Source organism: Klebsiella sp. 4_1_44FAA (genome assembly GCF_000238715.1).
Taxonomy (GTDB): Bacteria; Pseudomonadota; Gammaproteobacteria; order Enterobacterales; family Enterobacteriaceae; genus Klebsiella; species Klebsiella pneumoniae.
In genome coordinates this window covers 574219-630409 of sequence record NZ_JH414798.1, presented here as the reverse complement: position 1 = coordinate 630409, position 56191 = coordinate 574219, and the positions used below count along the sequence as shown (strand labels likewise).

The 56191-nt window shown below is 55.3% G+C and carries 57 protein-coding genes, 2 tRNA genes, 3 other RNA genes and 1 other annotated feature; of the genes, 28 read left to right on the top strand and 34 right to left on the bottom strand.

Going from position 1 to position 56191, the window contains the following annotated elements:
• Positions 1-113 precede the first annotated feature (113 nt).
• Entirely contained in the window at positions 114-434 is a 321-nt protein-coding gene (locus tag HMPREF1024_RS22620; RefSeq protein WP_002909010.1) for a hypothetical protein, read from the top strand.
• 97 nt (positions 435-531) lie between these two features.
• Here the strand turns inward: HMPREF1024_RS22620 and HMPREF1024_RS22625 are convergent, their stop codons facing one another.
• From HMPREF1024_RS22625 to HMPREF1024_RS22635, 3 genes are all read right to left on the bottom strand, one after another.
• Complete coding sequence (locus HMPREF1024_RS22625) at positions 532-780, bottom strand: GlsB/YeaQ/YmgE family stress response membrane protein (protein ID WP_002909014.1); 249 nt, start codon at positions 778-780, stop codon at positions 532-534.
• A gap of 204 nt (positions 781-984) precedes the next feature.
• A complete protein-coding gene (menI, locus tag HMPREF1024_RS22630) occupies positions 985-1395 on the bottom strand; it encodes a 1,4-dihydroxy-2-naphthoyl-CoA hydrolase (protein WP_002909015.1) in 411 nt (136 codons plus the stop codon).
• A complete protein-coding gene (locus tag HMPREF1024_RS22635; protein WP_009307612.1) occupies positions 1392-4448 on the bottom strand; it encodes an FAD-binding and (Fe-S)-binding domain-containing protein in 3057 nt (1018 codons plus the stop codon). The genes menI and HMPREF1024_RS22635 overlap by 4 nt, the downstream gene beginning before the upstream one ends.
• A 218-nt stretch (positions 4449-4666) precedes the next feature.
• Between HMPREF1024_RS22635 and ydiK the strand changes: the two genes are divergently transcribed.
• Both ydiK and rprA read left to right on the top strand, forming a co-directional pair.
• A complete protein-coding gene (gene ydiK / locus HMPREF1024_RS22640) occupies positions 4667-5779 on the top strand; it encodes an AI-2E family transporter YdiK (protein WP_004148729.1) in 1113 nt (370 codons plus the stop codon).
• Between the two features lie 188 nt (positions 5780-5967).
• An RNA gene (rprA, locus tag HMPREF1024_RS28270) (antisense sRNA RprA) lies at positions 5968-6075 on the top strand.
• Positions 6076-6160: 85 nt separating this feature from the next.
• Here rprA and ppsA read toward each other — a convergent pair.
• Entirely contained in the window at positions 6161-8539 is a 2379-nt protein-coding gene (gene ppsA / locus HMPREF1024_RS22645; RefSeq protein ID WP_002909055.1) for a phosphoenolpyruvate synthase, read from the bottom strand.
• Between the two features lie 75 nt (positions 8540-8614).
• On the opposite strand from ppsA, the gene HMPREF1024_RS31070 reads away from it, so the two are divergent.
• The 4 genes from HMPREF1024_RS31070 (at position 8615) to hemP (ending at position 11248) form a co-directional block, all read left to right on the top strand.
• On the top strand, positions 8615-8734 hold the full coding sequence (locus HMPREF1024_RS31070) for a hypothetical protein (RefSeq protein ID WP_009484225.1): 120 nt from the start codon (positions 8615-8617) through the stop codon (positions 8732-8734).
• Between the two features lie 144 nt (positions 8735-8878).
• On the top strand, positions 8879-9712 hold the full coding sequence (locus HMPREF1024_RS22650) for a pyruvate, water dikinase regulatory protein (RefSeq protein WP_002909061.1): 834 nt from the start codon (positions 8879-8881) through the stop codon (positions 9710-9712).
• Positions 9713-9866: 154 nt separating this feature from the next.
• Positions 9867-10913 (top strand): 3-deoxy-7-phosphoheptulonate synthase AroH, encoded by a 1047-nt coding sequence (gene aroH, locus HMPREF1024_RS22655; RefSeq protein ID WP_009307611.1) that lies wholly within the window; start codon positions 9867-9869, stop codon positions 10911-10913.
• A gap of 155 nt (positions 10914-11068) precedes the next feature.
• Positions 11069-11248 carry a hemin uptake protein HemP gene (gene hemP, locus HMPREF1024_RS22660; protein ID WP_014343179.1) on the top strand — a complete coding sequence of 60 codons (180 nt, stop codon included), beginning with the start codon at positions 11069-11071 and terminating at the stop codon, positions 11246-11248.
• Positions 11249-11277: 29 nt separating this feature from the next.
• On the opposite strand, the gene selO is transcribed toward hemP, so the two are convergent.
• The 4 genes from selO to HMPREF1024_RS22680 form a co-directional block, all read right to left on the bottom strand.
• A complete protein-coding gene (gene selO, locus HMPREF1024_RS22665) occupies positions 11278-12720 on the bottom strand; it encodes a protein adenylyltransferase SelO (RefSeq protein WP_009307610.1) in 1443 nt (480 codons plus the stop codon).
• 113 nt (positions 12721-12833) lie between these two features.
• Positions 12834-13298 carry an NlpC/P60 family protein gene (locus HMPREF1024_RS22670; protein WP_002909082.1) on the bottom strand — a complete coding sequence of 155 codons (465 nt, stop codon included), beginning with the start codon at positions 13296-13298 and terminating at the stop codon, positions 12834-12836.
• 81 nt (positions 13299-13379) lie between these two features.
• Positions 13380-14129, bottom strand: a complete 750-nt coding sequence (gene btuD, locus HMPREF1024_RS22675) for a vitamin B12 ABC transporter ATP-binding protein BtuD (RefSeq protein WP_002909083.1) — start codon at positions 14127-14129, stop codon at positions 13380-13382.
• The gene (locus HMPREF1024_RS22680) at positions 14129-14680 is read right to left on the bottom strand and encodes a glutathione peroxidase (protein WP_004898898.1); all 552 of its coding nucleotides are present in this window, start codon (positions 14678-14680) and stop codon (positions 14129-14131) included. The genes btuD and HMPREF1024_RS22680 overlap by 1 nt, the downstream gene beginning before the upstream one ends.
• A 236-nt stretch (positions 14681-14916) precedes the next feature.
• On the opposite strand from HMPREF1024_RS22680, the gene HMPREF1024_RS22685 reads away from it, so the two are divergent.
• Positions 14917-15717, top strand: coding sequence for a MetQ/NlpA family ABC transporter substrate-binding protein (locus tag HMPREF1024_RS22685; RefSeq protein ID WP_002909085.1), 801 nt, complete (start codon positions 14917-14919; stop codon positions 15715-15717).
• Positions 15718-15753: 36 nt separating this feature from the next.
• Here HMPREF1024_RS22685 and btuC read toward each other — a convergent pair whose 3' ends face one another.
• Together btuC and HMPREF1024_RS22695 are read right to left on the bottom strand one after the other, a co-directional pair.
• Complete coding sequence (gene btuC, locus HMPREF1024_RS22690; protein WP_009307609.1) at positions 15754-16740, bottom strand: vitamin B12 ABC transporter permease BtuC; 987 nt, start codon at positions 16738-16740, stop codon at positions 15754-15756.
• Between the two features lie 123 nt (positions 16741-16863).
• Positions 16864-18297 (bottom strand): gluconate:proton symporter, encoded by a 1434-nt coding sequence (locus HMPREF1024_RS22695; RefSeq protein ID WP_004148738.1) that lies wholly within the window; start codon positions 18295-18297, stop codon positions 16864-16866.
• Between the two features lie 280 nt (positions 18298-18577).
• On the opposite strand from HMPREF1024_RS22695, the gene HMPREF1024_RS22700 reads away from it, so the two are divergent.
• From HMPREF1024_RS22700 to HMPREF1024_RS22710, 3 genes are read left to right on the top strand one after another with little or no spacing between them, the layout of a single operon-like run.
• Positions 18578-19492 carry a LysR family transcriptional regulator gene (locus tag HMPREF1024_RS22700; protein WP_004189476.1) on the top strand — a complete coding sequence of 305 codons (915 nt, stop codon included), beginning with the start codon at positions 18578-18580 and terminating at the stop codon, positions 19490-19492.
• A gap of 37 nt (positions 19493-19529) precedes the next feature.
• The gene (locus HMPREF1024_RS22705; protein ID WP_323740343.1) at positions 19530-20795 is read left to right on the top strand and encodes a D-amino acid dehydrogenase; all 1266 of its coding nucleotides are present in this window, start codon (positions 19530-19532) and stop codon (positions 20793-20795) included.
• A complete protein-coding gene (locus HMPREF1024_RS22710; RefSeq protein WP_002909094.1) occupies positions 20792-21145 on the top strand; it encodes a RidA family protein in 354 nt (117 codons plus the stop codon). Before HMPREF1024_RS22705 ends, HMPREF1024_RS22710 begins: the two co-directional genes overlap by 4 nt.
• Positions 21146-21197: 52 nt before the next feature.
• On the opposite strand, the gene ihfA is transcribed toward HMPREF1024_RS22710, so the two are convergent.
• The 10 genes from ihfA to HMPREF1024_RS22750 all read right to left on the bottom strand — a co-directional run bounded on the left by ihfA (position 21198) and on the right by HMPREF1024_RS22750 (position 30062).
• On the bottom strand, positions 21198-21497 hold the full coding sequence (gene ihfA, locus HMPREF1024_RS22715) for an integration host factor subunit alpha (RefSeq protein WP_002909098.1): 300 nt from the start codon (positions 21495-21497) through the stop codon (positions 21198-21200).
• A gap of 4 nt (positions 21498-21501) precedes the next feature.
• Positions 21502-23889, bottom strand: coding sequence for a phenylalanine--tRNA ligase subunit beta (gene pheT, locus HMPREF1024_RS22720; protein WP_009307607.1), 2388 nt, complete (start codon positions 23887-23889; stop codon positions 21502-21504).
• A gap of 15 nt (positions 23890-23904) precedes the next feature.
• Positions 23905-24888, bottom strand: a complete 984-nt coding sequence (pheS, locus tag HMPREF1024_RS22725; RefSeq protein WP_002909105.1) for a phenylalanine--tRNA ligase subunit alpha — start codon at positions 24886-24888, stop codon at positions 23905-23907.
• Between the two features lie 63 nt (positions 24889-24951).
• Positions 24952-25076 (bottom strand) — a sequence feature (Phe leader region).
• Entirely contained in the window at positions 25027-25071 is a 45-nt protein-coding gene (gene pheM / locus HMPREF1024_RS31065; RefSeq protein WP_001386830.1) for a pheST operon leader peptide PheM, read from the bottom strand. It overlaps the preceding feature by 45 nt.
• Before the next feature lie 118 nt (positions 25077-25194).
• On the bottom strand, positions 25195-25551 hold the full coding sequence (gene rplT, locus HMPREF1024_RS22730; protein ID WP_000124850.1) for a 50S ribosomal protein L20: 357 nt from the start codon (positions 25549-25551) through the stop codon (positions 25195-25197).
• 50 nt (positions 25552-25601) lie between these two features.
• Entirely contained in the window at positions 25602-25799 is a 198-nt protein-coding gene (gene rpmI, locus HMPREF1024_RS22735; RefSeq protein ID WP_001124225.1) for a 50S ribosomal protein L35, read from the bottom strand.
• A gap of 92 nt (positions 25800-25891) precedes the next feature.
• A complete protein-coding gene (infC, locus tag HMPREF1024_RS0125575) occupies positions 25892-26434 on the bottom strand; it encodes a translation initiation factor IF-3 (protein ID WP_004189469.1) in 543 nt (180 codons plus the stop codon).
• A gap of 3 nt (positions 26435-26437) precedes the next feature.
• Complete coding sequence (gene thrS, locus HMPREF1024_RS22740) at positions 26438-28366, bottom strand: threonine--tRNA ligase (protein ID WP_002910026.1); 1929 nt, start codon at positions 28364-28366, stop codon at positions 26438-26440.
• Positions 28367-28798: 432 nt separating this feature from the next.
• A complete protein-coding gene (locus HMPREF1024_RS22745) occupies positions 28799-29032 on the bottom strand; it encodes a hypothetical protein (protein ID WP_002910028.1) in 234 nt (77 codons plus the stop codon).
• Positions 29033-29303: 271 nt separating this feature from the next.
• The gene (locus tag HMPREF1024_RS22750; RefSeq protein ID WP_002910030.1) at positions 29304-30062 is read right to left on the bottom strand and encodes a YdiY family protein; all 759 of its coding nucleotides are present in this window, start codon (positions 30060-30062) and stop codon (positions 29304-29306) included.
• 356 nt (positions 30063-30418) lie between these two features.
• Here HMPREF1024_RS22750 and pfkB point away from each other — a divergent pair, with 356 nt between their 5' ends.
• The 3 genes from pfkB (at position 30419) to HMPREF1024_RS22765 (ending at position 32708) form a co-directional block, all read left to right on the top strand.
• A complete protein-coding gene (pfkB, locus tag HMPREF1024_RS22755; protein WP_004145382.1) occupies positions 30419-31351 on the top strand; it encodes a 6-phosphofructokinase II in 933 nt (310 codons plus the stop codon).
• A gap of 94 nt (positions 31352-31445) precedes the next feature.
• Entirely contained in the window at positions 31446-31730 is a 285-nt protein-coding gene (gene ghoS, locus HMPREF1024_RS22760) for a type V toxin-antitoxin system endoribonuclease antitoxin GhoS (protein ID WP_004200268.1), read from the top strand.
• A 105-nt stretch (positions 31731-31835) separates the two neighbouring features.
• Positions 31836-32708, top strand: coding sequence for a fructosamine kinase family protein (locus HMPREF1024_RS22765; RefSeq protein WP_002910036.1), 873 nt, complete (start codon positions 31836-31838; stop codon positions 32706-32708).
• 43 nt (positions 32709-32751) lie between these two features.
• Here the strand turns inward: HMPREF1024_RS22765 and tonB are convergent, their stop codons facing one another.
• Positions 32752-33498 carry a TonB system transport protein TonB gene (tonB, locus tag HMPREF1024_RS22770; RefSeq protein WP_004200270.1) on the bottom strand — a complete coding sequence of 249 codons (747 nt, stop codon included), beginning with the start codon at positions 33496-33498 and terminating at the stop codon, positions 32752-32754.
• A gap of 210 nt (positions 33499-33708) precedes the next feature.
• Between tonB and HMPREF1024_RS22775 the strand changes: the two genes are divergently transcribed.
• The 3 genes from HMPREF1024_RS22775 (at position 33709) to HMPREF1024_RS22780 (ending at position 35334) form a co-directional block, all read left to right on the top strand.
• Positions 33709-34005 (top strand): YciI family protein, encoded by a 297-nt coding sequence (locus HMPREF1024_RS22775; RefSeq protein WP_002910042.1) that lies wholly within the window; start codon positions 33709-33711, stop codon positions 34003-34005.
• 112 nt (positions 34006-34117) lie between these two features.
• On the top strand, positions 34118-34258 hold the full coding sequence (locus tag HMPREF1024_RS31060; RefSeq protein ID WP_014343182.1) for a hypothetical protein: 141 nt from the start codon (positions 34118-34120) through the stop codon (positions 34256-34258).
• Between the two features lie 428 nt (positions 34259-34686).
• Entirely contained in the window at positions 34687-35334 is a 648-nt protein-coding gene (locus tag HMPREF1024_RS22780) for a YceI family protein (RefSeq protein ID WP_004175590.1), read from the top strand.
• 485 nt (positions 35335-35819) lie between these two features.
• Here HMPREF1024_RS22780 and HMPREF1024_RS30410 read toward each other — a convergent pair whose 3' ends face one another.
• Positions 35820-35993, bottom strand: a complete 174-nt coding sequence (locus HMPREF1024_RS30410; RefSeq protein WP_004194006.1) for a YciY family protein — start codon at positions 35991-35993, stop codon at positions 35820-35822.
• 143 nt (positions 35994-36136) lie between these two features.
• On the opposite strand from HMPREF1024_RS30410, the gene cls reads away from it, so the two are divergent.
• Together cls and HMPREF1024_RS22790 are read left to right on the top strand one after the other, a co-directional pair.
• A complete protein-coding gene (gene cls, locus HMPREF1024_RS22785; RefSeq protein ID WP_002910077.1) occupies positions 36137-37597 on the top strand; it encodes a cardiolipin synthase in 1461 nt (486 codons plus the stop codon).
• A gap of 34 nt (positions 37598-37631) precedes the next feature.
• Positions 37632-37961: an HI1450 family dsDNA-mimic protein gene (locus HMPREF1024_RS22790; protein WP_002910079.1), complete on the top strand. Its 330-nt coding sequence runs from the start codon at positions 37632-37634 to the stop codon at positions 37959-37961.
• 63 nt (positions 37962-38024) lie between these two features.
• Here HMPREF1024_RS22790 and HMPREF1024_RS22795 read toward each other — a convergent pair whose 3' ends face one another.
• The 8 genes from HMPREF1024_RS22795 to HMPREF1024_RS0125555 form a co-directional block, all read right to left on the bottom strand.
• Complete coding sequence (locus tag HMPREF1024_RS22795; RefSeq protein WP_002910080.1) at positions 38025-38852, bottom strand: ion transporter; 828 nt, start codon at positions 38850-38852, stop codon at positions 38025-38027.
• A gap of 53 nt (positions 38853-38905) precedes the next feature.
• Positions 38906-39910 carry a murein tripeptide/oligopeptide ABC transporter ATP-binding protein OppF gene (oppF, locus tag HMPREF1024_RS22800; protein ID WP_002910083.1) on the bottom strand — a complete coding sequence of 335 codons (1005 nt, stop codon included), beginning with the start codon at positions 39908-39910 and terminating at the stop codon, positions 38906-38908.
• On the bottom strand, positions 39907-40920 hold the full coding sequence (locus HMPREF1024_RS22805; protein WP_004151853.1) for an ABC transporter ATP-binding protein: 1014 nt from the start codon (positions 40918-40920) through the stop codon (positions 39907-39909). Before HMPREF1024_RS22805 ends, oppF begins: the two co-directional genes overlap by 4 nt.
• Positions 40921-40931: 11 nt before the next feature.
• Positions 40932-41840, bottom strand: coding sequence for an oligopeptide ABC transporter permease OppC (gene oppC / locus HMPREF1024_RS22810; RefSeq protein WP_004145396.1), 909 nt, complete (start codon positions 41838-41840; stop codon positions 40932-40934).
• A gap of 14 nt (positions 41841-41854) precedes the next feature.
• Complete coding sequence (gene oppB / locus HMPREF1024_RS22815; protein ID WP_002910089.1) at positions 41855-42775, bottom strand: oligopeptide ABC transporter permease OppB; 921 nt, start codon at positions 42773-42775, stop codon at positions 41855-41857.
• A gap of 85 nt (positions 42776-42860) precedes the next feature.
• Complete coding sequence (gene oppA, locus HMPREF1024_RS22820; RefSeq protein ID WP_004148754.1) at positions 42861-44495, bottom strand: oligopeptide ABC transporter substrate-binding protein OppA; 1635 nt, start codon at positions 44493-44495, stop codon at positions 42861-42863.
• 737 nt (positions 44496-45232) lie between these two features.
• A complete protein-coding gene (locus tag HMPREF1024_RS22825) occupies positions 45233-45880 on the bottom strand; it encodes a YchE family NAAT transporter (protein WP_002910095.1) in 648 nt (215 codons plus the stop codon).
• 213 nt (positions 45881-46093) lie between these two features.
• Positions 46094-46279 carry a hypothetical protein gene (locus HMPREF1024_RS0125555; RefSeq protein WP_032103886.1) on the bottom strand — a complete coding sequence of 62 codons (186 nt, stop codon included), beginning with the start codon at positions 46277-46279 and terminating at the stop codon, positions 46094-46096.
• 77 nt (positions 46280-46356) lie between these two features.
• On the opposite strand from HMPREF1024_RS0125555, the gene adhE reads away from it, so the two are divergent.
• Positions 46357-49032, top strand: a complete 2676-nt coding sequence (gene adhE, locus HMPREF1024_RS22830) for a bifunctional acetaldehyde-CoA/alcohol dehydrogenase (protein WP_009307606.1) — start codon at positions 46357-46359, stop codon at positions 49030-49032.
• A 147-nt stretch (positions 49033-49179) separates the two neighbouring features.
• On the opposite strand, the gene tdk is transcribed toward adhE, so the two are convergent.
• Positions 49180-49797: a thymidine kinase gene (gene tdk, locus HMPREF1024_RS22835; protein WP_002910100.1), complete on the bottom strand. Its 618-nt coding sequence runs from the start codon at positions 49795-49797 to the stop codon at positions 49180-49182.
• 7 nt (positions 49798-49804) lie between these two features.
• Between tdk and HMPREF1024_RS31055 the strand changes: the two genes are divergently transcribed.
• Together HMPREF1024_RS31055 and hns are read left to right on the top strand one after the other, a co-directional pair.
• Positions 49805-49936: a hypothetical protein gene (locus tag HMPREF1024_RS31055; protein ID WP_004145401.1), complete on the top strand. Its 132-nt coding sequence runs from the start codon at positions 49805-49807 to the stop codon at positions 49934-49936.
• Positions 49937-50358: 422 nt separating this feature from the next.
• On the top strand, positions 50359-50766 hold the full coding sequence (gene hns / locus HMPREF1024_RS22840; protein WP_002910103.1) for a histone-like nucleoid-structuring protein H-NS: 408 nt from the start codon (positions 50359-50361) through the stop codon (positions 50764-50766).
• Positions 50767-50887: 121 nt separating this feature from the next.
• On the opposite strand, the gene galU is transcribed toward hns, so the two are convergent.
• From galU to rssA, 3 genes are all read right to left on the bottom strand, one after another.
• Positions 50888-51790: a UTP--glucose-1-phosphate uridylyltransferase GalU gene (gene galU, locus HMPREF1024_RS22845; protein WP_002910105.1), complete on the bottom strand. Its 903-nt coding sequence runs from the start codon at positions 51788-51790 to the stop codon at positions 50888-50890.
• A gap of 197 nt (positions 51791-51987) precedes the next feature.
• A complete protein-coding gene (gene rssB / locus HMPREF1024_RS22850) occupies positions 51988-53001 on the bottom strand; it encodes a two-component system response regulator RssB (protein WP_002910107.1) in 1014 nt (337 codons plus the stop codon).
• An 89-nt stretch (positions 53002-53090) separates the two neighbouring features.
• Complete coding sequence (rssA, locus tag HMPREF1024_RS22855) at positions 53091-53993, bottom strand: patatin-like phospholipase RssA (RefSeq protein ID WP_002910108.1); 903 nt, start codon at positions 53991-53993, stop codon at positions 53091-53093.
• A gap of 112 nt (positions 53994-54105) precedes the next feature.
• On the opposite strand from rssA, the gene HMPREF1024_RS22860 reads away from it, so the two are divergent.
• The 6 genes from HMPREF1024_RS22860 to HMPREF1024_RS28250 all read left to right on the top strand — a co-directional run bounded on the left by HMPREF1024_RS22860 (position 54106) and on the right by HMPREF1024_RS28250 (position 56170).
• Positions 54106-54564 (top strand): YchJ family protein, encoded by a 459-nt coding sequence (locus tag HMPREF1024_RS22860; protein ID WP_002910109.1) that lies wholly within the window; start codon positions 54106-54108, stop codon positions 54562-54564.
• A gap of 42 nt (positions 54565-54606) precedes the next feature.
• A complete protein-coding gene (gene purU, locus HMPREF1024_RS22865; protein ID WP_004151854.1) occupies positions 54607-55449 on the top strand; it encodes a formyltetrahydrofolate deformylase in 843 nt (280 codons plus the stop codon).
• Positions 55450-55609: 160 nt separating this feature from the next.
• A tRNA-Tyr gene (locus HMPREF1024_RS22870) sits at positions 55610-55694 on the top strand.
• A 43-nt stretch (positions 55695-55737) separates the two neighbouring features.
• A non-coding RNA gene (locus tag HMPREF1024_RS28255) (RtT sRNA) lies at positions 55738-55870 on the top strand.
• 39 nt (positions 55871-55909) lie between these two features.
• Positions 55910-55994, top strand: a tRNA-Tyr gene (locus tag HMPREF1024_RS22875).
• Positions 55995-56038: 44 nt separating this feature from the next.
• A non-coding RNA gene (locus HMPREF1024_RS28250) (RtT sRNA) lies at positions 56039-56170 on the top strand.
• Positions 56171-56191 lie beyond the last annotated feature (21 nt).

The window sequence follows — 56191 nt, the reverse complement described above, 5'->3', positions numbered from 1 at the left end:
GACCTCCACATTCGCGAGGAAAAAAGAAGATTCAGAGGATTCGCGCCGCCTGGGATTGTTCCGCCTGCCGGCACCCTCTACTCTTTTGGGACTTGCTTATTGAGGAATCCCGGATGAAAAAAGCTCTGCTTGCCCTGTTCGCTATCGCCACCGTTACCGCCGCCAGCGCCTTTGCGGCTGATAAAACCGACGTCCCGGCGCCTGTCGTCGATAACGGAGTCCGCCCGCCGATGGAGAGGGATCGTGGCCCCCTGCCGCCGTTCCCGCCGCAGCTTCTGCCGCACAGACCGGTGCTGTTTTCAGCCACGGTAGCAACCGATACGCCAGCGGAAACCATTAACAAACTGACCGCGCTGATCCCCGCCGGCCAGGCGAAACACTACGAAGTGCACGTTGAGGTGGTGCCGGTTGGCGAGGGAACCGACAGACAATAGCCCAGGGGATATCTACGCTGTCATCTGTCAGCAATAAAAAAGCTGCCGCATATCGCGGCAGCTTTTATGTACTTATTTACAGCTGAGCAGCTGAAAATTAGCTACGCACTTTCCGGTAGATAAACAGTACCACCAGCGCACCGATAACCGCTACCACGAAGCTGCCGAAATTAAACCCATCGACCTTGCCAAAACCAAACAGGGTACTGATCCAGCCGCCGACCACGGCGCCGATGATCCCCAAAATAACGGTCACGATAAATCCGCCGCCATCTTTTCCCGGCATAATCCACTTGGCTAAAATACCGGCAATAAGTCCAAAAATGATCCAGGAAAGAATACCCATGGTTAACCGTCCTCTTGTTACCTTTAAGCATTTAGTATTGAAAAGAGTAGCATAAATAACGAGAGTGGATCGGTAATAATATAAATATTAGATAATTCCCTGCCGACGCCCGGCTGATCTTGTGACAACATCTCTGGCTCTGGCAGGCCGGCTCTCGCTTATTACCTTAAAAAAAGGGAGGCTATTCGCCTCCCGCCATGCGGCTTATATTACCGCGGTGGTTAGTCGTGATGAACAACATAACCGCGACTGTTCGTCGAAGATTTCAATTTGCCAGACCTGATGGCGCGTCCCGACGTGCAGCGCTTTGCAGACGCCGCGCACCCGGCCCCCGCGCGCCGAACGGATGTGGTTGGCGTTAACCTCCAGCCCCACCACCTTTTGTTCGCCTTCGCTGCACAGATAGCCTGCCACCGACCCCAGGGTCTCCGCCAGCACCACCGACGCTCCGCCGTGCAGCAGGCCAAACGGCTGCTGTGTGCGGCTATCGACCGGCATAGTGGCCTCCAGCGTATCGTCGGTAACGGTCTCAAAGCGAATATCGAGCAGCCCTACCATGTTCCCCTCACCGAGCCGGTTGAGCTGCTCCAGCGTGGCCTGACGTTTCCAAATCATCCGATTATCTCCAGTAACGCCTGCAGCGGGTGGCGAACGCCGCTGCCTTCAATACGCTTCACCTGACTGCGGCAGGAGTAGCCCGTCACCAGACAGCGGTTTCGCGGCAGCCGCTGCATCGCCTGCTGCCAGGAGAGCGCGTAAATGGCCAACGAGTTGGCGTGGTTTTTCACTTCATGACCATAGGTGCCAGCCATCCCGCAACACCCAACGCTGACGTTTTCCAGCTTCGCGCCGAAGTGGGCAAAAATATCTGCCCACTGCTTTGTCGCCGCCGGTAGCGCGGTCACTTCGGTACAGTGACCGAACAGGTACCAGGGCTCACCGCCCAGATCGGGACGGGCGTCGCTGGTTAGGGCCTTCGGCAACCACTCATGGACTAACAGCACCTGGAAATCGCCGCGCTTGTCGCCGAGCGTCTGCTTGTACTCATCGCGGTAGCAGAGCACCAGCGCCGGATCGACGCCCACCAGCGGCATGCCCAGCTGCGCCACGCGGTTGAGGAAGTCCGCCGTCTTCTGTGCGGTGCGCGCGAAGCGGGTGAGGAAGCCTTTGATATGCTGCGCCTTGCCGTTCGGCGAGAACGGCAGGAGCACCGGCTGATAGCCTAAGGCCTCGACCAGACGGATAAAGTCGGCCACCACCTGGGCGTCATAGTAGCTGGTGAAGGGATCCTGCACCACCAGCACCATCTTCGCTTTCTGCTCGGCGCTCAGCGCTTCGAGCTGCTCAAGGGTCATATTGGCGGAACGGTGGCCGGCCATCTGCTGCTTCAGCGACGGCGCCGAGAGCAGCGGCAGATCGACCATCCCGATATGCTTCTCCGACAGCTTTTTCAGCCAAGGCTGGTTAATAAAAAAGTTAAAGGTCTTCGGCGCCTGCGCCATCAGCGGCGCATAAGATTCGACCGAGGCCACCAGATGATCGCGCACCGGCCGCAGATAGCGGCTGTGGTACAGCTGCAGGAAGCGCGAGCGGAACTCGGGAACATCGATTTTGATCGGGCACTGGGTCGAACAGGCTTTACAGGCCAGACAGCCGGACATCGCCTCTTTGACCTCATGCGAGAAGTCATATTCGCCTTTGCGCGCATGCCAGCTGTTGCGCGTGCGCGCCACCAGCGAGCGCAGGCTGACGCCCTGCTCCGGCAGCGCCTTCTCCAGCTGGTTGGGATCGACGCCGCGGTCGGCCAGCAGGCGCAGCCATTCCCGCACCAGCGTCGCCCGCCCTTTCGGCGAGTGGATGCGCTGGTTGCTGACTTTCATCGACGGACACATCGGGCTCTTGACGTCAAAGTTGAAGCACAGCCCGTTGCCATTACACTCCATCGCCCCACGCCAGCTGCTGCGCACCGCGATGGGGATCTGCCGATCCCAGGTGCCGCGCTTCGCCGCATCGACTTTCATCATCGGCGCGTCGATACCTTCCGGAGGACAGATTTTCCCCGGATTCAGGCGGTTATCGGGATCGAAGACCGCTTTGATCTTGCGCAGCTCGGCATACAGCGTCTCGCCAAAGAAGGCCGGGCTGTACTCCGCGCGGAACCCTTTGCCATGTTCGCCCCACAGCAGGCCGCCATACTTCGCCGTCAGCGCCACCACATCGTCGGAGATCTGCTTCATCAGCACCTCCTGCTGCGGATCGCACATGTCCAGCGCCGGGCGCACGTGCAGCACCCCGGCATCAACGTGGCCAAACATGCCGTAGCTTAGGCCGTGGCTGTCGAGCAGCGCGCGGAACTCGACGATGTAATCCGCCAGATGTTCGGGCGGTACGCAGGTGTCCTCGGCGAAAGGAATAGGCTTGGCGGCGCCTTTGGCATTACCCAACAGGCCGACGGCCTTCTTGCGCATGGCATAGATGCGCTCCACGCCTTCAAGATCGTGACAGACCTGCCAGCCAATGACGCCCGCCTCGCTGGCGGCCATCAGCTCGTCCAGCCGCTGGCACAGGGTAGTAACCTGCTGGTCAATCAGCGCCGCGTCATCGCCGGCGAATTCGACGATATTGAGCCCGAGCATCTCTTTATCCGGTACGTCGGTGATCAGTTCGCTTACCGAGTGCCAGACGATATCCTCGCGCGCCAGATTGAGAACTTTAGAATCGACGGTCTCCACCGACAGGGCTTTCGCTTCGACCATAAAGGGCGCATTGCGCAGCGCAGAGTCGAAGGAGTCATATTTGACGTTGACCAGACGGCGCACCTTCGGCAGGCGGGTGATATCCAGCCGCGCTTCGGTAATAAACGCCAGCGTCCCTTCCGAACCGGTTAAAATACGGGTCAGGTCGAACTCGCTCATCTCATCGTTAAAGACGTGACGCAGATCGTATCCGGTGAGGAAGCGGTTGAGTTTGGGAAACTTATCAATGATCAGGTCACGCTGCGCCTTGCAACGCTGGTAGACCGTGTTGTAGATCCGGCCAACCGTCGAGGGGGTATTGCCCAGCGTCTCCGCCAGCGCCACCGGCACCGCCTGGGTATCGAGGATATCCCCGCCCATCAGCACCGCCCGCAGGCCGAGCACGTGATCCGACGTTTTGCCGTACACCAGCGATCCCTGGCCGGACGCGTCGGTGTTAATCATCCCCCCCAGCGTGGCGCGGTTGCTGGTGGATAGCTCAGGCGCAAAGAAGTAACCATAGGGTTTAAGAAACTGGTTCAGCTGATCTTTGATGACCCCGGCTTCAACGCGCACCCAGCCCTCTTCGGGGTTGATTTCGATAATGCGGTTCATATAGCGGGACATATCGACGATAATCCCCCCGTTCAGCGCCTGGCCGTTAGTGCCGGTGCCGCCGCCACGCGGTGTGAAGATCAGCGATTTAAAACGCGGTTCGGCGGCGACGCGCGCCAGCAGCGCCACGTCCGCCGTGGATCGAGGAAAAATGACCGCATCCGGCAGCAGCTGATAGACGCTGTTGTCGGTGGCCATCGTTAGCCTGTCGGCATAGCTGGTGGCGGTATCGCCGGTAAAACCCTGTTGCTCCAGTACCTGCAAAAAATTCAGCACCAGTTGAACTACCCCTGGCGCCTGAGAAATTTGTGGGATCATCACGCTTGACCCTGCCTGACTATGTTGTGTTTGAAAATATTGTGTTGGTGCTAACTAAACGTTTGCGTAGCGCATTCAACTTTTTATCACATTTTTTTCATATGCGCCCACGTGTTTTCTGTGCAAAATCAGCCCGGCAAAATTATTGATATTATTATCAGTATATGGATTTACGCGGCGCCAGCTGTTTGGCGCGACTGGAAAGGTAAAATTTCTCTATGATTAATCCCCATCAGCCTCGGGACATTCCGCAAATACTGCTGTCGGTGCTGTTCCTGGCCCTGATTATCATATCCTGCCTGTGGGTTGTGCAGCCGTTTATTCTGTCCTTCGCCTGGGCCGGTACGGTGGTGATCGCCACCTGGCCGGTGCTGCTGCGTCTGCAGCGTGTGCTGTTCGGCAAACGACTGCTGGCGGTGCTGGCGATGACCCTGTTGCTGTTTCTGCTATTCGTTATTCCTATCGCTCTGCTGGTCAACAGCCTGGTGGATAACAGCGTTCCGCTGATCAAACTCATCAGCAGCGGAAATGTGACGCTGCCGGATTTCGCCTGGCTCAACAGCGTACCGCTGGTCGGCGATAAACTGTACTCCGCCTGGCACGGTCTGCTGGATATGGGCGGCTCGGCGATTATGGCCAAGGTTCGTCCCTATATTGGCACCACCACCAGCTGGTTTGTCGGTCAGGCGGCGCACATCGGCAAGCTGCTGGTCTACTGCGGTTTGATGCTGCTGTTCAGCGCGCTGCTCTACTGGCGCGGCGAGCAGGTGGCCTATGGTTTCCGCTACTTCGCCACGCGCCTCGCGGCCAAACGCGGCGACGCCGCGGTGCTGCTGGCCGGCCAGGCCGTGCGCGCCGTGGCGCTGGGCGTGGTGGTCACTGCCCTCACTCAGGCGGTACTGGGCGGGATTGGCCTTGCCGTCTCCGGCGTGCCCTACGCCGCTCTGCTGACCGTGGTGATGATCTTTACCTGTCTGGTTCAGCTCGGCCCTTTACTGGTTTTGGTGCCGTCGATTATCTGGCTTTACTGGAGCGGGGACACCACCTGGGGCACCGTGCTGCTGGTCTGGAGCTGCGTAGTCGGCACCATGGACAACGTTATTCGTCCGGTGCTCATCCGCATGGGCGCCGACCTGCCAATGATCCTTATCCTCACCGGCGTCATTGGCGGCCTGATCGCCTTCGGCATGATCGGCCTGTTTATCGGTCCGGTGCTGCTCGCCGTCTCCTGGCGACTGTATGACGCCTGGGTGCATGAGGTGCCGCCGCCGCCGAAAGACCCTGACGTCGTCCTTGAAGAGCTCAGTGAGCTGGAGGCCGGTCGCAAGTAATGCCTGGCAGGCGGGGAGACCCGCCTGTTTCTTTGCCCGCATATTGTTAAGCAAAATTTATTGATCGCCGGCAATGCGCTGGCCCCGCGCGCCCTTCACCTCGCTTTCCTCCCCCGGTCCTTCACAACAATTTAACTATTGAGAGGAATCTGATCGACGGCAAAGGCCCCGCTGCCTACTATTAGCTCACGGTTATAAATCAACACCTTGATTTATAAGCATGTAAATCCCCTGAGTGAAACAACGAATTGCTGTGTGTAGTCTTTGCCCATCTCCCACGATGGGCTTTTTTTTGCCCTGCGCATCACGACACCAGATAGCCTGACACCGGTAAAAAAATCCCCGGCATCGCTGCCGGGGATCGGTCCTGTCAGGGCGAACTTATTTTTTCAGTTCCGCCAGACCTAACCAGGTTTGTACCACGGTATCCGGGTTCAGGGACAAGCTATCAATCCCCTCTTCCATCAGCCAGGCGGCGAAATCCTCATGGTCAGACGGCCCCTGGCCGCAGATGCCGACGTATTTACCCTGTTTCTTCGCCGCGCGGATGGCCATCGACAGCAGGGCTTTCACCGCGTCGTTGCGTTCATCAAACAGCTCAGAAACCACACCGGAATCGCGATCCAGACCGAGCGCCAGTTGGGTCATGTCGTTCGAACCGATGGAGAAGCCGTCGAAGTACTCGAGGAACTGCTCCGCCAGCAAGGCGTTCGACGGGATCTCGCACATCATAATGATCTTCAGCCCGTTCTCGCCGCGCTTCAGCCCCTGACGCTCCAGCTCTTCGACCACCGCTTTCGCCTGGGCGACTGTACGGACGAAGGGGACCATCACTTCAACGTTGGTCAGTCCCATGTCGTTACGCACGCGCTTCATCGCTTCGCATTCAAGGGCGAAACAGTCGCGGAAGCTTTCGGAAACGTAGCGTCCGGCGCCGCGGAAGCCGAGCATCGGGTTCTCTTCTTCCGGCTCATAGCGCTCGCCGCCCACCAGGTTGGCGTATTCGTTCGATTTGAAGTCCGACAGACGCACGATCACCCGTTTCGGATAGAAAGCGGCGCCGAGGGTGGCGATCCCTTCGGTCAGGCGGCCAACGTAGAACTCTCTCGGCGAATCGTAGCCTTTCATCAGCTCGCGGATTTCGTTCTGCAGGCCCGGCTCCTGGTCGTCAAACTCCAGCAGCGCGCGCGGATGAACGCCAATCATGCGGTTGATGATAAATTCCAGCCGCGCCAGACCGACGCCTTCGTTCGGCAGGCAGGCGAAGTCGAACGCGCGATCCGGGTTGCCGACGTTCATCATCACCTTCAGCGGCAGATCCGGCATGTCGCCGACGCTGGAGCTCTTGACGCTGAAGTCGAGCAGCTCGGCGTAGACATAGCCGGTGTCGCCTTCGGCGCAGGAGACGGTGACATTCTGATTTTCCTGAATGCGATCGGTAGCATCACCGCAGCCGACCACCGCCGGGATCCCCAGCTCACGGGCGATAATCGCCGCGTGACAGGTACGCCCGCCGCGGTTGGTGACAATCGCCGAGGCTTTTTTCATGATCGGTTCCCAGTCCGGGTCGGTCATGTCGGTAACCAGTACGTCGCCTGGCTCAATGCGATTCATCTCGCTGATATCGTGGATCACCTTGACCGGACCGGCGCCAATGCGGTGGCCGATGGCGCGCCCTTCGGCGATGATCTGCCCCTGAGCGTGGAGGGTATAACGCTCCATCACCTGGCCGCGGGAACGCACGGTTTCAGGACGCGCCTGGACGATAAACAGCTTACCGGTGTGGCCATCTTTCGCCCACTCGATATCCATCGGACGGCCGTAGTGCTTCTCGATCTGCACCGCCTGCTTCGCCAGCTCCTGCACTTCCTCGTTGCTTAACGAGAAAATATCGCGCTGCGCCTGCGGCACATCTTCGATACGCACCTGTTTACCGTGCTCCTGGGTCGGCGCGTAAACCATACGGATCTTTTTCGACCCCATGGTGCGGCGCACGATCGCCGGACGGCCAGCGGCCAGCGTCGGTTTGTGGACGTAGAATTCGTCCGGGTTCACCGCGCCCTGCACCACCATCTCGCCCAAACCCCACGCCGAGGTGATAAACACCACCTGGTCAAAGCCGGATTCGGTATCGATGGAGAACATGACGCCGGAGGAGGCCAGATCGGAGCGGACCATCCTCTGCACCCCGGCGGAGAGCGCCACGCCGCGGTGATCGTAACCCTGATGCACGCGGTAGGAGATTGCGCGATCGTTAAACAGCGAAGCAAACACGTGCTTCACGGCAACGAGCACGGCGTCAAAGCCCTGCACGTTGAGGAATGTCTCTTGCTGCCCGGCGAAGGAGGCGTCCGGCATATCTTCCGCGGTGGCGGAAGAGCGCACGGCGAATGAGGCCTCGGCGTCATCGGCGGACAGCAGGTCATAAGCATCGCGAATCGCGTTTTCCAGTTCGCTCTGGAAGGGGGTATCGATGATCCACTGTCGGATCTGCGCGCCCGCTTTCGCTAATGCGGAAACGTCGTCAATGTCGGTTTCATCCAGCAGCGCATAGATGCGCTGGTTAACACCGCTTTGGTCCAGGAACTGATTGAAAGCATCAGCGGTGGTGGCAAACCCGTTAGGTACGGAAACACCCATACCGGACAGATTCGTAATCATTTCACCAAGGGAGGCATTTTTGCCCCCAACTCTGTCTACATCATTCATGCCGAGTTGGTTATACCAAAGCACCAGCGGTGACGAGCCATTGTTGGACATCGAGACAATCCTTTTGTGATTTAATACCAGTGAAAAAAATTTCACGATCGACTGCAGGATTATCCTGACATATTTATGAAGCTGAAAAAAACGGTGAATCGTTCAAGCAAATTATTTTTTCATTTTTCGGACTGTTCCCCCGATATTGCTAACTTGATGATTTTTAGGAATTCTGATGGAAAACGCTGGAAATAACGGCGACAAAAAGAAAATGAACCACCCTTTTCATAAAAAACAAAAATAGCGTTTCAATTTTAACAAGAGACAAATCAAACAGGGATATGCTTAAATTTAATATCCGCTTTCAGGCAATTAAACTCATTATACCGGATGGTCAAAATGGAAAGTGCTGTAGATCGCCACGTATTTTATATTTCTGACGGTACCGCCATCACGGCGGAGGTGCTGGGGCATGCCGTGATGTCGCAATTCCCGGTCGCCATCAGCAGCGTAACCCTGCCGTTTGTGGAAAACATCAGCCGCGCGCGGGCGGTAAAGGAGCAGATCGACGCCATCTATCAGCAAACGGGTATTCGCCCGCTGGTGTTCTACTCCATCGTCATCCCGGAAATACGCGACATTATTCTGCAAAGCGAAGGCTTTTGTCAGGATATCGTGCAGGCGCTGGTGGCCCCGCTGCAGCAGGAGCTCAACCTCGACCCGACGCCGGTGGCCCACCGCACCCACGGCCTCAACCCCGGCAACCTGATTAAATACGATGCGCGTATCGCCGCCATCGATTATACCCTCGCCCATGACGATGGCATCTCGCTGCGCAACCTTGACCAGGCGCAGGTGATCCTCCTCGGCGTCTCGCGCTGCGGCAAAACACCCACCAGTCTGTATCTCGCCATGCAGTACGGTATTCGCGCCGCCAACTATCCGTTTATCGCCGACGATATGGACAATCTGGTGCTGCCGGCCTCGCTGAAACCCCTGCAGCATAAGATGTTCGGCCTGACCATCAATCCGGAGCGTCTGGCGGCGATCCGCGAGGAGCGCCGGGAGAACAGCCGCTACGCCTCGCTGCGCCAGTGTCGGATGGAAGTGACCGAAGTGGAGGCCCTGTATCGCAAGAATAAAATCCCCTGCCTGAACAGCACCAACTATTCCGTTGAGGAAATAGCGACAAAAATCATGGACATCATGGGGCTGAATCGCAGAATGTACTAATACACTAGTACATTATTAAAAATTTGTTTATGCTATCACCCGTGGCCTATACAGGATCATGCCCTGCTCTTGCAATAAGCAGGGATTGGTTTATCGTGATGCGCATCACTTCCCGGCATTTTCGCCGCGGAAGAAACAGATTTTTGAGACCCCAATGAATAAAACAGACGAATTGCGTACCGCGCGCATTGAGAGCCTGGTAACGCCCGCGGAGCTGGCCCAGCGCCATCCCGTGACGGCCGACGTGGCTGTCCACGTCTCGGCCTCCCGCCGCCGAATTGAAAAAATCCTCAACGGCGAAGACCGCCGACTGCTGGTGATTATCGGCCCCTGCTCCATTCACGACACCGATGCGGCGCTGGAGTATGCCCGCCGCCTGCAGGGCATGCGCGAGCGCTACCAGCCGCAGCTGGAGATCGTGATGCGCACCTACTTTGAAAAACCGCGTACCGTGGTGGGCTGGAAAGGCTTAATCTCCGATCCCGACCTCAACGGCAGCTACCGGGTCAACCACGGAATTGAGCTGGCGCGGCGCCTGCTGCTGCAGGTTAATGAGCTGGGGGTACCGACGGCCACCGAGTTTCTCGATATGGTGACCGGTCAGTTTATCGCCGATCTCATCAGCTGGGGGGCCATCGGGGCGCGCACCACTGAAAGCCAGATCCACCGTGAAATGGCCTCAGCGCTCTCCTGCCCGGTTGGATTTAAAAACGGCACCGACGGCAATACGCGTATCGCGGTGGACGCCATCCGCGCCTCCCGCGCCAGCCATATGTTCCTCTCTCCGGACAAGCAGGGGCAGATGACGATTTACCAGACCAGCGGCAACCCGTATGGGCATATTATTATGCGCGGCGGCAAACGGCCAAACTATCACGCCGAGGATATCGCCGCCGCCGGCGAGGCGCTACGTGAATTCGATCTGCCGGAACAGCTGGTCGTTGATTTCAGCCATGGCAACTGCCAGAAGCAGCACCGCCGTCAGCTGGAGGTGTGCGCCGATATCTGTCAGCAAATTCGCGCGGGCTCCACCGCCATCGCCGGGATTATGGCCGAAAGCTTCCTGCAGGAAGGCACTCAGAAAGTGGTCCCCGGCCAGCCGTTGACCTGGGGCCAGTCGATCACCGACCCCTGCCTGAGCTGGGAAGACAGCGAAAGATTATTGAGCGAGCTGGCTGCGGCCACCGCCACACGCCTGTAACCGCTCCGCCCGCCGCGCCTGCGGCGGGCAATTCTCTTCGCTGACTCCCCTACCAAATCCGGTAACACGATAAATAACGCTTGCCGTCAAAAACAACATTATTGATAATGATTATCATTGTTGCCTTGATTTTTATTTTGAGAGCTATGACGCGTATGGATAACACTGCCACAGCTGAAAAACCAAAAGACAATGCCCCTTATCCCGTGGCGACGGACAGAGAGATCAGCAGTCGGGTTCTGTTAGGCAGCGAAGGACGAGTAGTGATTGAGCATGGCGGCCAGCGCTATCTGCTGCGCCAGACCCACGCCGGGAAGTTAATTCTGACCAAGTAAGCGCCCCGCTGAGCGCGGGGCGAGGCAAGTTAGCTCGAGCAGCTGACTTCCAGACGTTTCCCCCAGTCCGGCGGGCGGCGGACGTAGTCGTCCTCGCGATCGGTAAAGGGGTCTGCCAGCGCGGCATGCAGGCGCTCCAGCTCGCCCATATCGCCCGCCTCAGCCTGCTCGATCGCCCGCTGCGCCAGCCAGTTACGTAACACCAGCGCCGGATTCACGCCCTGCATCCTCTGCTGGCGCTGCGCGTCGTCCACCTGTTCATCACGCAGCCGCGCACGATACCCGGCAAACCAGCTGTCAAAGGCCGCGCGGTCGATAAACTCATCGCGCAGCGGCGATGCGGCGCTGAGCTGTTCGCTGTGGCTCAGCAGGCGGAACGTCCGGGTATAGTCGCTCTTCTCGCGGATCATCAGGGCAAACAGCCCGTCCAGCAGGTCGTTATCCCCTTTCTGCTGGCTGAACAGGCCGAGTTTATCGCGCATCCGCTGGCCATAAGCGGTCAGCAAGGCGTGCTGATACTCATCCAGCGCCGCGTTTAACGCTTCAGCGCTGATAAACGGCGACAGCGATTGGGCGAGACGCTGCAGATTCCACAGCCCCACCGCCGGCTGGTTTTCAAAACTGTAGCGCCCCTGATAATCGGAGTGGTTGCAGATGAAGTCCGGTTGAAAATCGTCAAGGAAGCCATACGGGCCGTAGTCGATGGTCAGACCGAGAATCGACATGTTGTCGGTATTCATCACCCCATGGGCAAAGCCCACGGTTTGCCAGCTGGCGATAGTCTGCGCGGTACGCGTGACAATGTCACGGAACCATAACAGGTACTTGTCCGCCTCATCCTGCAGCTGCGGCCAGTGGTGGCGAATAACATAGTCGGCCAGTTGCTTGACCTTCTGCGGCTCACGGCGATAGTAAAAATGTTCGAAATGGCCGAAGCGCACATGGCTCTCGGCCACCCGCATCAGCATCGCGCCGGGCTCCACGCGCTCGCGGTAGACCGGGGTATCGCTGGTCACCATCGCCAGGGCGCGCGTCGTCGGGATCCCCAGAGCGTGCATCGCCTCCGACGCCAGACTTTCCCGGATCGTCGAGCGCAGCACGGCGCGGCCGTCCCCCATCCGCGAATAAGGAGTCAGGCCGGCGCCTTTCAGATGCCAGTCGTAACGGCGGCCATCCGCCAGCTGCTGCTCGCCGAGCAGGATCCCGCGTCCGTCGCCCAGCTGGCCGGCCCAGGCGCCAAACTGATGGCCGCTGTATACCTGCGCCAGCGGCGACATGCCCGGAAGCAGCGCTTCGCCGCCCCAGACACCGGCCCCGCTTTCAGGCGCAAACAGGGCGTCGGGCACCCCCAGCTGTTGCGCCAGCGGGGCGTTGCGCCAGATGAGTCGGGCGTTATCCAACGGCGTTGGTGACAGGGAAGTGTAAAAGTCCGGCAGTTCATCCCGCCAGTGGGTGGTAAAAGAAAGGGTCATGGTTCCTCCTCTCTCCAGTGTAGTGCCTGGAACAGCGGATTAACACGGGCGGAGTGCAGGGTTATCGGCATAAAAAAGGGAAGCGTTCGCTTCCCTCTTGCTTCTGAATGACGTCAGATTCGCCGCGCCTGCCAGAACTTTTTGTTCCAGTAGACGTTATCCAGCGAGGAACGGGTGACGCCCTGGCTGGTGGAGGCGTGAATAAACTGGTTGTCGGTATCGTAGATGCCAACGTGCAGGCCACTCTCCCCTGAGCCGGTTTTGAAGAACACCAGATCGCCGGGCAGCAGATCGCGCTTATCGATGCGGGTGCCGATTTCCGCCTGCTCGCGGGTTTCACGCGGCAGCTGGAGGGCAAATTTATCGCGAAACGTGCGCACCACGAAGCCAGAGCAGTCAACGCCGCGCGGCGTCATGCCGCCGTAGCGATACGGCGCGCCGCGCCAGCTGCGCAGCTGCTCGTTCAGATTCGCCACCACCGTAATGGAGTCTGCCAGCCGAGGATTCGGCGGCGGTGCCCGATGGCTGCTGCAGCCGGCTAAAATTAACGCCGCCGCCAACATGAACCAGAAGCGCATTTCAGATGATCCCTCTGTCCCTAGTCTCTTTATCGCAATAATTTAGCTTGTTTATCAATATAGTGACAAGATAACTGCGTGCTACTGTGACGCGATGAGCATAATATGACCGGCCACCTCAACGCGCTGGAACGGGATCGCATAGGCGGCGGTTAAATTTTCCTCATTCAGCACCTCGGCGGTCTCCCCGCAGGCGATGGCTTCCCCCTGGCAGAGCAGCCAGCTCTGACCGGCGTGGCGCAGGGTATGGTTGAGATCGTGGCTGCTCATCACCACCGCAATCCCCGCCGCGCTCAGCTCGTGTAACAGCCGATCCAGCGCCGCCTGCTGGGCCACATCCAGACTGTTCATCGGCTCATCCAGCAGCAGCAGCTGACCCGCGGAATTACTCAAGGGATCGATCTGCAGGATCACTGCCGCCAGCCGCACGCGCTGCCACTCGCCGCCCGACAGCTGATTGACCGGACGGCCCAGCTTATTGTCCAGACCAAGCCTGGCCGCGATATCGCTCAGACGGGCGCTATCACCCTGCTGCTGCATATGCAGCGCCAGGTAGTGCCATACCGGCATGGCGAACGGCGGGGTCTGGTGTTGACTCAGATATCCGCGACGGCGCGCCAGCTCCCTCGCCGGCCACTCGTCAAGCAGCCGGCCGTTAAAATGAACCGTGCCGGGGCCGTCGGACAGCCCCGCCATGCGGGTCAGCAGCGTGCTCTTCCCTGCGCCGTTCGGCCCCACCAGATGGACAATCTCCCCGGCGCGAAAGGCCGCAGAAAACGGGGCCAGGCGCCCCGCCGCTTCTACATCCTGTAGCTGCATCAGAAACGACATTATTGCGCCAGCGCTCCTTTAATCGCCGCCACCAGCTGCGGATCGTCCGGCGTCATATCCGGAGAGAAGCGCTGAATGACGTTGCCCTGGCGATCGACGAGGAATTTTTCGAAGTTCCACAGAATGTCGTCCACATACAGCGGCGCCCGGCCTTTGCTGGCCATCCGCTCATAAAAACCGCTGCCTTCCGGGGCCACCGCTTTCGGCGCGGCGGCAATCAGTTTTTGATAGAGCGGCGCGCGATGTTCGCCGTTGACGTCAATTTTGCTAAACAGCGGGAAGGTGACGCCGTAGGTGGTGCTGCAGAAGGTCTTAATCTCCTCTTCACTGCCCGGCTCCTGGCCGAGGAACTGGTTGCAGGGGAACCCCAGCACGCTGAAGCCCTCGGCGGCAAACTGCTTTTGCAGATCCTCGAGTTGCTCATACTGCGGCGTCAGGCCGCATTTCGAGGCCACATTGACGATCAGCAGCACCTTGCCGGCAAAGGATGCCAGGGTAGTTTTCTCGCCATCAATGGTCGTCACTTCGGTATTCAGAATGTCATGTTGCATAGCCTGTCCTCAATGGATAAACCGGTTTCCGGTGAAGGTGATCCCTTTCTACTGTAGCGGATTCAGCGCCCGCCATTCTACTGCCATTCCCCCCGAGTTGTCGCATGATGTAACAGCGCTTCGCTGGCCGCCGGCAACATGAAATCCTCTCAATTGGGCCGTCGACCATTTCCGTGTACAGTGTTCCATGAATGTAATATGGTTTCGTTACTTGTTAATTTAAGAGAGTTTTAGTGATGAAGAAGTTGTTTAGCCTGGCGTTAATCGCCACCTCTGTCGCCCTGCTGAGCGCCTGCTCCCCGGATGAAGATAATAAAGTAAAAGTCGCTATCAATACCGGGCCGGACGAAGCCATCTGGAAAGTGGTGGAGCAGGTGGCGAAGGATAAATACCACCTCGATGTCGAAGTGGTCTCCTTCAATGATTATGTGCTGCCCAACGAAGCGCTGAACAACAAAGATGTCGATGCCAACGCCTTCCAGACCCTGCCGTACCTTGAGGCGCAGTCGAAAGAGCGCGGCTATAAATTTGCGGTGGTCGGTAAAACCTTTGTCTTCCCTATCGCCGCCTATTCTCACCGGATCAAAAATATCAGCGAACTGCCCGAAGGGGCGACGGTGACCATCTCTAATGAAACCACCACCCTGGGCCGCAGCCTGCTGCTGCTTCAGGCGCAGGGGTTACTCAAGCTGAAACCGGGCGTCGGCTATTTACCCACCACGCTGGATATCATCGACAATCCGAAACAGCTGAAAATTGTTGAAGTGGATACCCCGCAGCTGACCCGTACCCTTGACGATCCGAACGTCAGCCTGTCAATCATTAACACCAACTTCTCCGCCCAGGCGGGCCTGTCGGCCGCCCGCGACGGTCTGTTTATGGAGGGGCCGGATTCCCCATACGTGAATGCGATAGTCGCCCGCGAGGATAATAAGGACAGCAAGAAAATTCAGGAATTAAAAGCCGCCTTCCAGACCAGCGAAGTCGCGGAAAAAGCGAAGGAAGTCTACAAAGGCGACGCGATCAAAGGCTGGTAAGCCTGAACCGGCGCCGTCCCTGCCGACGGCGCCGCGCTATCCCCGCCCCCGCGAACGCAGCAGCAACCAGATAAAGACCGGCGCGCCCAGTGTCGCCGTCACCACGCCAATCGGCAGCTCTGCGGCGGAAAGCGCCAGCCGGGCAATGATATCCGCCCCCAGCAAGGCGCTTGCCCCGGCCAGCATACAGGCCGGGAGCAACACCCGGTGATCGCTCAAGCCGCATAGCCGCAGAATATGCGGGATCACCAGACCGATAAAGCCAATCGCCCCCGCCAGCGCCACGCTAACGCCGACCATCCAGCCGGTCGCCACCACCAGTAATTTGCGCCACAGCCACAGCGGCAGCCCAAGCTGACGAGCGGAGACTTCGCCCAGCGCCAGTAAATTCAGGGGTTGCGACTGCAGACAGACCCAGCAGAGCACCGGCAGGAGGACTATCATCAGCCACAGCTGTTGCCAGTCGACGCCGCCAAACCCGCCCATCATCCAGTACATTAGCTGACGCAGGTCAAAAGAGGTGGAGAAGTAGACTGCCCAGGTCATCAGGGCGCTGCAGATGATCCCCAGCGCCACCCCCGCCAGCAGCAGACGGCTGGTAGACAGATGGCGGCGGGCAAAACGCAGCAGAATAAAAGTGATCAGCAGCGCGCCAAAGATGGCACACAGGCCGAGCGCCCAGCCGGGCAAGACTCCTTTGCCCAGCAGGACGGCGGCAATCAGCCCGACGCCCGCGCCGTTGGAGACCCCCAGCAGCCCCGGCTCCGCCAGAGGATTTTCAAACAACGCCTGCATAATCGCCCCGGAGAGCGCCAGCGCCGCCCCCACCAGCAGCACCGCCAGGGTTCGCGGCAGGCGGATCTGCCAGATAAACAGCTGACCTTTGGCGCTGAGCCACTCGCCGGGCGGGATCCATTGCTCCCCCGCGCACAGGCTGATCAGCAGGGTGACCAGCAGCAACAGCGTTAATCCGAAGAGCCAACGCCGGCTGCGGCGCTGTTGAAGATGGGCGAGAGTCAGCATAGATTCCATTACGCAGGGGGAACAAGAGGCTGATTTTACGGTGGCTGTCGCGGTGAGAAAAGGAAAACCTCGCGCCCGTTCGTCGACGCGAAGGAAAATCTCCTCCGCGTCTGCGGTCGTTCGTCACACCAGAATCTGAAACAGCAGCGCAAAGAGAATGATGTTCGCCACCACGATTGCCCAGCCGTTATAGAGCATATATTTCAGATGAGTAGACTGCGCCAGCCCCATCTGGCCGAACATATCTGATGAGGGAAACGGCCCGAACCAGTCCACCTGGGATGAGGCCAGCAGCACGGCGGTGGTCCCCTGGGGCGGCACGCCGGCGGCCATCAGCATCGGGCCAAAGATTTTATGAGTAAAGGTCATCTGGGCCACCGCCGCACCGGGCACATGGCCGATAATATTGAACGCGAAGATGCTAAAGCACAGCCAGGCCGGGGAGATCCCCTCCAGCAGCGGTTGGGTATACTCCAGCAGCCCCTGATAGGCGTGCAGGCCATCCATCAGCTCAAGGATCGGGTTGTACAGCCAGTAGAGAATAAACATCCATACCAGGCGGCCGCAGCCGTGATACAGTGCCTGAAGGATCTGCGTCGGTCGCAGGCCGCCTACCAGGCCGGTCATCAGGGCCACCAGCAGCATCACGATTATCGCGAAGCTGAAGCCGGCTTTAATCACCACGCCAACGATCGCCATCACGATGATGGTCGCCGCGAAGGCCAGCGCGCTTAATTTACGCCGACGCTGCTGCGCGGCGCTGAGATCCTCTTGCGGCTTTTCCGCGAGATCGACGTCATAGCGCAGTTTGCCTTCGGTCATCTTCTGGATCCGTCCCGCCATTACCCAGCCGGCCAGCAGCGTGACCGCGCTCATCGGCAGACCAACGTACAGCAGATAGTCCGGATAGCTCAACCCACCGAGGCTGAGGATCGTCACGGTACTGGGGGTGAAAGGCCCGGTAAACAGCCCAACGGAACCGGCGGTCATCATCAGCGCGGCGACCGTTGGCGGCGTCAAGCGTACCGCTGCCGCCACCGGAATGATTACTGCCACGATAATGGCATTGCCACCGGCCATAGTGCCCAGCGAACCGCAAATTAAAATCGATGACGCCACAATGCCGAATTTCACCCGCGTCTGACTCGACAACCCGATGCGATGGACGACAAATTTTACCAGCTCAACCGCTGCGCCGGTGCGGGTGGCCACTTCCCCCACGCCGGCGCCGAGCATAATGATAAGCCCAACGGTGGCAATAAATGACCCGGTGGATTTCGCCAGCATCGTGCCCATTTCCGGCAGGCCGGTCGAGGTCATTATCATGGCGATAATAATCGAGGAGATGACCGCCAGCACAATATCAACGCCGATCAGCGATAATATCGCTAGCGCCACCAGCGGCGTAAATCCCAGCAGGCCAAGCTCGCTGCCTGGTCGACCGTGGCACCACAGCGCGATCAACACGAACAGCAGCAATAACAGACCAATAATAACGTTTTTCCGCGTGATATTTCGTCTGACAGGCGCATTGCCTGTGAGCGTTGAGTCACTCATAACACTCCTTAATGCCAATCAATCCGACCATGATGGTCAGGTGGTGTATGGGGGCCTGCTCAGAAAATATCCTCCCTCTTTTTCATTATTGATTGGCCGCGGCCTGAGGGTTTGTTTGGGTACAAAGGAAACGATTCTGAGAGCGTAATATGCCGCCATTGGGCGGGGTCTACAGCACAAGATGTAACCGATGCGCTGATTGGTGATTAAATCTATGTTAACTTAGTGTTAGTAGAAAATGACTTTTTATCGGTAGGCTATAACCTTGAGTTAACTGTTCATGAAACTGCGTCATCTGGAAATCTTCTATGCCGTCATGACCTGCGGCTCTTTATCGCGGGCGGCGGAAGCGCTCAATATCTCCCAGCCCGCGGCCAGCAAAGCGTTAAAAAGCGCCGAAATGAGGCTGGGTTTTACCCTGTTTCAGCGGGTGCGCGGCAAGCTGCTGCCGACCAGCGAGGCGATCACACTTTTCGAAAAAGCGCAGAGCATTTATCAGGACCTGGACAACTTGCGCCTGCTGGCCGACAACCTGGCTCGCGATCCGCGCGCCAAGATCACTTTAGGCTGTCTGCCAAGCCTGGGGTTAAGCCTGGTGCCGGAGCTGGTGACCGACTTTTATCAGCAAAACAGCAACCTGGTGATGACGCTCACTACCGAGCACACCGAGACGCTGGTCAAAAAACTGGATTTGCGCGAGATAGATTTGGCGCTGACGCTACAGCCGGTGCAGCAGGGAGAGATCCTGACCACCCTGATTGCCGAAGTACCGCTGGTGTACATCGACCGTCATTATCGTCAGGGGGCGGTGGAGATCGACCAGATCGACCAGCAGCGCTGGATCTCGCCGGGACCGCACTCGCTCTCTGCCGCCATCGCCACCCGTCGCGACTTTTCCACCACCCGGCTAAACGTCCAGACCTACTATATGGCCACCGAGTTCGTGAAGCGCGGCATGGGCTGCAGCATCACAGATATCTTCTCCGCCCAGCACAACCTGGCCCCGGAGATGATCCATCCCATTACGCCGCCGATGGCGATTAACCTCTGTCTGTTACGCCGGGCCGACGTTTCCCTGAGCCCGATGGCGCAAAAGTTCGTCGATTTTCTCTGCCAGCGTCTGCGCCAGCAGCTCAAGGAGATTAACCTGCGGTTATACCCTGACCATAAAAAGTCAATTGCGCCGCTGGGGTAAATGCTTTGACATAACCCGATAAATTTATCAGCGGTGGATATATCGGGTTATGAACAAACGCATTGTCATTATCGGCGGCGGCGTGGTCGGTCTGGCCACGGCCTGGGAACTGATCAAGCGCGGCCATCAGGTGCAATTACTGGAGCGCAATGCCGAACCGGGCAGCGCCACCAGTTTTGCCAACGGCGGACAATTAAGTTACCGCTACGTCGCCCCCCTTGCCGACAGCGGCGTTCCCCTGCAGGGAATGAAATGGATGGGCAAAGCCGATTCGCCGCTGAATATGCGTCTCAGGATGTCTCTCCAGCAGTGGCGCTGGCTGCTGCAGTTTCTGCGCGCCTGTAATAACCAGACCAATAAAATGAATGGCGACCATATTTTACGCCTGTCGCTGCTCAGCCGTCAGGTCATGCAGGCGTGGCGGGATGAGGATAATCTTGCCGATTTCCACTGGCGGCGCAGCGGAAAATTAATTATCCATCGTCGCGAATATGATTTTAATAAAGCAGCAAAAGGGATTGATCCTCAGTATCAGCAGGCGCTGAATGCTGAAGCCTGCCTGCAGCTGGAGCCGGCGCTCAAACATATTAGTCCTTCTCTGCAGGGCGGAATCTATTCGCCAGGCGATGAAACGGCAGATTGTCATCAGTTCTGCCTTGCCCTGCTCGACAAGCTCAATGCCAGCAGCGACTTTAGCCTGCTGACCCAGTGTGAGGTGCGGCGACTCCATAAGCGCGGGGGACGCATCAGCAGCCTGGAGACCAGTCAGGGGACCCTCACCGGCGATGAGTATGTCGTCGCCGCCGGTAACGGCAGTGGTTCTCTGCTTGGGCATCTGGGGGTTCGCGTGCCGCTGTGCGCCCTGAAGGGGTACAGCCTGACCCTGCCCTATCCTGAAAAAGCAGGTATTGCCCCTGACATCAGCGTCACCGACTACGGGCACAAAATCGTTTATGCCCGCCTTGGCCAACAGCTGCGTATCGCGGCGATGGTGGACATCGGCTACGACGGCGACGAACTGCGCGAAAGCCGCATTCAGGCGCTGAAAAACATCGTCGCCCGCAGCTTTCCTGAACTGGAGGGGCTGGACAAGGCCGAAGTCTGGACCGGCATGCGCCCGTCAACGCCAGCCGGCCCGCCGATGCTGGGTCGCGCCGGCTACCCCAACCTGTGGATGAACCTCGGCCAGGGTAGCCTCGGCTTTACTCTCGCCGCCGGCAGCGCGGTGGTGCTGGGCGCGTTAATCGACAATCAGATGCCAGACATTTCTTTAGAAGGTCTCACATGGAAACAAACCGCATGACAATTATTCGCAATAATCCACAACCTCGTCTTGCCGCCAGCGTTGCGTATGGCGATCTGCTGTTCCTCTCCGGGCAGACGCCAAAAAGCAATGAAGACGATATCGTTTTACAAACCCGTGAAGTACTGGAGAAGATCGACGCGCTGCTGGCCGCAGCCGGGAGCGATAAGCAGCACATTCTCTCCGCGCAGATCTGGTTGAAAAATATCGAGCGTGACTTTGCCGCATTCAATGAGGTGTGGGTGCAATGGATGCCGGAAGGCTATAGCCCGGCGCGAGCGGCCGTGCAGGCGGAGATGGCGCGACCAGAAATCCTGGTGGAGATCATGCTCACCGCCGTCAAAGCGTAAAGATTGACAGAAAAGAAAAAGGCCGCAATGCGGCCTTTTTAATTAGTTCAGATTATTTGTCTTTCGGCGACGCGTTTTCGACACGGCTTTTCAGCTTCTGACCGGGTCTGAAGGTCACCACGCGCCGGGCTGTAATGGGAATATCCTCCCCCGTCTTCGGGTTACGTCCCGGGCGTTGGTTTTTATCCCGCAAATCGAAGTTGCCGAACCCGGAGAGTTTGACCTGTTCTCCGTTTTCCAGAGCACGACGGATCTCTTCGAAAAACAACTCGACCAGTTCTTTGGCATCCCGCTTGCTAAGCCCAAGCTTATCAAACAGATATTCTGACATTTCAGCTTTTGTAAGCGCCATAGGTTCAATCCCTCAATGATGCCTGGAATCGCTCTTTTAATGCCTCTACACATCTGGCAACGGTAGCGGCAATCTCCTCTTCTTCGAGTGTACGGCTGGTATCCTGCAGGATCAGGCTAATCGCAAGGCTCTTATACCCTTCCGCCACACCCTTACCACGGTACACGTCAAATAAGTTTACGCCAACTACCTGATTTACGCCAACTTTCTTACATTCGGCTAAAACATCGGCGGCAGCCACGTTTTCCGCGACCAGCACCGCGATGTCGCGACGGTTCGCCGGGAAGCGGGAAATATCGCGCGCCTGAGGCACCACGCGGTCTGCGAGCTTGTTCCACTCCAGTTCGAACACCAGAGTGCGACCGTTCAGATCCAGTTTACGTTCCAGCTCAGGATGAACAACCCCAATGAAACCAATGCGTTCACCTTTAAGATAAATCGCTGCGGATTGTCCCGGATGCAGCGCGGTGGTCGCTTCAGCACGGAATTCGATATCCGCTAATTTTCCGGTTAAATCCAGAACGGCTTCCAGATCGCCTTTCAGATCATAGAAATCGACCGTCTCTTTCGCCAGTGTCCAGTGCTCTTCGTAGCGGTTGCCGCAGATCGCCCCGGCCAGCATCACATCCTGACGAATGCCCAGCGGCGCATTGGTGTCCGGCACAAAGCGCAGGCCGCTCTCAAAGATGCGCACCCGGCTCTGCTGACGGTTCTGGTTGTAGACCACGGTGCCCAGCAGGCCGGTCCACAGCGACAGGCGCATCGCCGACATTTCGCTGGAGATCGGGCTTGGCAGGATCAGCGCCTCTTCCCCGGCGTGGATCAGCTGCTGGACTTTCGGATCGACGAAGCTGTAGGTGATCACTTCCTGATAGCCTTTGTCGTTCAGCAGCGTTTTCACGCGCTTCAGCGACAGGTCCGCTTCGCGGTGGGTTCCCATGATCAGACCCGCCTGCACCGGTTCGTCAGGAATGTAGTTGTAGCCGTAAACGCGAGCCACTTCTTCAACCAGATCTTCTTCGATCTCCATGTCGAAACGCCAGCTCGGCGCAACCGCCTGCCATTCGCCCTCGCCAACCGTCACTTCGCAGCCGAGGCGCTGCAGAATGTCGGTGACCTGCGCGTCAGCGATATGGTGGCCAATCAGGCGATCCAGCTTGCTGCGACGCAGCGTAATGGTGGCGCGTGTTGGTAGATTCTCTTTGCTGGTAACGTCAATGACCGGGCCGGCTTCACCGCCGCAGAGGTCGATCAGCAGACGGGTTGCACGCTCCAGCGCTTTATACTGCAGGGCCGGATCGACGCCGCGCTCATAGCGGTGAGAGGCATCGGTGTGCAGGCCATGACGGCGCGCGCGGCCGGTAATGGACAGCGGGCTGAAGAACGCGCATTCCAGCAGCACGTTCTGGGTTTCGTCGTTAACGCCGGAGTGTTCCCCGCCGAAGATCCCCCCCATCGCCAGCGCTTTGTTATGGTCTGCAATGACCAGCGTGTCGCTGTCGAGCTTTGCTTCAGAGCCATCGAGCAGGACCAGGGTTTCCCCTTCTTTCGCCATGCGCACCACGATCCCGCCTTCAATACGGTCGCGGTCAAAGGCGTGCATCGGCTGGCCCAGCTCAAGCAGCACATAGTTGGTCACGTCAACCACCGCGTCGATGGAGCGGATCCCGCAGCGGCGCAGCTTCTCTTTCATCCACAGCGGCGTCGGCGCTTTGACGTTGATACCTTTCACCACGCGCCCCAGATAGCGCGGGCAAGCCTGCGGCGCGTCAACCTGAATCGGCAGCACGTCGTCAATCGTCGCGGCAACCGGCGTGATTTCCGGCGCGTTCAGCGGGGCTTTGTTCAGGACAGCGACATCGCGCGCCACGCCAATGATGCCCAGGCAGTCGGCGCGGTTTGGCGTGACGCTGATTTCGATGGTGTTATCGTCAAGCTTGAGGTATTCGCGAATATCGGTGCCGATGGGCGCATCTGCCGGCAGCTCGATGATACCGCTATGGTCGTCGGAAATACCCAGCTCGGAGAAGGAGCACAGCATCCCCTCAGACGGCTCGCCGCGCAGCTTCGCGGCCTTGATTTTAAAATCGCCCGGCAGCACGGCGCCGATGGTGGCTACCGCGACCTTTAGCCCCTGACGGCAGTTTGGCGCGCCGCAGACGATGTCCAGCAGGCGTTCGCCGCCGACGTTGACTTTGGTGACGCGCAGTTTGTCGGCGTTCGGGTGCTGACCGCACTCCACCACTTCCCCGACAACGACGCCGTTGAAGCTGCCGGCGACCGGCTCAACGCCATCTACTTCGAGGCCCGCCATGGTGATCTGATCGGAAAGCGCTTCGCTGTCGATCGCCGGGTTAACCCATTCGCGTAACCACAGTTCACTGAATTTCATTGTTCTGTCCTGCCCTTATTTAAACTGTTTGAGGAAACGCAGATCGTTTTCGAAGAACGCGCGCAGATCGGTGACGCCATAGCGCAGCATGGTCAGACGCTCCATGCCCATGCCGAAGGCGAAGCCGGAGTAGACTTCCGGATCGATACCCACGTTACGCAGCACGTTCGGGTGCACCATCCCGCAGCCCAGCACTTCCAGCCATTTGCCGTTTTTACCCATTACGTCAACTTCCGCAGACGGTTCGGTGAACGGGAAGTAGGACGGACGGAAGCGGACCTGCAGATCTTCTTCAAAGAAGTTGTTCAGGAAGTCGTGCAGCGTCCCTTTCAGGTTGGTGAAGCTGATATTTTTATCAACGATCAGACCTTCCATCTGATGGAACATCGGGGTGTGGGTCTGATCGTAGTCGTTACGATAGACGCGGCCCGGCGCGATAATACGGATAGGCGGCTGCTGGTTTTCCATGGTGCGGATCTGCACGCCGGAGGTCTGCGTACGCAGCAGGCGAGTGGCATCGAACCAGAAAGTGTCGTGGTCAGCGCGCGCCGGATGGTGACCCGGAATATTCAGCGCATCGAAGTTGTGGTAATCGTCTTCGATTTCCGGGCCCGTCGCCACGGTAAAGCCGAGCTCACCGAAGAAACTTTCAATACGGTCGATGGTGCGAGTAACCGGATGCAGGCCGCCGTTTTCAATGCGGCGACCCGGCAGCGAGACGTCAATGGTCTCTGCGGCCAGACGCGCATTCAGCGCTGCGCCTTCCAGTTCAGCTTTACGCGCGTTCAGCGCCTGCTGCACCTGCTCTTTCGCCTCGTTGATGACCGCACCGGCTGCCGGACGCTCTTCCGGCGGCAGCTCACGCAGGGTGGTCATTTGCAGGGTCAGATGCCCTTTTTTACCCAGGTATTCCACGCGGACGTTGTCCAGCGCAGCAACATCTGATGCCTCGTTAATGGCTGCCTTGGCACTGGCAACCAGCTCTGCGAGATGTGACATGGTTTTCCTCATTATGTCGGTGCAGACACCGGTTATAGTGAAATTAATATTCCGAATCCATATACGAAAAAAGCCTCCACAGGGGAGGCTTTCTGGCGCTGTTTTCCGTTTCTTCTTTCACGCGCAAGCCCCCTGAGTTCAGGTGCTAAAGTAAAAAAAGAAGCGGAAAATAGCAGCATTCATGCTTGCATTACCTTGTCTGGTAAGAAACGTCAGAGCTGTATTGAAAAGCCTGCGCCGATAAAAGTCAATGTATTGATGGTGTTGAAACGAAAAGAGGGAGACAAGCTCCCTCTTTCAACTGGCTTATGCCAGAGCTGCTTTCGCTTTTTCGACCAGAGCGGTGAACGCTACTTTGTCGAATACAGCGATGTCAGCCAGGATCTTACGGTCGATTTCAACAGAGGCTTTTTTCAGGCCATTGATGAATTTGCTGTAAGAAATACCGTTCTGACGTGCTGCTGCGTTGATACGTGCAATCCACAGTTGACGGAACTGACGTTTACGTTGACGACGGTCACGGTAAGCGTACTGACCAGCTTTGATAACAGCCTGGAAGGCAACGCGGTATACGCGAGAACGCGCACCGTAGTAGCCTTTAGCTTGTTTCAAAATTTTCTTGTGACGTGCACGTGCAATTACACCACGTTTTACGCGAGCCATGTGTGCTCTCCTGTATCTATTCTAAGTTAAAAAAGTTAAACGTTAACGACTTATGCGTACGGCAGGCACGCGATAACCAGGCCCAGATCGCCTTTGGAAACCATGGCTTTCGGACGCAGGTGACGTTTACGCTTGGTAGCTTTTTTAGTCAGAATGTGACGCAGGTTAGCGTGCTTGTGCTTAAAACCACCTTTACCGGTTTTTTTGAAGCGCTTAGCAGCACCGCGTACGGTCTTAATTTTTGGCATTTTAATAACTTCCACTTCGCATTGTTAATAAACGAAACAAAGGCGAACAAAACCAGTGAGCCGAAGCCCACCGGAAATGTTTCTTGATGGCCTTACTGTTTCTTCTTAGGAGCGAGCACCATGATCATCTGGCGGCCTTCGATCTTCGTTGGGAAGGATTCGACTACTGCCAGTTCAACCAGATCGTCTTTCACGCGGTTAAGCACTTCCATACCGATCTGCTGGTGGGCCATCTCACGACCGCGGAAACGCAGCGTGATCTTGGCCTTATCGCCATCTTCGAGAAAGCGAATCAGGCTGCGGAGTTTTACCTGATAGTCACCTTCATCAGTACCAGGGCGGAATTTAATTTCCTTAACCTGGATAACTTTCTGCTTCTTCTTCTGTTCCTTAGAAGACTTACTCTTTTCATAAAGGAACTTGCCGTAGTCCATGATACGACAAACTGGCGGCTCGGCGTTAGGGCTGATTTCAACTAAATCTACTCCAGCCTCTTCAGCCTTTTCGATAGCTTCTCTCAGACTCACAATTCCCAGCTGCTCACCTTCCAGACCTGTTAAGCGAACTTCCTGGGCGCGAATCTCGCCATTAATACGATTCGGACGTGCCGTTTGAACTCGTTTTCCGCCTTTAATACCTTATTCCTCCAGTTGTTGAAGACTGCGGCTGCGAATCTCTTGTTGCAGCTTCTCGATCACTTCATTTACGTCCATGCTGCCGAGGTCTTTCCCGCGACGGGTGCGCACGGCCACTTTGCCGGCTTCGACTTCTTTGTCGCCACAGACCAACATATACGGGACACGACGTAAAGTGTGCTCGCGAATTTTAAAGCCAATCTTCTCATTTCTCAAGTCTGCTTTTACACGAATGCCCGCATTTTGTAGTTTACGCGTCAATTCGTTAACGTATTCAGCCTGAGAATCGGTAATATTCATGACCACTACCTGCACTGGTGCAATCCAGGTTGGGAAGAAGCCTGCGAACTCTTCGGTCAGGATGCCAATGAAGCGCTCCAGAGAACCGAGAATCGCACGGTGAATCATGACCGGCACCTGACGCTCGTTGTTTTCGCCCACATAGGAGGCGCTTAAACGCTGCGGCAGAGAGAAGTCCAGCTGTACGGTACCGCACTGCCATGCACGATCGAGGCAGTCATACAGGGTAAATTCAATTTTCGGGCCGTAGAACGCCCCTTCACCGAGTTGATATTCAAATGGGATGTTATTTTCTTCCAGCGCCACCGCCAGATCCGCTTCCGCGCGATCCCAGGTCTCGTCGCTACCGATACGTTTTTCCGGGCGAGTCGACAGTTTGACGACGATCTTCTCGAAGCCAAAGGTGCTATACATATCGTAGACCATACGAATACAGGCGTTCACTTCATCGCGAACCTGATCTTCAGTACAGAAGATATGCGCATCATCCTGGGTAAAGCCGCGCACGCGCATCAGACCATGCAGCGCGCCAGACGGTTCGTTACGGTGGCAGCTACCGAATTCCGCCATACGCAGCGGCAGGTCGCGGTAGGATTTCAGCCCCTGGTTGAAGATCTGCACGTGACCCGGGCAGTTCATCGGCTTGATACAGTATTCACGGTTCTCAGAAGAGGTGGTGAACATCGCATCTTTGTAGTTGTCCCAGTGGCCGGTTTTTTCCCACAGCACACGGTCCATCATGAACGGACCTTTTACTTCCTGATACTGGTACTCTTTCAGTTTAGAACGAACAAACGTTTCCAGTTCACGGAAGATGGTCCAGCCGTCATTGTGCCAGAACACCATCCCCGGCGCCTCTTCCTGCATGTGATACAGGTCGAGCTGCTTACCGATTTTACGGTGGTCACGCTTGGCGGCTTCTTCCAGACGCTGCAGGTAGGCATTCAGCGCTTTTTTATCTGCCCACGCGGTGCCGTAGATACGCTGCAACATTTTATTGTTGCTGTCGCCGCGCCAGTAGGCTCCGGCGGTTTTCATCAGCTTAAAGTGATGGCAGAAGCGCATGTTCGGTACGTGCGGACCGCGGCACATATCGATATATTCTTCATGATGATACAGGCCAGGCTTGTCATCATGGGCAATGTTTTCATCAAGAATAGAAACTTTATAGCTTTCGCCGCGTTTCACGAAGGTTTCACGCGCTTCATGCCAGCTCACTTTCTTCTTGATAACGTCGTAGTTTTTCTCGGCGAGCTCATGCATACGTTTTTCGAGCGCGTCGATATCTTCCTGGGTCAGGGTGTGGTCGAGGTCTACGTCATAGTAGAAACCATTATCGACAACCGGACCGATAGCCATTTTGGTGTTGGGCCACAGCTGTTTGATGGCATGGCCTAACAGGTGCGCGCAGGAGTGACGAATGATCTCCAGCCCTTCTTCATCTTTCGCGGTGATGATAGAGAGAGTGGAATCGGATTCGATCGGGTCACAGGCGTCTACCAGTTCACCGTTTACCCGCCCGGCAATGGTGGCTTTCGCCAGGCCTGGACCGATATCCAGCGCGACATCCATCGGACTCACTGCGTGGTCAAAATGGCGTTGGCTGCCATCAGGAAGCGTAATTACAGGCATTTTATGTCCTTATTTGCAGTGGTGCCCCGCACGAAAGAGCACATACAAAACTATATAATCATAATTATCATCAGGTTAAGGCGCAGTTCCCGCTTCACTCTGCGAAAATAGGAGCACGACCGGAACGATCGCTCCCCCCTGCAACCGCCTGCTGATAACACCGGGGAGTAGTTTACACATCATTGGTACGTGATTAAAGCCGCGACAGCATAAATGATGGCGGAATGCGGAGAAAACAAGAGGGCCACGGATAAAAAAGCAGAATATAAGCGATGTGGCGCGGTAATATTGGCCAATGGCGCCGGACGATATTATTCGGACATGATAAAAGAGACGTGGAGATATTGCCTGCTGAATGTATACCGCGGGCCATTAAACCGGTACCACTTAACCCGGCTTATTAGACCGCTCGCGAAACGATAGCCTGCAATATTAAGACCACTCGCCGGCCACCAGCGTATGCACATTAAAGGCGTCGTTCATGGATTTTCCGGTGGTAGGGGCGCCGGGCGCAATATTCGAACCAGCCTCAACGTCAGAGGCTTTGGCGATACCTACCTGGGTATGATCCTGATGACCCGATGGCGGAACGGGCGTGGCGGCTGATGCGCCAAAAGAAAGCACGCACAGCGCCAGGGCTGCGATGGTATAACGATTGTTTTTCATGATGTTAATTCTCTTATTACGGAAAACAGACCGGGCAATGTCGCCCTCCGGTCAGTGGTTGTTAGTATAGATCCAGATCACATATTTGTCCGTCGAATATTTAGCTATTTGTGTCAAATAGAATGAATATTTGTCAGGCGCTCGTGAATAATGGAGAAAAAATGGAGGGCTATTTCCTTTTTACAAAAAGTAAAACGAACGGCCAGAAAAAATAATATCACTAATTGCTAAAACCAAAACGAACAGGCCGGGGAAAACCCGGCCTGAAATATTACATCTTATACCCGAGGGAGAGCGAGGTCCGGCGATCGGTATGCTCCGGCGCAGACGCAGGCGGCTCAGAGTTCCAGGTCACGTTGTAGGCGACCTTCAGGGCGAAATGGGCGTTAATCGCCACGTTTAACGCGCTCTCTGAGTTGACCGTGGTGTCCTCGGCGCCGAACACCGATACCCCTTGCGAAAATTTGGCGTTATCGGTCATCTGCCAGGCCCAGGTACCCGAAGCATAACCCAGCGGCTGGGTATCAGTATCCCCGTCGGTATATTCGTCATAGCGAACGCCAGGACCAAATTCAAACCGCAGACTGTGCACCGGCCCGTTGAGGATCTGACGACCATAGCCCGCCGTCACAACATCGCGCTGTTGATAGCCGTTGTAGCGGTCTGTTAGCCAGCTACCCTGACCAAAGACATAGTTCATATCGGTCAGGTTGTAGCGGCTACGTCCGCCGACAGCATATTTTTCTGAGGATCGCTCATCATTGGACGACGTGTTGCTGGCGTTGCCCCACAGCGACCAGGCGGTGGTATTACCATACCAGGTCAGGGTGGAATCCGCCGTCATCGAAGAGCTCTTGGTGTTGCCGGACTGCGCCAGGTAGCCTGCGTTAACCACCCCTTCGAACGGTTTTTTGGCAGCGGAAGGGTCATCCATGACGGTAAATACAGAATCATCGGCCATTGCGCCAACAGACGCAAAAAGCCCCCCCGCCAGCATAACCGCTGCGGGTACTGTCTTTAAAAGCTTCATTATAACTCTCTAAAATACATTTTTTTAGGACAGTACAAATGATGAACAGGCATAATCTCGCCGGCTCATTGAATTTAGCGTCCGTACAACATAAAAGAGACCTGAGGGTCCCGGAAACTTTCGCGAGGATCGCGGAGTGCAGGTCCTAAGAAAGGTAGCAAATTATAAAAAAGCACGAATAACATAGCAATCACTTACTCTTTCGTTTTTTGAATAAGACAGCTCCGGAAACAATCTTTATTTCATAATGAAAATAGAGGCATCTTTGCAAAACTGTCAGGAACTGGACTTTCCCTCCCCGAGTCATCGTGCCATGCTTAAATTAACGACAGTCGCCGTATTAAGGAGGAGAAGGAATGACCAAAATTTACACGCTCACGCTGGCCCCCTCGCTGGATAGCGCCACGCAAACCCCACAGATCTACCCGGAAGGCAAACTTCGCTGCAGCGCGCCGGTATTTGAACCTGGCGGCGGCGGGATCAACGTGGCCCGCGCCGTGACCTTTCTCGGCGGCAAAGCCACCGCCATTTTCCCGGTCGGTGGCGCTACCGGCGAGCATCTTGCCGCCCTGCTGGCCGATGAGCAGGTGCCGGTCGAGACCGTCGAAACCCGCGACTGGACGCGGCAAAACCTGCACGTCCACGTGGCCGCCAGCGGCGAACAGTATCGCTTCGTTATGCCCGGCGCGGCACTGACGGACGATGAATTCCGCCGTCTGGAAGAGAAGGTTCTGACTATCGAACCCGGCTCTCTGCTGGTGGTCAGCGGCAGCCTGCCGCCAGGTATTAGCGTCGATAACCTGATGCAGCTGGTGAAAAATGCGCAACAGCAGGGACTGCGCTGCATCATTGACAGTTCTGGCGATGCGCTGGCCGCCGCGCTGGACGTCGGCAATATTGAGCTGGTGAAACCGAACCAGAAAGAGCTTAGCGCCCTCGTGCAGCGCGATCTCAGCCAACCCGATGACGTGCGCCTTGCCGCTCAGTCGTTGATCCAGTCCGGTAAAGTGCGCCGGGTGGTGGTCTCCCTGGGTCCGCAGGGGGCATTAGGCGTGGACGCCAGCGGCAGCGTTCAGGTAGTGCCGCCACCGATGAAAAGCCAGAGCACCGTCGGCGCTGGCGACAGCATGGTGGGCGCCATGACCTTGCGTCTGGCGGAAAACGCCAGCCTTGAAGACATGGTACGCTTTGGCGTCGCCGCCGGTAGCGCCGCGACCATCAACCAGGGCACCCGCCTCTGCTCGCGGGCCAATACGCAAAAAATCTATGATTATCTCTGCGGGCGTTGATCTTCCCTGCCCCCTCCGCGCCGGCGGAGGGGAATCACAATATAAGCAGGATGGTCTATGCTGGAAAGGCCATGCATAACAACGGGGTGTAGAGATGAGTAATGAAATTACCGCCTGGGTCGTCAGCGTGACCTTCCATGAACAGGCGCTGACGGAGATCAATGAGGTCAGCAACCATTTTACCCGTGCCGGGTTTGTACTGACGCTCAATGATGAAGAGGGCTCGCCCCATGAGCTGGGTACCAACACCTTCGGCCTGCTGAGCGGCCAGACGGCCGAGGAAGTTAAGGCCCTCAGCGCCGGCCTGGCGGAAGCGGCCCTTGGCCGCCCGGCGGAAATCGCTGTGGCCACATTCGCCGAGTGGTTAAAAGCTCAATAAGTGCGTTTAGCGCAACGGAAAGCGTCAGTTGTGCGTCAGTTCCAGGTTTACCCGGTAGTAATGCGCTAACCTTATGATATGGTGGAAAACATGGGGAGAGACAGCATGTGGCAAGCAATCAGTACTCTTTTACGCGATTGGCATACCGAAGACGCTGAAATCGAACTGAAAACCGAGCTGCCCGGTGGAGAGATCCATTCCGCCTGGCATTTACGCTTCGGCGGGAAAGATTACTTCGTGAAATGCGACGAACGGGAACTTCTGCCTATCTTCACCGCCGAGTCCGATCAGCTGGAGCTGCTGTCGCGAAGCAAAACCGTTCGCGTACCGCAGGTCTTTGCCGTCGGCAGCGATCGCGACTATAGCTTCGTGGTCATGGAGTACCTCCCTCCCCGTCCGCTGGATGCGCACAATGCGTTTCTGCTTGGCCAGCAGCTAGCCCACCTCCATCAGTGGAGCGATCAGCCGCAGTTCGGTCTGGATTTTGATAACGATCTTTCCACCACGCCGCAGCCCAACGCCTGGCAGCGTCGCTGGTCGGTTTTTTTTGCCGAGCAGCGTATCGGCTGGCAGCTGGAGCTCGCGGCGGAGAAGGGATTGCACTTTGGCGATATCGATACCTTAGTCGATATGGTACAGCAGCGACTGGCCAACCATCAGCCGCAGCCTTCGCTGCTGCACGGGGATCTGTGGTCCGGCAACTGCGCCTTAGGGCCGGATGGCCCCTATATATTCGATCCCGCCTGCTACTGGGGCGACCGCGAGTGCGATTTAGCCATGCTGCCGATGCATCCGGAACAGCCCCCGCAAATCTATGACGGCTATCAGTCCGTTTCGCCTCTGCCGTCGGGTTTTCTCGATCGTCAGCCGATTTATCAGCTTTATACTCTGCTGAACAGAGCGATTTTGTTTGGCGGCCAGCACCTGGTAACGGCCCAGCAGGCGCTGGATGATGTATTGATGGAGAAAATGCGTTAAACAAGCTTCACGGCGGACCTTGCCGGTCCGCCGCAGCGTTTTATCAGTTAATCTCGACGCCGTTCAGGCGGAATTTGATGGTCATCGTTACGCCGGTACCCGGTCTTCCCTGCTCATAACGCCATCTGCGCATCGCGCTTTTCACCTCGCGTTCGAACATATTCGCCGGCTGAGCAGAGAGGATCTGCAGATTATCAATGCGGCCATCAGGCGAAACGTCAAACTTCACCCGTACCGTCCCTTCAATGCGCAGCGCCTGAGCGCGCGGCGGATAGGACGGCTGAACGCGGCTGATCGCCCGCGGGCCGCTCGGAGCAGTAACGGTGGGTTTAGCCGCTGCGGTCGAGGTACTTGGCGCTGTACGCGCCGGCGCCGTATTGTTGTTTTCAAACGGCGAGGCCGGACGCGGCTCTGCTGCCGGCTTCACTTCCCGCTTCGGCTGTTCAACCTTTTTCTCCGGCTTAGGCTTGGGTTTAGGTTTGGGCTTCGGCTTAGGTTCCGGTTTATGGATCACCACCGGCGCCTCTTTCGGCGGTTCAGGCGCTACCTCTGGCTCCGGCTCAGGTTCGGGTTCAACAACGGGCTCCACGACAGGCTGCGCCGCCGGAGGCGGCTCAAGATCGGCCGGCGCCACCATTGTGATCTCTATCGGCTGCGTCGGAGAAGGCTGTTCAATAACCTGATGTACCGAGGTATAAAGCAGCCCCGCCACAACGGCACCGTGGATAGCCACGGACAGCAGCGTTGGCCACGGAAAGCGGCGAGGTAAATCAAGGGTCATTGCGCTCATAGTCGTTTCTGTTGAAAAATGATGCTCCGATTTTAAATGCAAATAGCAATCATATTCAATAAGGCGTCTTAACCTGAGTCAATTTTTGCCGCCATTTGCAGAAAAAAGCTGCGTCGGCAGTGCTTTCCACTCCAGAGCGCATCTTTGCATTGCAGTCCATCGCTGTTTAACTTAACGTAATTCGCCTGATTATTGATAAGGAGCTTTGCCGTGCTTTACGTTATCTACGCTGAAGATATCGCCGATTCTCTGGAAAAGCGGCTGTCGGTTCGCCCCGCGCATCTCGCGCGTTTACAACTCTTACACGATGAAGGCCGACTGCTTACCGCCGGGCCAATGCCGGCCGTTGACAGTAACGAACCGGGCGCAGCAGGATTCAGCGGCTCAACGGTGATTGCCGAGTTTGAATCGCTGGAAGCGGCCCAGGCCTGGGCCAATGACGATCCGTATATCGCCGCCGGGGTTTACCGCCAGGTCTCTGTTAAGCCATACAAAAAGGTTTTTTGAAAATACCCTTTCCTTTTTCTGGCTAACCACAAAAACACCCAGGTCATCAGAATGAAGGGCGCATTTTGGTACACAACATTGAAATGTCGCCCTTTTTAACCTCGCGAAAGCGTTGACTGTTATCCGCCTGAGAAGCCTGGAAGATGAGCACGCACTTTCTCCTGCTACCCCATCATCGACCATCGCCTCGCTTTTTTCGGCAATGGAAAATGCTGACAAAACATCGACGCCACGCGTGATAGTGAATTACTAATACCTTGTGTAAGGCTGTTAAGGAGGATCGCGTTGTTATTTAGCGCTTGCATTTAATGTCAGCACATCCTGATATAGCCCTATAAATCTACAATGCAATAGAAAGAAAATAATTACTGAAAGATAGTTGCTTAACGACAGATATGAAAGCCTAGAAAAAAAATATTATTGGGCATCCACTGCGGATGCCGCGGAACCGAACGTAGCCCATCTTGCTATATTCAGGACCGTAGCCGCTTGAAAGCACGTGGAAATAACCCCCTGTAGACAAAGGTTTACCTGGCAGGCATAAAGGGATATTAACTACGCTGCCAGCGTTAAGTTGCTGAGCATCATTTTTAAAGCCTATTAATTTCGTTGCGTAAACTTCACGCAGAGTGATAGTAGGGGCATCACTGCTTGATTAAAAAATTTGAAAGGGAATAACAAATGTTTTCAATAAGCCCTGTATTTTTTTGGGCTAACATTTATGTACCTGCCGATTTTGAGGATTATTGTGTGAATACCCTGAAAAAAACCGCATTGCTTTCTGTACTTGCCTTATATATTCCTGTGTCGCAAGCCGCGGCTAAGGAATACAGTCTTGATCCACAGCATACCTCGGTTGTGATCTCCTGGAACCATTTCGGCTTCTCAAACCCTACCGCCTATCTCTCTGATGTTTCAGGGAAACTGGCCTTTGATAAAGAGAATCCGGAGAAATCCTCGGTGAACGTCACGCTGCCAGTGAAAACCATTGACGCTCACGTCAAGGCGTTAACGGATGAGTTTTTAGGCAAAGAGTATTTTGATGTTAAAACGTTTCCCGACGCCACTTTCCAGAGTACCAAAGTGGAAAGCAAAGGCGACAATAAATATGATGTGGAAGGTAATTTGACCATTAAAGGCATCACCAAACCGGTGGTCCTGCATGCCGTCCTGAATAAGCAGGATATGCACCCAATGGTGAAAAAAGAGGCCATTGGATTTGATGCCACCGGGGTGATAAAACGTTCAGACTTTAAGCTTGATAAATATGTGCCGGCGGTAAGTGATAACGTCACCATCACGTTATCCACGGAAGCCTATGCAAAATAAGTAAAAGCTGGCGCAACGATTGCGTTTTATTCAGGATGCTTATTGCATGGACTCTCTGGATAATATAACAGGCTCAGATTATTCATGGTCAGGATCGGTCGGTTCATTTAGCTTCAACGCGCTGGACCGCTTAATAACCCCCTTGCCTGTCTGAGTCTGTTTTCTCATTCCCTCAGTTCCCGCCTGGTTACCGCAGCTGGCCGGTCATATCATTAAGCATTTAACAACGCCATGCCCTTCCTGAGCGGCAATAAATGCTATCTGACGGTTAATTCCTGTCGCGCCGCAAACGACTTGGCTCTGGATCTTGTCGTCCGTCATTACAAGCCAGGCGTAGCATCTCTCTTTCACTGAGGCGGGAGCTCTGTTTTGTCGTCGCATAGCAGCATGAAAAACCATCATTGCCCTATGGAGATGTGCAACGGGAATTTAGCGCAGAGAGAAAACGACAACGGCACCGCGTACGGTGCCGTTTGCCTGCTCGCTTAGCTGTCAGGGAAGATAAACAGCAGGGCATGACGCTGCCGTTTCACCAGTCCCTTCCTGATAGCGAGGATCCGCATATTGCGGCGCGATTGGGCTTCCAGCCAGCGCGCTTTACGGCGATTCACCTGTCTCAGCATGCGCCAGCGCCCTACTTCCGTTCTACTACGCTTCATTGCAACGACTCTACGAGTGAAAACAGCCCCCATTATAAACCTCTGCCAGCAACTGACTACCGCTTTCGCTGCGTTTTTATTTGCCAGAAAAATACTGATGCGTAAACTCATCACATATCGTCATTCAAAAGGATTTTACATCTATGACAACCTTTTACACGGTGGTGAACTGGCTGGTCATTCTGGGGTACTGGCTGTTGATCGCCGGTGTAACATTACGAATTCTAATGAAACGCCGCGCTGTCCCGTCCGCCATGGCATGGTTGCTGATCATTTATATCCTGCCGCTGGTGGGGATCATCGCCTATCTCTCCTTTGGCGAGCTGCATCTCGGCAAGCGTCGGGCCGAGCGCGCCAGGGCGATGTGGCCCTCGACGGCCAAGTGGTTAAACGACCTCAAAGCCTGCAAACATATCTTCGCGGAAGATAACAGCCCGGTGGCCGAATCCCTGTTCAAGCTGTGCGAACGGCGTCAGGGCATTGGCGGCGTAAAAGGCAACCAGCTACAGCTGCTGACGGAATCTGACGACGTGATGCAGGCCCTGATCCGCGATATTCAGCTGGCCCGTCACAACATAGAGATGGTCTTTTATATCTGGCAGCCCGGCGGCATGGCCGACAGCGTCGCTGAATCGCTGATGGCCGCCGCTCGCCGCGGAGTTCACTGTCGGCTAATGCTCGACTCCGCGGGCAGCGTGGCCTTTTTCCGCAGCCCATGGGCGGCGATGATGCGTAACGCCGGTATTGAAGTCGTCGAAGCTCTTAAGGTTAACCTGATGCGCGTGTTCCTGCGCCGGATGGACCTGCGTCAGCATCGTAAAATGGTGATGATCGATAACTATATCGCCTACACCGGCAGCATGAATATGGTCGATCCGCGCTACTTTAAACAGGACTCAGGAGTCGGACAGTGGATTGATCTGATGGCGCGAATGGAAGGCCCGGTGGCGACCTCGATGGGCATCGTCTACTCCTGCGACTGGGAAATAGAGACTGGCAAGCGCATTCTGCCGCCGCCCCCGGACGTCAATATCATGCCGTTCGAAGAGGCCAGCGGACATACTATTCACACGATCGCCTCCGGACCGGGCTTTCCGGAAGATCTTATTCATCAGGCTCTCCTCACCGCCGCCTATGCGGCGAAAGAGCATCTGATCATGACCACCCCCTACTTCGTACCCAGCGACGACCTGCTGCATGCGATCTGTACCGCCGCCCAGCGCGGCGTTGACGTGAGCATTATTTTACCGCGCAAGAACGATTCGCTGCTGGTAGGCTGGGCCAGCCGGGCCTTCTTCACCGAGCTGCTGGCGGCCGGGGTCAAAATCTATCAGTTTGAGGGCGGACTGTTGCATACCAAGAGCGTGCTGGTCGATGGCGAGCTAAGTCTGGTGGGGACCGTCAACCTGGATATGCGCAGCCTGTGGCTCAACTTCGAGATTACCCTGGTCATCGATGACGCCGGTTTCGGCAGCGATCTGGCGGCGGTTCAGGATGATTATATCTCGCGCTCGCGCCTGCTGGATGCCCGTCTCTGGTTAAAACGTCCGCTGTGGCAGCGGATCGCCGAGCGACTGTTTTACTTCTTCAGCCCGTTGCTGTAAAACGTGCCCATCAGATACCGAATGAGTAGCAATCATGGATATGGATTTAAACAACCGCCTGACCGAAGACGAAACGCTCGAGCAGGCTTACGATATCTTCCTCGAACTGGCGGCCGACAATCTCGACCCGGCGGACATCATTCTGTTTAACCTGCAGTTTGAGGAGCGCGGCGGCGCCGAACTGTTCGACCCTTCGGCAGACTGGGAAGAGCATGTGGATTACGATCTCAACCCGGATTTCTTCGCCGAAGTGGTGATTGGTCTGGCGGATACCGACGGCGGGGAAATCAATGATATCTTCGCCCGCGTTCTGCTGTGCCGCGAGAAAGATCATAAGCTGTGCCATATTCTGTGGCGTGAATAACCTTTAACATCCAGTAAAAAGCCTGCCGCGGTACTCCCGGCAGGCTTTTTTTACGTCGCCAGCTTACTTCGGCAAGGCATGACCGCAGGCATGGCAGAAACGGGCGTTATCGTCATGGTCGCCCTGCTGACACTGCGGACACAGGCGCTGCTGTCGTCGACGATTCAGGGCGCTGGTCATATGCGTGGTGATAAGTCCGGTCGGTATGGCAATAATGGAGTAGCCGATCAGGATAAGAATGGAGGCCAGGATGCGACCCAACGGCGTGTGCGGCGTGATGTCTCCGTAGCCGACGGTGGTGATGGTCACGATGGCCCAATAGACCGAGGCGTTAAGCGTGGTAAAGCCGTATTCCGGCCCCTCAATCAGATACATTAACGAGCCGAAAATCACCATCACAATGGCGATAAACGAATAAAACAGGATCAGCTGATGGCGCGCGCTGACAATCGCTCGCCAGAACACGTTGAGCGAAGGCATAAAGCGCAGTAGTTTGAGAATACGCAGCGCGCGGATCGCCCGCATTGCCCGCCAGGCGAATACATAATTGAGGCTAATTTCCGGCCATAGCCACATCACATACAGCGGTAAAATCGTCGCCAGGTCAATCAGCCCCCAAAAGCTGAAAATATAGTGGAGCGGATTGGGCCAGGTAGCGATACGCAGCAGGTATTCCAGGGTAAAGACCGCGGTCACCAGCAGCTCCAGCCAGACGAAAATATGCCATTCATCTAATGTCAGGTGATATTGCGTGCCCAGTCCCGACTCGATAAATATCACCAGTACGCTGAGCAGGGCGAAAAGTCCGCACAGCCCTTCAAAGCGGCGGCCGGAACGGCGGTTCTGATCGAAAAGTAAATGATAAAGCCGCAGACGAGCGGCAGAAAGCATACCCACTTCGTTAACCTCGCAAAAAAAAGGCTGACCTGCGTCAGCCCCTGAGATTATAACGGGTCTACCTTAAGGCAGGAAACCGCATGGCGGAAACTGCCTTCCAGCACCGGGCGGGTTTTGGCGCACTCCGGTCCGGCAAGCGGACAGCGGGTGCGGAATACGCAGCCTGAGGGCGGATTAATCGGCGAGGGTAATTCGCCTTCCAGCAGTTGGATAGTTTTCGTTTTCTCGAGATCAGGATCGGGGATCGGCACCGCCGACATCAGCGCTTTGGTATAGGGATGCAGCGGATTATGGTACACCTCGTCGTAGGTCCCCAGCTCCACCGCATGGCCCAGATACATTACCAGAACCCGATCGGAGATATGCTTAACCACCGCCAGATCGTGAGCGATAAATATCAGCGATAGCCCCATCTCACGCTGCAGTTGCTGCAGCAGGTTGACGACCTGCGCCTGAATCGACACGTCAAGCGCGGAGACCGGCTCATCGCAGATAATCAGCTTTGGCTCAAGGATCAGCGCCCGCGCGATGCCGATACGCTGACACTGACCGCCGGAGAACTCGTGCGGATAGCGGTTGATCAGGTTGGGCAGCAACCCAACTTTCATCATCATCGCTTTGACGCGATCGCGCACTTCCTGACGGGGCATCTTCGGATGATAGGTACGCAGCGGTTCGGCGATAATTTCTCCGATGGTCATGCGCGGGTTCAGCGAGGCCAGCGGATCCTGGAAGATCATCTGGATATCGCTGCGCACGTCGCGCCACTCTTCCTGCTTCATGCCCAGCAGATCTTTACCCAGCCAGGCCACTTTGCCATCGGTCGCTTTCACCAGACCAATAATGGCGCGGGCGAAGGTCGATTTGCCGCAGCCCGACTCCCCTACCACACCGAGGGTTTCACCCTCGTAAAGGCGCAGCGTCACGCCATCCACCGCTTTCAGCGTTTTCGACGGCTGCCAGAACCACTGCTTGCCATCTTTGATATCGAAGTGCACCTTCAGGTCGGCAATTTCGAGCAGGACTTTTCGTTGTTCAGTTACGGCGTTCATAGCAGATCCCCCACCGGTTTAAAGCAGGCGCGCAGGCGGCCTGGCGCGAACGATTCCAGCGGCGGCGCGCTGCTGCACTGCTCCATGGCATGCGGGCAACGCGGCTGGAATGGACAGCCTTTCGGCAATCGCAGCAGGTTCGGTGGGTTGCCGGGAATGGTCAACAACGCATCGCCTTCCGCATCCAGACGTGGAACCGCATTCAACAGCCCAATAGAGTATGGGTGCGACGGTTGATAGAAGACATCGCGCGCCTGACCGTACTCCATGGTGCGCCCGGCGTACATCACCAGCACTTTATCGCAGATACCTGCCACCACCCCAAGGTCGTGGGTGATCATGATAATGGCCGTGTTGAATTCGCGTTTAAGCTCATTCAACAGCGTCATGATCTGCGCCTGCACGGTAACGTCCAGGGCAGTGGTCGGTTCATCCGCAATCAGCAGCCGGGGCCGGCACAGCAGCGCCATGGCAATCATCACGCGCTGACGCATGCCCCCGGAGAACTCGTGCGGGAACATTTTCATGCGCTTACGCGCTTCCGGCATTTTTACCGCGTCGAGCATCTTCACCGACTCTTCAAACGCTTCGGCTTTACTCAGCCCTTTATGCAGCATCAGGACTTCCATTAACTGCTCGCCCACCCGCATATAGGGGTTAAGAGAGGTCATCGGATCCTGGAAAATCATTGAGATTTGTTCAGCGCGCAGTTTGTTCAGCTCACGCTCGGGCAAATTGAGGATTTGCCGACCGTTAAAGGTGGCGGAACCCCCGATGCGACCGTTGGCCGCCAGCAGTCCCATCAGGGCGAAGGCGGTTTGCGATTTACCGGAGCCGGATTCGCCCACAATGCCGAGCGTCTCGCCCGCCTGCAGGGTGAAGTTCAGATCATTGACGGCGGTGACGTCGCCATCCGGCGTTTTAAAGGTGACGCGAAGATCTTTCACGTCCAGCAGTAGTCCGCTGTGGCTCTGCGCTTGCGGCGCTTTTGCCGTTTCAATCATGGTCATGGCAGCGCTCCTTAGCGGTCTTTCGGGTCGAGGGCATCACGCAGACCATCGCCGATAAAGTTGAAACAGAACAGGGTCACCACCAGGAAACCCGCCGGGAACAACAGTAGCCAGGGCGAAACTTCCATTGAGTTGGCGCCATCGCTGAGCAATGCCCCCCAGCTGCTGAGCGGCTCCTGCGTCCCCAGTCCCAGGAAACTGAGGAAGGATTCGAAGAGGATCATGCTGGGGACCAGCAGCGAGGCATACACCACCACCACCCCCAGCACGTTGGGGACGATATGGCGCAGCACGATGCTCGCCGTCGAGACCCCGCCGACCTGCGCGGCTTCGATAAACTCTTTGCGCTTCAGGCTTAGCGTCTGCCCGCGCACGATACGCGCCATATCCAGCCAGGACACCATGCCGATGGCGACAAAGATCAGCAGGATATTCTGACCAAAAAAGGTCACCAGCAGGATGACGAAGAACATAAACGGGAAGGAGTTGAGGATCTCCAGCAGACGCATCATCACCGAATCCACTTTGCCGCCGAGATAACCGGAGAGCGAACCGTACAGCGTGCCGAGGATCACCGCCACCAGCGCCGCCGCCACCCCGACCATCAGCGAAATGCGCCCGCCGATCGCTACGCGCACCAGCAGATCGCGCCCGGAGGAGTCGGTTCCGAAGTAGTGGCCGGAGGCCATATCCGGGGCATTGGACATCATGCCCCAGTCGGTATCGAAGTAGGAGAACGACGACACCATCGGCGCGAAGGTAACGAACAGCGCAATAAGCACCAGCATAATCAGGCTGGTCACCGCGGCGCGGTTATGCATAAAGCGACGACGCGCATCCTGCCAGAGGCTACGCCCCTCCACTTCCAGCTTCTCACTGAAGTTTTCCAGCGCCTCGCTATTTTTCTTACTTAACATCATGGCGAACTCCGGCTTCAGTAGCGAATCTTCGGATCGATAACGGCGTACAGCACGTCAACGATGGCGTTGAACAGGATAGTCAGGGCGCCAACGAGGATCGTCAGGCTGAGCACCAGCGAGTAGTCGCGGTTAAGCGCCCCGTTAACGAACAGCTGGCCGATCCCCGGCAGGCCGTAAATGGTTTCAATGACCATTGAGCCGGTGATGATGCCCACGAAAGCTGGCCCCATATAGGAGAGCACCGGCAGCAGCGCCGGCTTCAGCGCATGGCGCAGAATAATGCGACGCATCGGCAGCCCCTTCGCCCGCGCGGTGCGGATAAAGTTAGAGTGCAGCACTTCAATCATTGAGCCGCGAGTAATACGCGCGATGCTGGCGATATAGGCCAGGGAAAGCGCCACCATCGGCAGGATCATAAATTTCAGCGCCCCGCCGTTCCAGCCGCCGCCCGGCAGCCAGTGCAGGGTAATGGCAAAGATCATCACCAACAGCGGCGCGACCACAAAGCTCGGAATAACCACGCCGGTCATGGCTACCCCCATCACCGCGTAGTCCCAGCGGGTATTTTGCTTCAGGGCGGCTATCACCCCGGCGGCAACGCCGATCACCACCGCCAGTAAAAAGGCGGCGAAGCCCAGTTTCGCTGAAACCGGGAAGCTGGCGGCCACCAGATCGTTGACGGAATAATCTTTGTATTTAAAAGAGGGACCAAAATCGCCATGCGCCAGCTGCTTCAGATAATTGAAGTACTGCGTCATGATAGGGTCGTTTAAATGGTATTTTGCTTCAATATTCGCCATGACTTCCGGCGGTAGCGTGCGTTCCCCGGTAAAAGGACTTCCCGGCGCCAGACGCATCATGAAGAATGAGATGGTGATAAGAATAAATAGCGTCGGAATCGCTTCCAGACAGCGACGTAAGATAAATTTTAACATTGCCCGTACCTTCTGGCGTGTGCCTTTGCACTGCTCTCAAATAAGACACGATGGAGCGAGCCGAGACCCGCTCCACGTATTGCCATTAATGTTTGATAACGTAGAGGTCTTTGGTATAGACGTTATCCATCGGGTCTTTACCGGTATAGCCACCGACCCATGGTTTCACCAGGCGGGCGTTAACGTAGTAATAGACCGGTACGATCGCGCTGTCTTTGTCCAGCTGCTGCTCTGCTTTCGCATAGGCCGCCGTGCGCTGCGCTTCATCGGATGCTTTTACGGATTCAGCCATAATCTTGTCGAACGCCGGGCTCTTATAGTGCGCGGTGTTCATTGAACTGTCAGAGAGCATGGTGTTCAGGAAAGAGGTTGGCTCGTTATAGTCGGCGCACCAGCCCGCACGCGCCACGTCATAGGTGCCCTGATGACGGGTATCGAGGAACGTTTTCCACTCCTGGTTGACCAGCTTCACGTCAATGCCCAGGTTTTTACGCCACAGCGAGGCGGCGGCAATCGCCAGCTTCTTGTGCAAATCAGAGGTGTTATACAGCAGGTTGAAGGTCAACGGTTTATCGGCGCTATAGCCGGCTTCGGCCAGCAGTTTCTTCGCTTCTTCGTTGCGTTTTTCCTGCGACCAGGTAAACCATTCCGGCTCGCTCAGCTTCGCGCCATCGGTGTAAGGCGGCGTGTAGCCGTAGGCCGGCAGATCGCCCTGTCCTTTCACCTTATTAGCAATAATATCGCGATCCAGACCCAGCTTCAGCGCGGTACGCACGCGCACGTCGGTGAACGGGGCCTTCTGGTTGTTGATTTCGTAATAATAGGTACACAGATAGGGGTCAACGTGCAGCTCGTTGGGGATCTCTTTTTTCAGCTTCTGGAAGAGTTCGATTGGCAACTGGTTATAAGTCATGTCCAGTTCACCGCTGCGGTAGCGGTTAACATAGGTCACTTCGGAAGAGGTCGGCAGCCAGGTAACGGTGTTAATGACTGTTTTAGCATTATCCCAATAGTGCGGGTTACGCTCCATTACGATCCGCTCGTTGACCACCCAGTCTTTCAGAGTATACGCGCCGTTGGTAACGATATTGCCAGGCTGCGTCCACTTTTCGCCAAATTTTTCGATGGCCGGTTTGTAGACGGGAGACATCGCCGGGTTAACCAGCAGTTTATAAAAATAGGGTACCGGTTCGCTGAGGGTGACTTCCAGCGTGTGGTCGTCAATGGCTTTTACGCCCAGCTCGCTCGGCGCTTTCTTGCCGTCAATGATTTCGTCGACGTTAACGATATGACCATATTGCGGATAGCTGGCATAAGGAGACGCGGTTTTCGGATCCACCAGACGCTGCCAGCTGTATACGAAGTCCTGGGCGGTAACCGGCTCGCCGTTAGACCATTTTGCATCTTTACGCAGATGGAAGGTCCAGACTTTAAAATCTTTATTATCCCAGCTCTCCGCCACGCCAGGGATCGGGTGGCCATCTTTCGGCGAAGTATTCAGCAAACCTTCGAACAGGTCGCGGCTAATATTGGCCTCTGGCACCCCTTCGATTTTATTTGGGTCCAGCGATTGCGGCTCGGCGCCGCTATTACGTACCAGGGTTTGCTTCTCTGCCAGCTGCACACCAGCCGGGACATCCGCTGCCATTGCCATATTGCCGGCGATCAGTGCGGATAGCACTCCCGCGGCGATTAAACGCTTTTTAGTGATGATGGTCATTGTGTTGTAACTCCAGTCATTATAATTGCTGGTTTTTTAACCAGCCTGTTTTTCCCGTTTTCGGGTTCTGTCCAACGCAGGAGTTTGCGATTGGCAGATTGCTATCACCGACTTATTTATTACGACCGCTCGAACGGCAGTCTTAACGTCGATTCGTTGCCCTCGCTGGAGGGTCGTTCTGGCGAAATGAGTTAATTAAAAATAATTCTCATTTGCGTACATAATTCAGCAGACGATAACGGCGGAAAGTACCAAAAGGTAAACACCTCCGCCAATGCAATTTGCAAATATGTTACCGAATTCTCTTTTATTGCCGGTTTTGCCAGCGTGACAAGCGTTTGCCATAAAACGTCGATGTAAAAATATTATTATTTATCAGAGCATTACGATAATTTCATCAGCCGGCATACTGAGCAGCGACCACAAGATGGTTTTTTGTACAAAAATTTAACAATAGATTACTTTTTAGCACATTCATCTGCCGCCTTGTTAAAATTACTAATATCATTTCGATGATCCGACAGCAAGTACCAGAGAATGATGTGAAGAAAATAACATCACAGGAGTGGGAGGCGTGAGGAGAATGTTAAGAGAAATGTTTCATATCTTAATGAAAAATATGAAATTAATAGCGATATCGCAAAATGTTATCCCTACCGCCAGCTCCGCGCTGGCTAATAGGTTTTGCTAATAATCGCGCAGGCGTGAAGCGAGACTCCCCGCCTGCTGGCGACGAACTAACTCAGCAGCCCTGGGAAAAGCGCTTTAATCCCGGTCACAATAAACTCAATGCCGAGGGCCATCAGCAACAGGCCCATAATACGGGTGATGACGTTGATTCCCGTCTGCCCCAGCAAACGGACCAGCCACGGCGCCATACGGAAAATCCCCCAGCAGCAGAGGGCAAATACCGCTATCGCCAGTGAGAACCCGACCAGATGCACCCAGGAGTGGTACCGGGTCCCCCAGACGATAGTTGAACTGATTGCCCCTGGCCCGGCCATTAATGGTAGCGCGAGAGGAACGACGCCGATGCTCTCCCGGACCGCCGTCTCCGACTTCTCCTGCTTGTTCTGCTTATCTTCGCCGAGCTTACCGCTGATCATCGACATCGCGATGGTCACCACCAGGATGCCGCCGGCGATACGGAAGGAGTCAATGGAGATACCGAAAATCTGCAGAATGCCATCGCCGAGGAACAGCGACGTCAGGAGGATGATCGCCACCGACAGGTTGGCGGTGAGGTTGGTCTTATTACGCACCGCAGCCGGCTGATAGCTAGTCATACTGATGAATACCGGAATAATGCCAACCGGGTTAACCAGGGCAAATAAGCCGATGAAAAACTTGAAATATGCAGAAAAATCGAACAGTGATTGAGTCACATTGGGCTCCGCAGCATCATCAAAATTGGCGGTTGACTGTTAACAGCATAAAATAACTGCGCGAAACATACGCTTTTTACCTGCAATATTCATTATAAATATGCATAACCCGGTGATATGTATCGAATGTTAGCCATTTGTATATTTAATGCTAATCGTTTTTTTAATTTCAAAACCCTCCCATCACACTTGATCGAACCGGTCAAAAAGCAGTCAGCTGAAAGGTATCAGCAGCGACAATACTTGATCTAAATCACGTAATTTGTACTCAGAAGTGAGTAATCTTGATGACACCAACAGAGTGGAAGGCAGCAGTACCTGAAAGCGAAAGAGATAAAGCTTTTTTAGTAAATCGGTGAAACAGCGCCCTGATTTTTCTACATAAACATTTACATGCAAGCTGTTAACGGCCTGTCTATAATGTCGAATCGAGCGACTGATTTACTAAAAAAGTTTAACATTATCAGGAGAGCATTATGGCTGTTACTAATATCGCTGAACTGAACGCGCTTGTTGAGCGTGTCAAGAAAGCCCAGCGTGAATATGCCAGTTTCACTCAAGAACAAGTCGACAAAATCTTCCGCGCCGCCGCTCTGGCCGCTGCAGATGCTCGAATCCCTCTCGCCAAAATGGCCGTAGCCGAATCCGGCATGGGCATCGTTGAAGACAAAGTGATCAAAAACCACTTTGCTTCCGAATACATTTACAACGCTTATAAAGACGAAAAAACCTGTGGCGTTCTGTCAGAAGACGACACCTTTGGCACCATCACTATCGCTGAGCCTATCGGCATCATCTGCGGTATCGTACCGACCACTAACCCGACTTCAACAGCCATTTTCAAATCGCTCATCAGTCTGAAAACGCGTAACGCCATCATTTTCTCTCCGCACCCGCGTGCAAAAGAAGCCACCAACAAAGCGGCTGATATCGTGCTGCAGGCTGCCATCGCGGCCGGCGCGCCGAAGGACCTGATTGGCTGGATCGATCAGCCGTCTGTAGAACTGTCTAACGCGCTGATGCATCACCCGAACATCAACCTGATCCTGGCGACCGGTGGTCCAGGCATGGTGAAAGCAGCATACAGCTCCGGTAAACCTGCTATCGGCGTCGGCGCCGGTAACACCCCGGTAGTCATTGATGAAACCGCCGACATCAAACGTGCCGTAGCGTCCGTACTGATGTCTAAAACCTTCGATAACGGCGTGATCTGTGCTTCTGAGCAGTCCGTTGTGGTGGTTGATTCAGTCTATGACGCGGTTCGCGAACGTTTCGCCAGCCACGGCGGCTATCTGCTGCAGGGTAAAGAGCTGAAAGCCGTTCAGGACATTATCCTGAAAAATGGCGCGCTGAACGCGGCTATCGTTGGTCAGCCAGCGGCCAAAATCGCTGAACTGGCAGGCTTTACCGTGCCGGCCACCACCAAAATTCTGATTGGTGAAGTGACCAACGTTGACGAGAGCGAGCCGTTTGCTCACGAAAAACTGTCTCCGACGCTGGCTATGTACCGTGCAAAAGATTTCGAAGACGCGGTAGCCAAAGCAGAAAAACTGGTCGCCATGGGCGGTATCGGCCACACCTCTTGCCTGTACACCGACCAGGACAACCAGCCGGCTCGCGTGGCTTACTTCGGCCAAATGATGAAAACCGCGCGTATCCTGATCAACACCCCGGCTTCTCAGGGTGGTATCGGTGACCTGTACAACTTCAAACTCGCGCCTTCCCTGACTCTGGGTTGTGGTTCCTGGGGTGGTAACTCCATCTCTGAAAACGTTGGTCCGAAACACCTGATCAACAAGAAAACCGTTGCTAAGCGAGCTGAAAACATGTTGTGGCACAAACTTCCGAAATCTATCTACTTCCGTCGTGGCTCCCTGCCAATCGCACTGGATGAAGTGATTACCGATGGTCACAAACGCGCGCTGATCGTGACTGACCGCTTCCTGTTCAACAACGGCTATGCCGATCAGATCACTTCCGTACTGAAAGCTGCGGGTGTTGAGACGGAAGTCTTCTTCGAAGTTGAAGCTGACCCGACGCTGACCATCGTACGTAAAGGTGCCGACCTGGCGAACTCCTTTAAACCAGACGTGATCATCGCCCTGGGCGGCGGTTCCCCGATGGATGCGGCGAAAATCATGTGGGTCATGTACGAACATCCGGAAACCCACTTCGAAGAACTGGCGCTGCGCTTTATGGATATCCGTAAACGTATCTACAAGTTCCCGAAAATGGGCGTCAAAGCCAAGATGGTGGCGATCACTACCACTTCCGGTACCGGTTCTGAAGTGACGCCGTTCGCCGTGGTGACCGATGACGCGACCGGTCAGAAATACCCGCTGGCAGACTACGCGCTGACCCCGGATATGGCCATTGTCGATGCCAACCTGGTGATGGATATGCCGAAATCGCTGTGTGCTTTCGGTGGTCTGGATGCGGTGACTCACGCCCTGGAAGCTTACGTTTCCGTACTGGCTTCTGAGTTCTCTGACGGCCAGGCGCTGCAGGCGCTGAAACTGCTGAAAGAGTACCTGCCGGCTTCCTATCACGAAGGTTCCAAGAACCCGGTTGCCCGTGAGCGCGTACACAGTGCCGCGACTATCGCCGGTATCGCGTTCGCTAACGCCTTCCTCGGCGTGTGTCACTCGATGGCGCACAAACTGGGCTCCCAGTTCCATATTCCGCACGGTCTGGCCAACGCCCTGCTGATCTGCAACGTTATCCGCTATAACGCGAATGACAACCCGACCAAGCAGACCGCGTTCAGCCAGTACGACCGTCCGCAGGCTCGTCGTCGTTACGCTGAAATCGCCGATCACCTGGGCCTCTCCGCACCAGGCGACCGCACCGCAGCGAAAATCGAGAAACTGCTGGCATGGCTGGAAAGCATTAAAGCTGAGCTGGGTATTCCGAAATCTATCCGCGAAGCTGGCGTTCAGGAAGCTGACTTCCTGGCCCACGTTGATAAATTGTCTGAAGATGCATTCGATGACCAGTGCACCGGCGCTAACCCGCGCTACCCGCTGATCTCCGAACTGAAACAGATCCTGCTGGATACCTACTACGGCCGCGAATTCGTCGAAGGCGAAGCCGGTGCGAAAGCCGAAGTTGCTCCGGTAAAGGCTGAGAAAAAAGCGAAAAAATCCGCTTAACCAACAGCGATAGCATCGCGACAAGCCCCGTCACCTGACGGGGCTTTTTTTATCCCCGCTATCAGCCATTCTTTATCGCCAGCTACGCCAACCTATAGCAGACATTAAAAAGGCGCCCACAGGCGCCTGTACGAGCTTCTGAGGGTATCAGCAGGGACGGTGCTGGTTTTGTACCTTGGTTAACGAACCGACGCTCAGCGCCTCTTTATAATGCTTACGGCAGACCGATACGTACCGCTCATTACCGCCGATGACGACCTGCTCACCCTCATTATAAGGACGCCCCTCCTGATCGAGGCGCAATACCATGCTGGCCTTGCGGCCGCAGAAGCAGATCGTTTTCAGCTCAACCAGCTTATCTGACCAGGCCAGTAAATACTGGCTGCCGGTAAAGAGCTCACCGCGAAAGTCCGTCCGCAACCCATAGCAAAGCACCGGAATATCCAGCGTATCGACAACTTCGGACAGCTCATGAACCTGTTCACGCGTCAGAAACTGGCTTTCATCCACCAGCACGCAGTGAATCGGCTTTAGCTGGTGCTCCGCCGCAATATCGTCAAATAACGAGGTCTGTGGATTATACAATCGGGCCGGCGAGGAGAGCCCGATACGTGAACTGACTTTTCCGGCGCCAAAGCGGTCATCAATCTCAGCGGTATAAACGACGGTACGCATCCCCCGCTCCTGGTAATTGTACGAAGATTGCAACAGAGCGGTCGACTTACCTGCATTCATTGCAGAGTAGTAGAAATAAAGTTGTGCCATCGGCTGCGTGACCCCAATCAAAGTGTTTTATCGCGGCGACGATTGTACCATATTTTATGCGCACAGCCGCGCTTTCAGCAGGGGTATTGTCGCGAAGCTGAAGGGCCTGCAAACCGAAAGGATTAAGAAGATGAATTGAATTTTCAGGGCCACTATTTGTACGCCCCGTTACGCTACTGGCGCGGTAACCATTGTCTTTTCGTGCTTATAGACCGGTTGCCCATGGGCTATAAGCAGGGCTGCCGGTTGTTTTATATTAAGCCTTGTAACCAAAAATGCGCTAATACTGACGAGGGTTATTTACCCATGTAAAGGATCATTTCTCTCACTGAACCTCTCAAAAAGCATACCGTCTCAATGTTTTAGCTTGCCTTCGCCTCATCGCTATAAGCGATGAAAGATGTGAAGCGGCACGGGAATTTTAACTTAAATTAATTAATTCTCGCGACAAATAACCAGTAATTTTGAATTCCTTACATTCCCCCCTATTGCACAACGCATTTTATCGCTCTATTATTAGTTCAACAAACCACCCCACAATATAAGTTTGAGATTACTACAATGAGCGAAGCACTTAAAATTTTGAACAACATCCGTACTCTTCGTGCGCAGGCAAGAGAATGCACCCTGGAAACGCTCGAAGAAATGCTGGAAAAATTAGAAGTCGTCGTTAACGAGCGCCGTGAAGAAGAAAACGCTGCCGCGGCAGAAATTGAAGAGCGTACGCGTAAGCTGCAGCAATACCGTGAAATGCTGATTGCTGACGGTATTGATCCGAATGAACTGCTGAGCACCATGGCTGCCGTTAAAGCCGGTACCAAAACCAAGCGTGCTGCACGTCCGGCTAAATATAGCTATGTTGACGAAAATGGTGAAACCAAAACCTGGACCGGTCAGGGCCGTACCCCGGCTGTGATCAAAAAAGCAATGGATGAGCAAGGTAAATCACTGGACGATTTCCTGATCTAATCTCCGTTGATCGCTATAAAAAATCCCGCTGCGGCGGGATTTTTTTTGCCCTCAGGGCCGATATAAAAAAACCGGGAGTCGCAGATGCGCTCCCGGTTTGTGCTTTCAACCGCGCGGCGGATTACTTCGCTACCGCCGTTTCCAGCCAGGCTTTAAAATCGTCGCCCAGCGTTTTGTGACGAATACCATATTCGACAAACGCCTGCATGTAGCCAAGCTTATTACCGCAGTCATGGCTCTTGCCTTTCATATGATAAGCTTCAACCGTTTCTTTCTCGATCAGCATATCAATGGCGTCAGTCAGCTGAATTTCATCACCAGCGCCCGGAGGGGTTTTCGCCAGCAGCGGCCAGATATCGGCGCTGAGGACATAACGCCCCACCACCGCCAGGTTGGACGGCGCAACGTCAGCTTTTGGCTTCTCAACCACGCCCACCATCGGTACGCTTTCGCCCGGCTTCAGGGATTCGCCTTTGCAGTCAACCACGCCATAAGCGGTTACGTCTTCGACAGGTTCAACCATAATCTGGCTGGCGCCAGTCTCATCGAAGCGAGAGATCATCTCAGCGAGGTTATCGCGGCTCAGATCGGATTCATATTCATCCAGAATAACGTCTGGCAGAATAACCGCGACCGGCTCATCTCCCACTACCGGATGGGCGCACAGCACCGCGTGACCCAGACCTTTCGCCAGGCCCTGACGAACTTGCATAATAGTCACGTGCGGCGGGCAAATAGACTGCACTTCTTCCAGCAGCTGGCGTTTTACACGTTTTTCCAGCATCGCTTCCAGCTCAAAACTGGTATCGAAATGGTTTTCGATAGAGTTTTTCGACGAGTGCGTTACCAGAACAATTTCAGTAATTCCTGCAGCGATACATTCATTAACAACGTACTGAATTAACGGCTTATCTACCAGCGGCAGCATTTCTTTTGGAATCGCTTTGGTGGCCGGCAGCATCCTGGTGCCTAATCCCGCAACCGGGATAACCGCTTTTCTGACTTTAGAATTAAGGGCAGCCATTGAAATCTCCTGGACTGTTTGTTTTTTAAACTTCTCGTTACAAATAACGTGTCGAGTATATCAGTCAACCGCGTATTTACTGGTCTGAAAAGCTGCCGATAGCCTCGAATTAGGACTTTTACGCATAAAACTGCTCGATGTTACCACCGCTAAAGGGCAAGAGGTAATCCCGTCTGCTTAGATATAAACGCAATTGCTCATTCCGCAGACAACATTAAGCGTAAACGACCGCCAGCCCCCCAAATTTGGCACTGCCACGAGGTGCAGCGTTGGCTAATTTGGTTAAGATAAGCATCACCCAGTGTCCCCAAAGGAACGCCATTACTAATCTGAATTTGATGCTCCCCTGTATTCAGCGTGCCATTAAGTCCCGCTGACACCAGAATTAAATTTTTCAGCCCGCTGTGGTAATACCCTACTAACAGAGGGAACTGGCCCGGAAGATTTGCCTGACGCAGCAGTTGATTCACCTGTTTTAACAAACTTCCCATTTCTGGTAGCCGTTGTCCCTGGTGCGCCAGTTGCTCCTGCAGCAGACCATTAAACAACGCGCGCAGCAATAATGCTGCCAACACGCCATTATCGCCTGCGCGTGTGACATCCAGACAATAGAAAGCCAAATCATTTTCCGAAAGCGGCGCGATATCGAGTACCAGACCGGGCTTGTCTGCCGACACCAGTTGTCGATAATGAATACGGCAGTGCGACATTTCCTGTTGCACCGGCGGCTGTAATTCCTGCAATAGTCTTGAAGCGGCGATGGGATTACTGACCAGCGCATCCCAGTCCTCAAATAAACGCTCTTCCTCTTCCACGCGCGAACTGAACATCGCGGGATAGAGACAGGCGTAAACGGTCTCGCGCAGGCGATCGAAATCTTTTACTGGCTTTAACAGCACGTCCTGGACGCCAAGTCGCAACGCTTTAGCTATATCCGCCATGTTTTCGGTGGCGGAGATCATCAGGATCGGTAACTGTTCGCCGCGGTTACGCAGCGTTTCCACCAGCTCCAGACCGTTCATTCTCGGCATAGAAATGTCGCAAATCATCAGGTCCGGATGCACCTCCGTCATTTTATGCAGGGCATCCTTGCCATCTTCCGCCTGGAAGGTTGTTGCTCCCAGCGAGGTCAGCCATCCATGCAAGAGTGAGCGGAAAACGGGTTCGTCTTCAACTATCAGAATCTGTTTTCCCGCCAATGGCTGCGTCATGATATCTCCCCTGGCTGACGATAATTCAATAGTGGCACGCTATTCTCACTATCGCCTGTCAGAATTTGCTTAAGTCAGTAACTCGTACGTCAAACGGCTGTACGCACTAATGGTAATAATTCATCCATTTTCTTTTCTACCGCCAGTTGCCCCGCGGCGATCGCCTCTCCGGCGCGATGAAAATCAAGCGTCGAAACTTGCGGACAGTATGGCTGCAACAGGATATCCGGCGGGTCACCCGCCATACGATTGCGTTTAAGACGGTTTTCCAGTACCTGGATAGAGGTGGTCATGATCTCCATCGCCGTCGGCGTCACGGCCGTACGGCGGGAACTCATTCGCGTCAAGCGCGCGCGCAGACGAGTATGCCATGGCCCCTCCTTCTCTTCCGCTTCCTGCCGCGGCGTTTCAAGGGAGAACAAATCCTGCTGCATAAGATGGGCATCATGTTGCAGGTCGACGGCAATCACAATATCCGCTCCCATTGCCCGGGTGAGCGACACAGGAACCGGATTGACCACCGCGCCATCGACCAGCCAGTAACCATTATGCCTTACTGGCGACATTAACCCCGGCATACTGCAGGAGGCGCGAATGGCTAAATGTAGATCGCCTTCGGTAAACCACAGCTCCCTACCGGTGCTTAAATTGGTGGCAACAGCGGCAAACCGGCGCTCGCAGCGTTCAATCTCGGTGACGGGCATAATGCGGCGGTAATGATTGAATACCTTTTCCCCCCGCAGCAGTCCCCCCCGGCGCCAGGAGAGATCCATCAGCTTCAGGACATCCCAGTTGCTGAATGAGCAGACCCATGATTCGAGTGCCGGGAGTCGGTTACAGGCATACGCCGCCCCTACCAGCGAACCGATAGAACAACCGGCTACGATATCAATCTCAATACCGGCCCGCTGGAGGGCGTTGATGACGCCAATGTGCGACCATCCGCGAGCGGCTCCCGCACCTAGCGCCAGACCAATTTTAAGCTTTCTCATTAGTACTAATAACTATCCTTCCACTCTGAGCGTGGCAACATTGTCACGGCTCAGTTAACATAATGCCCTTTGGCGTAGAAGCGCCGTTACTCTTTCTTCCATGGAGGCAGTTTTGTCGCAATTATGCCCCTGTGGCAGCGCACTGGAGTATAGCTCATGTTGCCAGCGATATCTGTCCGGCGCTGAGCTTGCGCCGGGCCCGTCACAGCTTATGCGCTCCCGTTATAGCGCGTTCGTCATGAAAGACGCTGACTATCTAATCAAAACCTGGCACCCGTCCTGTCAGGCGCAGCAATTTCGCGCCGAACTGGAGAAAGGGTTTTCCCAGACCGAATGGCTGGGCTTAACCCTGTTCGCCAGTGATGAGGGGCGAGCTCCAAATGAAGGTTTTGTCAGCTTTGTCGCCCGCTTTAATGACAATAACCGCCCTGGCGCCATTATTGAACGTTCCAGATTCTTAAAAGAAAATGGACAGTGGTACTATATCGACGGGACACGACCGCTGATTGGCCGTAACGACCCCTGCCCCTGCGGCTCAGGTAAAAAATTTAAAAAATGCTGCGGCCAGTAACGCTGGCGCAGCGCTTGCAAACATTACAGGATTTTCCTCGCGATGCATTCATTACAACGTAAAGTACTACGCACTATTTGCCCTGATCAGAAAGGCCTCATCGCGCGTATCACCAATATCTGCTACAAGCATGAACTCAACATTGTGCAGAACAATGAGTTTGTTGACCACCGTACCGGTCGTTTCTTTATGCGCACCGAACTGGAAGGCATTTTTAACGACGCTACTCTGCTGGCCGATCTCGACAGCGCCCTGCCTGAAGGCTCCATCCGCGAACTGAATCCGGCAGGCCGTCGCCGGGTGGTGATTCTGGTGACGAAAGAGGCGCACTGTCTGGGCGATCTGCTGATGAAAGCCAACTACGGCGGGCTGGATGTCGATATTGCCGCGGTTATCGGCAACCATGACACCCTGCGCTCGTTGGTGGAGCGCTTTGGTATTCCGTTTGAGCTGGTCAGCCATGAAGGACTGAGCCGCGAAGAACACGATCAGCGGATGGGCGATGCTATCGCCGCCCACGAACCGGATTACGTGGTGCTGGCCAAGTATATGCGCGTCCTGACGCCAGAATTTGTCGCCCGCTTCCCGAACAAAATCATCAATATCCACCATTCGTTTTTGCCGGCGTTTATCGGCGCCCGTCCCTATCATCAGGCCTATGAGCGCGGCGTGAAAATCATTGGCGCTACCGCCCACTACGTGAATGACAATCTGGATGAAGGCCCGATCATCATGCAGGATGTGATTCATGTCGATCATACTTATACCGCAGAAGATATGATGCGCGCTGGGCGCGATGTCGAAAAAAACGTCTTGAGCCGAGCGCTGTATCAGGTACTGGCGCAGCGCGTCTTCGTTTACGGTAACCGGACGATTATTCTTTAATCGACTGAGAAATGAATTGGTTAGCTTTACGGCGTTACGCGTAAAAATCAGGCAACCAGTTTATTTTTTGTCAAACGAATGCTTTACAGGGGCGCATCATTTGGTATGATGCGCCCCGCTTCCCGAGAAGGAAGCAGGCCAGTACCAAGCATTACCCCGTGGTGGGGTTCCCGAGCGGCCAAAGGGAGCAGACTGTAAATCTGCCGTCATCGACTTCGAAGGTTCGAATCCTTCCCCCACCACCATTATTCACTAAAGTGATATGGTTTCCCCGACAAGCGTAAACGATGTTTGCACTTAGCGGGAAGGGTAAGAACCTTCGACTAAGGTTCGACTCGAGCGCCAGCGAGAGAACGTTGCCGCAGGCAACGGCCCGAAGGGCGAGGAGAGATAGCGACGAGTTATCCTTCCCCCACCACCATTCATTTTGCTGAATAGCCTACAATGTGATTTTACCCCTGGTGGGGTTCCCGAGCGGCCAAAGGGAGCAGACTGTAAATCTGCCGTCATCGACTTCGAAGGTTCGAATCCTTCCCCCACCACCATCTTCTTAAAAAACACCTCAATCCAATTACTCTACGATATTCTATATTCTGCCCCATGGGGAAGGATGAGAAGCTTCGACTAAGGTTCGACTCGAGCGAAGCGAGAGAACGTTGCCGCAGGCAACGGCCCGAAGGGCGAGGCGCTTTAGCGCCGAGTAATCCTTCCCCCACCACCATCTCCCCATGTCATGCCCAGC

Bases quoted from the DNA above. Each gene is read 5' to 3' on its own strand.
- HMPREF1024_RS22620 (WP_002909010.1), top strand. From the start codon at position 114: ATGAAAAAAGCTCTGCTTGCCCTGTTCGCTATCGCCACCGTTACCGCC.
- HMPREF1024_RS22625 (WP_002909014.1), bottom strand. From the start codon at position 780: ATGGGTATTCTTTCCTGGATCATTTTTGGACTTATTGCCGGTATTTTA.
- menI (WP_002909015.1), bottom strand. From the start codon at position 1,395: ATGATTTGGAAACGTCAGGCCACGCTGGAGCAGCTCAACCGGCTCGGT.
- HMPREF1024_RS22635 (WP_009307612.1), bottom strand. From the start codon at position 4,448: ATGATCCCACAAATTTCTCAGGCGCCAGGGGTAGTTCAACTGGTGCTG.
- ydiK (WP_004148729.1), top strand. From the start codon at position 4,667: ATGATTAATCCCCATCAGCCTCGGGACATTCCGCAAATACTGCTGTCG.
- ppsA (WP_002909055.1), bottom strand. From the start codon at position 8,539: ATGTCCAACAATGGCTCGTCACCGCTGGTGCTTTGGTATAACCAACTC.
- HMPREF1024_RS31070 (WP_009484225.1), top strand. From the start codon at position 8,615: ATGAAGCTGAAAAAAACGGTGAATCGTTCAAGCAAATTATTTTTTCAT.
- HMPREF1024_RS22650 (WP_002909061.1), top strand. From the start codon at position 8,879: ATGGAAAGTGCTGTAGATCGCCACGTATTTTATATTTCTGACGGTACC.
- aroH (WP_009307611.1), top strand. From the start codon at position 9,867: ATGAATAAAACAGACGAATTGCGTACCGCGCGCATTGAGAGCCTGGTA.
- hemP (WP_014343179.1), top strand. From the start codon at position 11,069: ATGGATAACACTGCCACAGCTGAAAAACCAAAAGACAATGCCCCTTAT.
- selO (WP_009307610.1), bottom strand. From the start codon at position 12,720: ATGACCCTTTCTTTTACCACCCACTGGCGGGATGAACTGCCGGACTTT.
- HMPREF1024_RS22670 (WP_002909082.1), bottom strand. From the start codon at position 13,298: ATGCGCTTCTGGTTCATGTTGGCGGCGGCGTTAATTTTAGCCGGCTGC.
- btuD (WP_002909083.1), bottom strand. From the start codon at position 14,129: ATGTCGTTTCTGATGCAGCTACAGGATGTAGAAGCGGCGGGGCGCCTG.
- HMPREF1024_RS22680 (WP_004898898.1), bottom strand. From the start codon at position 14,680: ATGCAACATGACATTCTGAATACCGAAGTGACGACCATTGATGGCGAG.
- HMPREF1024_RS22685 (WP_002909085.1), top strand. From the start codon at position 14,917: ATGAAGAAGTTGTTTAGCCTGGCGTTAATCGCCACCTCTGTCGCCCTG.
- btuC (WP_009307609.1), bottom strand. From the start codon at position 16,740: ATGCTGACTCTCGCCCATCTTCAACAGCGCCGCAGCCGGCGTTGGCTC.
- HMPREF1024_RS22695 (WP_004148738.1), bottom strand. From the start codon at position 18,297: ATGAGTGACTCAACGCTCACAGGCAATGCGCCTGTCAGACGAAATATC.
- HMPREF1024_RS22700 (WP_004189476.1), top strand. From the start codon at position 18,578: ATGAAACTGCGTCATCTGGAAATCTTCTATGCCGTCATGACCTGCGGC.
- HMPREF1024_RS22710 (WP_002909094.1), top strand. From the start codon at position 20,792: ATGACAATTATTCGCAATAATCCACAACCTCGTCTTGCCGCCAGCGTT.
- ihfA (WP_002909098.1), bottom strand. From the start codon at position 21,497: ATGGCGCTTACAAAAGCTGAAATGTCAGAATATCTGTTTGATAAGCTT.
- pheT (WP_009307607.1), bottom strand. From the start codon at position 23,889: ATGAAATTCAGTGAACTGTGGTTACGCGAATGGGTTAACCCGGCGATC.
- pheS (WP_002909105.1), bottom strand. From the start codon at position 24,888: ATGTCACATCTCGCAGAGCTGGTTGCCAGTGCCAAGGCAGCCATTAAC.
- rplT (WP_000124850.1), bottom strand. From the start codon at position 25,551: ATGGCTCGCGTAAAACGTGGTGTAATTGCACGTGCACGTCACAAGAAA.
- rpmI (WP_001124225.1), bottom strand. From the start codon at position 25,799: ATGCCAAAAATTAAGACCGTACGCGGTGCTGCTAAGCGCTTCAAAAAA.
- thrS (WP_002910026.1), bottom strand. From the start codon at position 28,366: ATGCCTGTAATTACGCTTCCTGATGGCAGCCAACGCCATTTTGACCAC.
- HMPREF1024_RS22745 (WP_002910028.1), bottom strand. From the start codon at position 29,032: ATGAAAAACAATCGTTATACCATCGCAGCCCTGGCGCTGTGCGTGCTT.
- HMPREF1024_RS22750 (WP_002910030.1), bottom strand. From the start codon at position 30,062: ATGAAGCTTTTAAAGACAGTACCCGCAGCGGTTATGCTGGCGGGGGGG.
- pfkB (WP_004145382.1), top strand. From the start codon at position 30,419: ATGACCAAAATTTACACGCTCACGCTGGCCCCCTCGCTGGATAGCGCC.
- ghoS (WP_004200268.1), top strand. From the start codon at position 31,446: ATGAGTAATGAAATTACCGCCTGGGTCGTCAGCGTGACCTTCCATGAA.
- HMPREF1024_RS22765 (WP_002910036.1), top strand. From the start codon at position 31,836: ATGTGGCAAGCAATCAGTACTCTTTTACGCGATTGGCATACCGAAGAC.
- tonB (WP_004200270.1), bottom strand. From the start codon at position 33,498: ATGAGCGCAATGACCCTTGATTTACCTCGCCGCTTTCCGTGGCCAACG.
- HMPREF1024_RS22780 (WP_004175590.1), top strand. From the start codon at position 34,687: ATGTTTTCAATAAGCCCTGTATTTTTTTGGGCTAACATTTATGTACCT.
- HMPREF1024_RS30410 (WP_004194006.1), bottom strand. From the start codon at position 35,993: ATGAAGCGTAGTAGAACGGAAGTAGGGCGCTGGCGCATGCTGAGACAG.
- cls (WP_002910077.1), top strand. From the start codon at position 36,137: ATGACAACCTTTTACACGGTGGTGAACTGGCTGGTCATTCTGGGGTAC.
- HMPREF1024_RS22790 (WP_002910079.1), top strand. From the start codon at position 37,632: ATGGATATGGATTTAAACAACCGCCTGACCGAAGACGAAACGCTCGAG.
- HMPREF1024_RS22795 (WP_002910080.1), bottom strand. From the start codon at position 38,852: ATGCTTTCTGCCGCTCGTCTGCGGCTTTATCATTTACTTTTCGATCAG.
- oppF (WP_002910083.1), bottom strand. From the start codon at position 39,910: ATGAACGCCGTAACTGAACAACGAAAAGTCCTGCTCGAAATTGCCGAC.
- HMPREF1024_RS22805 (WP_004151853.1), bottom strand. From the start codon at position 40,920: ATGACCATGATTGAAACGGCAAAAGCGCCGCAAGCGCAGAGCCACAGC.
- oppC (WP_004145396.1), bottom strand. From the start codon at position 41,840: ATGATGTTAAGTAAGAAAAATAGCGAGGCGCTGGAAAACTTCAGTGAG.
- oppB (WP_002910089.1), bottom strand. From the start codon at position 42,775: ATGTTAAAATTTATCTTACGTCGCTGTCTGGAAGCGATTCCGACGCTA.
- oppA (WP_004148754.1), bottom strand. From the start codon at position 44,495: ATGACCATCATCACTAAAAAGCGTTTAATCGCCGCGGGAGTGCTATCC.
- adhE (WP_009307606.1), top strand. From the start codon at position 46,357: ATGGCTGTTACTAATATCGCTGAACTGAACGCGCTTGTTGAGCGTGTC.
- tdk (WP_002910100.1), bottom strand. From the start codon at position 49,797: ATGGCACAACTTTATTTCTACTACTCTGCAATGAATGCAGGTAAGTCG.
- hns (WP_002910103.1), top strand. From the start codon at position 50,359: ATGAGCGAAGCACTTAAAATTTTGAACAACATCCGTACTCTTCGTGCG.
- galU (WP_002910105.1), bottom strand. From the start codon at position 51,790: ATGGCTGCCCTTAATTCTAAAGTCAGAAAAGCGGTTATCCCGGTTGCG.
- rssB (WP_002910107.1), bottom strand. From the start codon at position 53,001: ATGACGCAGCCATTGGCGGGAAAACAGATTCTGATAGTTGAAGACGAA.
- rssA (WP_002910108.1), bottom strand. From the start codon at position 53,993: ATGAGAAAGCTTAAAATTGGTCTGGCGCTAGGTGCGGGAGCCGCTCGC.
- purU (WP_004151854.1), top strand. From the start codon at position 54,607: ATGCATTCATTACAACGTAAAGTACTACGCACTATTTGCCCTGATCAG.